This is a genomic window from Methylobacterium sp. Leaf117, from assembly GCF_001422985.1.
Lineage (GTDB): Bacteria > Pseudomonadota > Alphaproteobacteria > Rhizobiales > Beijerinckiaceae > Methylobacterium.
Genome location: NZ_LMNL01000003.1, coordinates 1 through 56,259, shown reverse-complemented (window position 1 = coordinate 56,259; position 56,259 = coordinate 1). Strand labels below are relative to the sequence as shown.

Here is a 56,259-nt window from a genome sequence, read left to right as displayed (position 1 = left end):
CGATCAAGGTCTTCGGGGTACCCGGCGAGAAGCTGCCGGGCCACGATGTCGAGACCCAGGACTTCGTGCTCGCCACCGGCACGACCTTCCCGTCGGGCACGGCGGCGGGCTTCCTGCGGGACGGCACGGTCATCGGGAAATCAACTGGCTTGCCGGAGGGCGTGAAGAGCGCCGTCGCGGCCACAGCCCGCAACCTCAACCGAGTGCTGCACGCCTTCGGCACAGAAAGCGCCATGGCCGATTTCCTCGGCCATCCCTACAGCCATCCGCTCGCCGACAGCTACTTCAGCCAGGCCCCGATGCGGTTCGGCGACTACGTCGCCAAGCTCGGGGCGATCCCGGCTTCGCCTGCCCAACGGGACCTCGCCAAATGGCGCCTTGATCCGCACGGGGACGAGAATGGTTTCCGCCACGCGGCGGCTGCGTTCTTTAGCGAGACTGACGTGGTGTTCGACTTGAAGGCTCAACTGTGGGCTGACGCCGAGCGCCAGCCCATCGAGGACGCGTCGGTCGACTGGCCGGTCGCGGTCAGCCCGTACCGCACGGTGGCGACGCTCCGCCTACCCCGGCAGGACGCCTACTCCCCTGAACGGGTGCGTTACTTCGACGAGGTGATGACCTTCCGCCCCGCGCACAGCCTCGCGGCGCACCAGCCGCTCGGTTCGGTGATGCGGGCTCGGCTCCAGGTCTACCGGGCGCTGAGCGACTTCCGCCACCGGGAGAACGGCGTGACCGCCGAGAGCACCGCCTCGCCGGAGAGCATTCCGGCCTGAGGCCGACCCCTTTTCCCGCCACCGATAGAGGAGCCAACCATGACCCTTCAGGACAAGACCATTGCCATCCTGATCGCCCCCCGGGGGACGGAGGAACCGGAGTTCACGAAGCCCCGCGGACGCAGATGAACAGTCCGCTGGCGGAACGGCTCGGCTGCGCGCTCGACGAAGGACCGTTCGGTCCGGTCATCCGCACGGATGCCGCCAATCTGATGACGGAGGCGGGGGTGTATGCGACCGGGGACATCGCGCGGGCGCCCCACGGCGTGAGTTGGGCCGTGGCGGACGGCGTCACGGCGGGTGTTCCGGTCCACCAGTCCATCGTACTGGCGCTTGGCTGCCTGATCATGCCCAACGAATGTCGTGTCCGCTTCAGGGTATCGACAAAGAGATCTCGAATGGCCGTGTTGGGTCGGACGCAGACGGTCCCGAACGTCGGGCTTCGGCGGCCTGGATAGTCGCCCAAGCTCCACCATCCACAACGCGCGCCTCAGGCGCCGCCCCACTGCATGGTCAGGCCGCCGTCGACCACCAGGGTGTGCCCGGTGACGTAGTCGGAATCGTCCGAGGCGAGGTAGAGGATCGCCTTGGCGATCTCGTCCGGCTGGCCCGCCCGGTGCCAGGGGATGCGGTCCAGGGACTGGGCGAGCTTGTCCGGGTTCTCGAAGCGATCGCTCGTCATCGGCGTCTCGATCAGGCCGGGCGCCACGTTGTTGACGTTGATCCGATCCTCGGCCAGCTCCCGCGCCAGACTGCGGCAGAGGGAGCCGACGCCGGCCTTGGACATGCCGTAGGGGGCGCTCTCCGGGGTCGGCAGGTGCTGGGCGACCGAGGAGACGATGACGATCTTGCCGCGTCCGCCTGCGGCGCGCCGGACCTTGATGAAGGCCCGGGCGCAGAAGACCGGCGCCATCAGGTTGACGCGCAGGATCTGCTCGAGCGTGGCGTCGTCCATCTCGGCCACCGGCATGCCGCTCATGGCCTGGCCGGCATTGTTGACCAGGATGTCGAGGGCGCCGAGGTCGCGGGCGACCGCCGCGAAGGTCGCCTCCACCGAGGCCGGGTCGCCGACATCGTTCTGGATCACGAGGCAGCGCCGGCCCGCCGCCTCGACCCGGCGCGCGGTCTCGCGGGCTCCGTCCGCATCGGTGTGGTAGGTGATCGCCACGTCGGCGCCTTCGCGGGCGAACAGCTCGGCCGCCGCCTGGCCGATCCCTGAATCCGCGCCGGTGATCAGCGCGCGCTTGCCGTGCAGCTTCATGGTGAGCCGGTCTCCTCGCATCGGGGGTCGATGCGAGGACTAAGGACGCGACGCCCGGTCCTGTTCCGGGCGCCGATCGTCCCGGATCAGGCATGGCTTCGGCTCAGGTGATGACGCTCGGCTCGGAGCGGCCGGTGAGGGCGGCGATGTCGGCCAGCGCGTTCGCCACCGCCACCACCGGGGCGAGCACCTCCGCCACCGGCAATTCGAGCCGGTCGGGGGCGGATTCGTAGCGCTCGAGATAGACCCGCAGGGTCGCGCCCGCCGTGCCGGTGCCGGACAGACGGTAGACCACCCGGGCATCCTCCGCGAAGGTGACGCGGATGCCCTGCTGCTCGGTGACCGAGCCGTCGACGGGATCGACGTAGCGGAAGTCGTCCGCCGCCGCGACGGTGAGATCGCCGAGCTTGGTGCCGGGCAGCGTCGCGAGCTTGGCGCGCAGGCCCTCCATCAGGCGCTTGGCGGCCGCGGACTCGATCTCCTCGTAATCGTGCCGGGTGTAGTAGTCGCGCCCGAACTGCGCCCAGTGGCCCCGCACCACGTCCTGGGCCGGCTTGCCCGTGACCGCCAGGATGTTGAGCCAGATCAGCACCGCCCAGAGGCCGTCCTTCTCCCGGACGTGGTTCGAACCGGTGCCGGCGCTCTCCTCGCCGCAGAGGGTGATGAGACCGGCATCGAGCAGGTTGCCGAAGAACTTCCAGCCGGTGGGGGTCTCGTAGGCCTTGATCCCCAGGGAGGCCGCGACCCGGTCCAGCGCCCGGCTGGTCGGCATCGAGCGGGCGACGCCGGCGAGTCCCTGCGCGTAGCCGGGGGCCAGGTGCGCATGCGCGGCCAGGATCGCGAGGCTGTCGCTCGGGGTCACGAACAGGCCCGGCGCCACGATCATGTTGCGGTCGCCGTCGCCGTCCGAGGCCGCGCCGAGATCGGGCGCGTCGGCGCTCAGCATCAGGTCGTAGAGGTCATGGGCGTGGACCGGGTTCGGGTCGGGATGATGCCCGCCGAAATCCTCCCGCGGCGTCCCGTTGACCACGGTGCCGGCTTGCGCCCCGAACACACCCTCCAGGATGGCGTGGGCGTAGGGGCCGGTGACCGCGCTCATGGCGTCGAAGCGCATGCGGAAGCCGCCGGCGAACAGCCGGGTGATGGCGTCGAAATCGATGAGGTCGCGCATCAGCGCCAGGTAATCGGCGACCGGATCGATCACCGCCACGGTCATGGGGCCGATCCGGGTCTCGCCGAGGGTGTCGAGGTCGAGGTCCGGCCCCTCGACGATGCGGTATTCGGTGAGGGCCTGGGTGCGGGCGTAGATCGCTGCCGTCACGCCCTCGGGGGCCGGGCCGCCATTGGCGGTGTTGTACTTGATGCCGAAATCGCCGTCCGGGCCGCCCGGGTTGTGGCTCGCCGACAGGATGATGCCGCCGATGGCGCCGTGCTTGCGGATGACGCAGGAGGCGGCGGGCGTCGAGAGCAGGCCGCCCCGGCCGACGAGCACGCGGGAAAAGCCGTTGGCCGCCGCGATCCGCAGGGTGGTCTGCACCACCTGCCGATTGAGGAAGCGGCCGTCGCCGCCGAGCACCAGGGTGGCGCCCGCCCGGTCGGGAATGCAGTCGATGATCGCCTGGACGAAGTTCTCGACGTAGCGTGCCTGCTGGAAAACCGGCACCTTCTTGCGCAGGCCGGACGTGCCCGGTTTCTGGTCGTCGAAGGGCGTCGTCGGCACGGTCGTTACGGACATCGTTCTGGCACTCCTCAATCCCGCGCTCAAGAACGCGGTTTGCCCGCGCGGGTCAATCGCCGACGGTCCTGTGGGACGGACCGGGCCTCCGGCACCCGCATCGGCCGGCGTCAGCCAAGCATCGCGCGACCCGATCTGGAGGAACGGCAAGTCGAGGCGAGCAAAGCTGATGGATGTGTCGTTCATGACTTCGCAACCGTTCCTGCGCCCGTAAGACGAGGCCCGCTTGCATCGTCAAGACCACCATGCAAGACCACCATGATTGATAGCCCTCGGCCAGGTGGGTGAGTGTCGAGCCAGGATCCCCGCAAGGATTCGCACGTCCGGTTCAAATCCGGACCCCGGCCTCCATCCGACCTCTCCGCCCGGTCCGCACAACGTCGACTTGCGCGAGGCCGCCGATGCACGGGGCGCACCGTCCCGGCTCGGGATGAATCCCCCCGCTGAGACGTGTTGCCCCGGGAACGATCCGAAACGGTCAAGATTTGTCCTTCACGAATTCGCGCGTGAGGACCATGCATGGAATGCCCCCAGGATGTCAGCCTGCGCGCTGACGCGTCGAGCGCGACCGATATGCAGCCTCAGGCCGACGACATCCTGCTGGCGCCGCTCGCCGACATTCCGCGCATCAACCTGCGCGAGGCGGGCGAGCCCTGGGACAAGCGCCGCCACGCCGGCAAGGCCCTGCGCGAGGCGGTGCCGCACGCGGCTCACGGAGCGTGGCACCCGCCCGCCAACCGGCCCGACCCGGTCTCGCTGATCGAGGCGGCGCATGACGGGCGCCAGCCGCACCTGATCCCGCTCCGGGTCGCCAGGATGGCGAGTTCGCCCTTCGCCTTCCTGCGCGGCGCGGCGCACGTGATGGCGTGGGACCTCGCCCATACCCCGCGCAGCGGCATCGCGGTGGTGATGAACGGCGACGCGCATCTGGCCAATTTCGGCCTGTTCGGCACGCCTCAGCGCGACATCGTCCTCGACCTGAATGATTTCGACGAGGTGACGATCGGCCCGTGGGAATGGGACCTGAAGCGCCTCGTGGCCAGCATCGAGGTGGCGGCCAGGACCGACGGCGTCGCCAAGCCCGAGCGCCGCGAGGCTGCCCTCGCGGCGGTGGCGGGCTACCAGCACACCATGACCGAACTGGCGCCGCAGGGCCCCCTCGACGTCTGGCATCAGGCGGCGCGGGCCGACCAGCTCGACTTCGCCGGCCTCTCCATCGACGAGGATTCCAAGGCGGTCATCGCCCGGGCGGTGGAGAAGGCGCGCAAGAAGCACAACAAGAGCCTGCTCGCCCGGGTCGGCGAGCGCCGCACCGACGGCGGCTGGCGCTTCAAGGAAGCCCCTCCCATTCTCACCGGCGTCGATGCCGAGACCCGGGAGGCGGTGATCGGCGGCCTGGAGCATTACGCCGAGACCCTGCCGCGCGAGCGCCGCTTCATGCTGAGCCGCTACCACGTGGTCGACGTCGCCCACCGGGTCGTCGGCGTCGGCAGCGTCGGCACCCGGGCCTACGTGGCGCTCCTGTGCGGCAATTCCGACCAGGACGTGCTCTTCCTCCAGGTCAAGGAGGCGGTGACGCCGGCCCACGCGCCCTACCTGTCCGGGATGCCGGATTCCTACGGCGACCACGAGGGCGAGCGGGTGATCTACGGCCAGCGCCTGCTCCAGGCGGTGGGCGATCCGCTGCTCGGCTGGACCACCATCGACGGGCGGCCGTTCTACGTACGTCAGATGAAGAACATGAAGGGCGACATCCCGGTGGCGGGCCTGACCGGGCAGCCGCTGATCTACTTCTCCTGGGCCTACGGCGCCCTGCTCGCCCGGGCGCATGCGCGCACCGGGGATGCGGCCGCCATCGCGGGCTATTGCGGCCGCGACCGTCAATGCGACCTGCGCGAGGCCCTGGCCGACTGGGCCTTCGCCTATGGCGACCAGAACGAGGCCGACTACGCCGCCTTCCGGGCGGCCATCGCGGACGGTCGGCTCGAGGCGTCGCCCGACCCGGAGATGTGATCCGAAGGGGCGTCCCGGAGGGCATCCAAGGATCTGTGCACAGGTCTGCCCACAGGTCACCCACAGGTCACCCAGAGGGTGCTGCGACAAACTGGGGACGGCGGGGCGAATGACGGAGCCCGGCCCCCTTGGACCGCGTTGCCTGAGTCCAGATCTCAAGCCGGGCAGCGCACCTCTCCGATGGCAAAACGCAGGACCGAGACGTCTTCCGCACACGCTTCCCCCGCTCCGGCACGCACGCCGAAAACGCCCACGTTGAAAACACCCACGTCGAAAACATCCGCGTCGAAAACATCCGCGCCGAACACGTCTGCATCCAGAACCCGCCCCCGCAAGGCCGCCGGTCGCAACGCCGTCGCGCCCAAGCGGACCGAGCCGGCCCCGGCCCCCGCCAGTCCCGAGATCGTCGCGCCCCTCGTGCCCACCGGCGCCCTGGTGGTGGCCCTCCTGGGGCTGACCGAGTGCGGCAGGCCCCTGATCCACATGGCCCGCGAAAGCCATCGCCTGGAGGCCATCGCGGGCATCCTCCGGGCGCTGTCGCCGGAGCGCACAGTCGCCCTCTATCCGGAATGGGACTGCCTGCCCTACGACCGGGCCTCGCCCTCGCGCGGGGTGATGGGGGCGCGCACCGGCGTGTTGCGCTGGCTCACCGACACCGCGGCCCTGCCCGACATCGTGCTCACCACCGCCCCGGCGCTGATCCAGCGCGTGCCCCCGGCCGAGACCTGGGCGGGCGCCCACCTGGAGATCCGCATCGGCGACGCCCTCGATCCGCCCGCGATCACCGATGCCCTGCAGCGCCTCGGCTACATCCTCGACGACCGGGTCGACGAGCCCGGCGAGGTCGCGGTCTGGGGCCGCACCGTGGACGTCTTCCCGGCCGCCGCCGACCGGCCCTGCCGCATCGAGTACGAAGCCGGCCGGGTCATCGCGATCCGCTCCTACGACCCGGTCTCGCAGCGCTCGCTGGCCGATGCCGAGGTCCTCGTCATCGATCCCGCCACCGAGATCCTCCTGGCCGAGGGCTCGGAGCACCGGCTGGAGCCCTTCACCGGGCAGGAGCACGGCCTCGCCCGGTTCTATCCGGCTCTCGTCACCGTGCTCGACCAGGTGCCCGACGCCCGCCTCGTCGTCGAGGAGGGGGCCGAAGAGCGGGCGCAGGCCTTCTTCGAGCAGATCGCCGAGGGGCGGGAATCCGCAGCCCGGTCCCGGCGCGGGGCGGCCGACGATGGCGGCCTCTACCTGAGCCCCGAGGCCTGGGCGACCCAGCTCGCCGCGCGGCGCGTCGCCGACGCCGAGACGGCGGAGGGCGAGGATCTCACCATGCCGGCCTTCGTGCGCAAGGCCCGGCCGAACACCGCGCTGGCCGAGACCCTGCGCGAGCGCCTCACGGCGGGCGACCGCATCCTTCTCACGGGGCCGGCCGAGCCCCTGGCGCGGCTGGTGCGCATCGCCGAGCGGGCGCTCGGCCGCAAGGCCCGCCCGGTGGGCGCCTGGGCCGAGGCGACCGCGGCCAAGTCCGGCGCCCTGCTCATCCTGGAAGCCCCGATCGAGGCCGGCTTCCGGGTGCCGGACCAGGGCATGGCGGTGATCGCCGCCGCCGATCTCTTCGGGGCACGCGCCGCCACCGTGGCGAGCGGAGGCCCGAGCGCCATCCTGCCCATCGGCGAGGTGGAGCTGCGGATCGGCGACGTCGCGGTCGACCGCGACAACGGGCTCTGCGTGTTCGAGGGGCTGGAGGCGGTGAGCACCGGCACCGGCGGCCAGGAAGACGCCCTGCGCCTGCGCTTTGCCGGGGACGGCATCCTGATGGTTCCGGTGTCCCAGGCCGACCGGATCTGGCGCTACGGCTCCGAGGCCGAGGCCGTGACCCTGGACAAGCTGGAAGGCGGATCCTGGGGCCGTCGTCGCCTCGAAGCCGAGGCCTGCATGGCCCGGGCCGCCCGGGTGATGCTGGCGGATGCCGAGAAGCGCCGGGCGGTCCGCGCACCGGTGCTGGCGCCGCCGGACCGCGAGATGGAGCGCTTCGCCGCCGGGTTCGGCTTCGCCCTGACGGCCGACCAGGCCGGGGCGGTGAGCGGCGTGATGGCCGACCTCGCCTCCGGCCGGCCGATGGACCGCCTCGTCTGCGGCGATGTCGGCTTCGGCAAGACCGAGGTGGCCCTGCGCGCCGCCGCCGCCGCGGTGTTTGCCGGCAAGCAGGTGGCGATCGTCGCTCCCACCACCGTCCTGGCGCGCCAGCACGTGCAGACCTTCACCCGGCGCTTCGCGCGCTTCGGCGTGGAGGTCGCGCACCTCTCGCGCCTCGTCTCGCCGGCGGATGCCAAGCGGGTGAAGGCCGGGCTCGCCGACGGCTCGATCCGTCTCGTGGTCGGCACCCACTGCCTCGCGGCCAAGGGTGTGGCCTTCGCCGATCTCGGCCTGATGGTCATCGACGAGGAGCAGCGCTTCGGCACCAAGATCAAGGAGGGCCTGCGTCAGGCGGCCGGCGACGGCCACGTGCTGACGCTGACCGCGACACCGATCCCCCGCACCCTGCAGAGCGCCCTGGTCGGCCTCCAGAGCCTCAGCGTCATCGCCACGCCGCCTTCCGTGCGGCAGCCCATCCGCACCGTGATCGCCGCCTTCGAGGACGCGGCGATGCGGGACGCGCTGATGCGCGAGCATCGGCGCGGCGGCCAGAGCTTCGTCGTCTGCCCGCGCATCGAGGACATCGCCCCGATGGCGGCGCGCCTCGCCAAGCTGGTGCCGGACCTGACGACCATGGTGGCCCATGGCGAGCTCAAGGCCGCCGAGATGGATGACGTGATGGTGCGCTTCGCCGATGGCGAGGGCGATGTGCTGCTCGCCACCAGCATCATCGAGAGCGGACTCGACGTACCGCGCGCCAACACCATGCTCGTCTGGGATGCGGAGCGCTTCGGCCTGTCGCAGCTGCACCAGCTGCGCGGCCGGGTCGGGCGTGGCCAGCGCCGCGGCGTCGTCTATCTGCTGCACCGCCCGGACCGGCCGCTGTCGTCCGCCACCGAGAAACGCCTGCGGACCCTGGAGGCCCTCGACCGCCTTGGTGCGGGCTTCGCCATCAGCGCCCGCGATCTCGACCTGCGCGGCGCGGGCGACCTCGTCGGCGAGAACCAGGCCGGCCACGTCAAGCTGATCGGCCTGGGGCTGTACCAGCACCTGCTGCACTTGGCCCTGCGGGCGGCCAAGGGCGAGCCGGCGGAGGACTGGAACCCCGAGATCCGGCTGGGCCTCTCCGGCTCCGTGCCGGCGGATTATGTGCCCGAGCCCGAAGTGCGGCTGAGCCTCTATACCCGCACCCTGCGCCTCACCAATCCGGAAGAGGTCGAGGCCCTACGCAGCGAGGTGGTCGACCGCTTCGGCCCGCCGCCCACGCCCTTCGAGGACCTGATCGCCCTCGCCCGGCTCCGGGTCGGCTGCTTGGCGCTCGGCATCCATCGCCTCAGCGGCGGCCCGCAGGGTCTGGCGGCCGACCTCCGGCCCAACGCGCCGCCGCTGGCCGTGCCGGCCCACGCCCATATCGAGCGCCGGGACAACCGCGTGCTCCTGCGCCAGGGCCACGACGACCCGGCCGAGCGCGGCCGCCTCGCCGCTGCCTTCCTCGAGCGCCTGACGGCGCAGGGCGAACGCAGAGCCGGTGCGACGGCCGGCTGACGCCTCGAGCGATCGGGCGGGACGCCCGATCGACACCGTCCGCACCGGTCAGGCGGCCATCCCTGCCGTGGGCGGGATGGCCGCGCCCGGAGCGTCGCGCCGGCGGTCGGCCGAAATCCGGCTGCCGCAGCGTGCGAGGTGCCTCGTTCACAGGCCTGAATCACGCGAGCCACCGACGGCGGCCACCGTCGCCTCAACCTTTTCGGCGCGTCACGATCCGGCCCTGCGCAGTCCGGCCACCGCCGTCGCCCCAATCCTCCGGTCTCGCGCCAGCAGATGGCCGCCGATGCAGCCGCCTGACGCGTCGTTGGAGCGCTCTCATGTCCAGGCTGCACCCGTTCAACTCGGGATCATCGCCTGTGTCTGGCGCGCAACAGGCGATGGATCAGCAATTTTAAGTACGCATTCGTCTTGCGGATCAATCTGCGGATGATATCGACCTTGATGGCTTTTTCAATCCATCCGGGACTATAGACGATGTCTTCAGCCGCCTCAAAAGCAAAAGATATACTGAAATCGGTTTTCTATAAAGAGGGCAGCTACAAAAAGGCAATGATATCGGGGACAAAATTCAACATTCCGGTCAACAAAAGCTTTCATTCCCAACATCTGAAGTCATACGAAGATTACTTCCACGATTTCATTGAATTGTCTTTGAAATTGAATCCGGGACTCTTCGTCGATGTGGGGGTCAATGTCGGGCAGATCCTTCTCAAGATGAAGTCCATCGAGCCGTCGCGGGCCTATGTCGGCTTCGAGGCGTCGGTTCCCTGCTGCGCTTACGTGTATGATCTGATCGACGCCAACGCGATCAAGGGATGCAAGATCATCCCCTTTGGCCTCAGCGATCAGGCCTGCCTGGTGCCGTTTTACTATTCGAGCGCGGTCGATCCCCAGGCCACCATCGTGCAGGGCTTCTGGACCGGCGCGAATCAGCGTTCCTACGAGCGGTTCATCTATGTCAGCCGAGGCGACGAGGTGCTGGCGACCCTGGGGACGGACACCGTCGGGATCATCAAGATCGACGTGGAGGGCGGCGAACTGGAGGTCCTCAAGGGCCTGGTCGACACGATCGGGCGCGACCGGCCGCTCATCCTGTCCGAGGTGCTGCCATTCGTCGAACGGCAGAACGTCGCCGAGCAGGCGACGATGCTGCGGCGCAGGCAGCGCTGCGAGGAACTGACCCGCCTGATCGAATCGCTGGACTATGTCTGCCTGCGCGCCCTGCCGGGATTCCAGGTCGAAGAGGTGGAATCCTTCGGCGCCCAGGAGTTCGTGGCCGACCGCACGAACTATGTCATGCTGCCCCGCGAACAGAAGAGCGTGTTCCTGAACGCATTGCGCCGCAAGGCGGCCTGAGGCCGCCCGACGCGCCGGCGGGTTGGGGACGTTTCCGCCTTTGCGCCGGCCACAGGACGGGAGCCGGCGTCGATCACCGCCTGCCGTGGAACGAAGCACCGCGTGGGACCGGTTCGGGCGGTCTCGGACCGCGAAGGCGCAGGACCACGATGGCGGCGCGTGCGGCGGTCACCGCGATGATGAGCGAGCGTGGTCAGCCTGTCGGACCGGTCGCGGTTCACAGGCAGGTTCCGCCATACGCTCCGGCCACCGAAGCGAGGCGTCCGTCCTCCGCCCGCCAGCCTACGCGCCACGTCAGGGTGCAGGATGGCTCCGAGAGCACGAACCATGCCCGACGCCCTTCGGCCGGATTCGCGGCCGGCGGATCGCTGCTGAAACCTTCGGCCCGCAGGCGCGAGATCAGGCCCCCTTCCGACGAGCCGAGCGGGAATGTGTCGGCGATGCGCGCAGCAAAAGCCGCATCGCCCCGTGCAAACTCGGGCGGAAGGTTCTGCACGAGGGATGGCCGCGCCCGATCCGGCATGGCCGTGAGGACGGCCCAGAACGGCACGGCGACCAAGGTCGTCACCGTGAGAAGGACCGCCCCGCCGAGGAGGATGACGAGCGTCCGGCCCGTCATAAGATTCGCATGGCCTGAGCGATGCCCGCCTCCCATCCGCAGGGAGGCGCCGAGGTTAAACCTCTCTCACCGGAACGCAACCAAAGGATGCAGCAAGCCCTCAGCTTCCGGGCTTGCGCACCGCCGAGGCGACATCGAGCGGCTTCGGCAGAAGGCCGAGGCGGTGGAAGGTGTCGGCGACGCGCTGCTGGTCGGCGGTGGTCTCGGCGTTCAGGGGCGTGACCCCGTAGGTGAGGCGCCGCAGCGCCACCGTGAGGATCGGGGCCGGAATGCCGACCGAGGGCGCGAGCTCGGCCGCCACCGCGTCGGTGTTGTCCTTGGCCCAGGCGTCGATCTCGCCGATGGCGGCGAGCGTGGCGTCGAGGGCCGGGCCGTTGGCCGCCGTGAAGGCGCGGGTCGAGAGGTAGAACTGGCGATTCGGCACGAGGCCGGTGCCGTCGACGAGGATGCGCCCGCCGGTGCTGCGCTCGCCCGAGGCGAGGAAGGGGTCCCAGATCGCCCAGGCGTCGACCGCGCCCCGGGCGAAGGCGGCGGCCCCGTCGGCCGGCGCCAGGAAGGTCGGGCTCACGGCCTCGTAGGGCACACCGGCCTGCTCGAGGGCGCGGACCAGGAAGTAGTGGACGTTCGAGCCCTTGTTCAGGGCGATCTTCCGGCCGCGCAGGTCCGCCACCGTGCGGATCGGGCTGTCCTGCGCCACCAGGATCGCCTCGCCCTTCGGCGCCGCCGGCTCATGCCCGACATAGAGCAGGTCCGGGTTGGCGGCCTGGGCGAAGATCGGGGGCGCCTCGCCGGCCGAGCCGAGATCGACGGCCCCGGCATTCAGCGCCTCCATCAGGGGCGGCCCCGAGGGGAACTCGGCCCAGGTGACGCGGTAGCCGAGCGGCTTCAGGCGCTGCTCCAGCAGGCCCTTGCCCTTGAGAAGCACCAGCGTGCCGTATTTCTGATAGCCGATGCGGATGACTTTCTCGTCCGCGCGGGCGTGCAGGGTGCCGAAGGTCAGCAGCGCCAGGGCGGTGAGGAGAATCCAGGCGCGGCGCGTGCCGTCGGGGCGGAGCGCAAGGGCACGGGTGGCGGCGGGCATGGGGGGCTCCTTCACGCGGGGATGCTCGGGCTCGATGTTCGATGGATGAACCCAGCCGCTCGGCTTCCCTCTGCTCTCCGTCATCCCGGAGCCGCGCAGCGGAGTCCGGGAACCAGAAACACAGGTGGGGCAGAATCCGACGCTGTCGCGGCTCTGGATTCCGGGCTCGCCTGCGGCGCCCCGGAATGACGGTGGCTCTCCTGTCCGCCAGGCTCTCGTCGTTCGGGGACGTCGCCCCCTCAATGCGCCGCGATGCGGCGGCTGGGCACGATGTCGTTGGCGATGACCTCGCCGAAGGGGCCGTTGTTGCGGGCGTTGCTGGGCGCGACGCCGGTGGTGGCCCGCAGGGGGAGCTTCGGGAAGACCAGCTCGGCGAAGCGGTAGGCCTCCTCCAGGTGCGGGTAGCCCGACAGGATGAAGCGGTCGATGCCGAGGTCGATGTATTCCTTCATGCGGTCGGCCACCTGATCGGCCGAACCGACCAGGGCGGTGCCGGCGCCGCCGCGCACCAGGCCGACGCCGGCCCAGAGGTTCGGCGACACTTCGAGCTTGGTGCGGTCGCCCCCGTGAAGGGCCATCATGCGGCTCTGCCCGACCGAATCCTGGCGCTTGAGCGTGGCCTGGGCCTTGGCGATGGTCTCGTCGTCGAGGCGCGAGATCAGGTTTTCGGCAGCGGCCCAGGCCTCACCCTCGGTCTCGCGCACGATGACGTGCAGGCGGATGCCGTACGAGAAGGTCTTGCCCTTGCGGTCGGCCGCCTCGCGGGCCTTGGCGATCTTTTCCGCGACGCCGGCCGGAGGCTCGCCCCAGGTCAGGTAGACCTCGCAATGCTCGGCCGCGACCTCGATGCCGGCCGGCGACGAACCGCCGAAATAGAGCGGCGGGTAAGGCGTCTGGACGGGCGGGAAGATCACCCGGCCCTCCTCGACCTTGAGGTGCTTGCCCGCGTAGCTGACGGTCTCGCCCGACATCAGCCCGCGCCAGATGTGCAGGAACTCGTCGGTGACGACGTAGCGCTCGTCATGGTCGAGGAAGACGCCGTCACCGCGCAGTTCGACGGGGTCGCCGCCCGTGACGACGTTGATCAGCAGGCGCCCGTCCGAGATCCGGTCCAGGGTCGCGGCCATGCGGGCGGCCATCGCGGGCTCCTGCAGGCCGGGGCGCACGGCGACGAGGAAGCGCAGGCGCTTGGTCAGGGGCGCCAGCGCCGAGGCCACCACCCAGGAATCCTCGCAGGAGCGACCGGTGGGCAGGAGCACGCCGTAATAGCCGAGCTCGTCCGCCGCCTGGGCGATCTGGCGGAGATAGGCGATCGAGACGTCGCGGGCGCCTTCCTGCGCACCGAGATAGCGGCCGTCGCCGTGGGTGGGGAGGAACCAGAGAACGTCGGTCTGTCCAGTCATGGGGGCTCTCGTGTGGTGGGAGGCGGCGGCGCTCAGGACGGCGCGCGCTCGGACAACAGGTGATCGAGGATGCGGCCTTCGAGAGCCGCGAGGTCGGCGTCGCCCCGGCGTCGGGGCCGGGGCACGTCGACCGTCACGTCGAGGGCGATGCGGCCGGCCTCCACCACCAGGATGCGGTCGGCCATCGCCACGGCCTCGGCGACGTCGTGGGTGACCAGGATGGCGGTGAAGCCTTGCGCCCGCCAGATCCGCTCGATCATCGCCTGCATGTCGATGCGGGTCAGGGCGTCGAGGGCGCCGAGCGGCTCGTCGAGGGCGAGCAATCCGGGACCGCTGACGAGAGCGCGGGCCAGGGCCACGCGCTGGCGCTGGCCGCCCGACAGGGTCGCGGGCCAGTTGCCGGCCTTCTCGGACAGGCCGACCTCGGCCAGGGCCGCCTCGGCCTTGGCGCGCTGCTCGGCCTTGCGGCCCCCCTCGCCGAGACCCACCGCCACGTTGTCGACGACGCGGGCCCAGGGCAGCAGGCGCGGCTCCTGGAACATGATGCGCTTCGAAGGCGTGCGCAGGGCCTCGGATTCGAGGGCGATGCGGCCGGCACTCGGCTGCTCCAGGCCGAGGATCAGCCGCAGCAGGGTGCTCTTGCCGCAGCCCGAACGCCCGACCACGGCGACGAACTGCCCGGCGGGGATGTGCAGGTCCAGCCCCTCGATCACCGTGTGGCCGTCGAAGTCCTTCCGCAAATCCCGGATCGTGACGCCGATGCCGGTGGCGGAGGCCTGCGGCGCGACCCGGGCCGGCGCCTTCGGGGCGGCGACCCCGCGCGGTTTCAGGTCGCGGATCGGCGTGTCCTCGCGAAGCTGGGAATCGTCAGGGACGCGAAGGGCGGTGGCGAGCATGGGGCGGACCGTCGAATGGGAGAAGGGGGTTTTGGGAGCGCCGCTGGCGTGAAGCGGCACGCCGCGAAGGTCTGGTCGGAGGTCTGGTCGAAGGTCTGGCGCTCCCTCCCGCTTGGTGAGGAGGAGAGGTGCCAACGGCGCATCACGCGTTCCCGTACGCCGGGTTCCAGGCCAGGAACCGGCGCTCCAGCAGGCGGGTGACGGCGTCGGCAGCCTTGCCGAGGCCGGCGTAGATCACGATCGCCAGCACCACCACGTCGACCAGCATGAACTCGCGGGCCTGCATCGCCATGTAGCCGAGGCCGGACGAGGCCGAGATCGTCTCGGCGACGATCAGCGTCAGCCACATGATGCCGAGCGCGTAGCGCAGGCCGACGAAGATCGAGGGCAGCGCGCCGGGCAGGACCACGCGGGTGAACAGGGTGGTCGCCGACATGCCGTAGACCCGGCCCATCTCGACGAGCTGCGGGTCGACCGAGCGGATGCCGTGCAGGGTGTTGGCGTAGACGGGGAAGAACACCCCGATCGCCACGAGGAAGAGCTTGGCCTCCTCGTCGATGCCGAACCACAGGATCACCAGGGGGATCAGCGACAGGTGCGGGATGTTGCGGATCATCTGCAACGTCGTGTCGGTGAGGCGCTCGGACAGGCGCGACAGGCCGTTGGCGAGGCCGAGCGCGAAGCCGATGCCGCCGCCGATGAGGAAGCCTACGGCCGCACGGGCGAAGCTGATCGACAGGTTGGTCCAGAGTTCGCCGCTGCGCGCCGCCTGCCAGCCCGCCGCGACGACCCCCGAGGGGGCCGGCATGAACCGGGTGGAGACGAGGCCCGTGGAGGCGGCGACCTGCCAGCCGAGCAGGATCACGGCGGGCACGAGCCAGGGCGTCAGACGCTCGAGGGTGCGGGTGCCGAAAGAGGGAGTCATGGGTCAGCCCTTGCTTGCCGGAGGTGCCGGCGGCGTCCACACGGCGGCGCGCACGCGGATGGGGTTGGCGATCAGGCCCAGGGCCTGGAAGCGGTCGGCCACGCGCTGCTGGCCGGCGATCACGGCCTCGCTGAGCGGCGCGATGACGTAGACGCTGCGGTCGACGGCGCGCCGGGTCGCATCGAGGGGCACGCCGGTGCCCTTCGACAGCAGGGCGGCCACCTCCGGGCGATTCGCTTCGCACCAGGCCGCCACTTCAGCCAGGGCTGCGACCGCCGCCTGGACCACGGGGGCGTTGGCATGCGTGAAGTCCCGGTTGCCGAGAAAAAAGTTGGTGGGCCTCTCGATCTCGGCGGCACTGGCCAGGATGCGGGTGCCGGGCTGGCGCTCGGCGATAGCGAAGTACGGGTCCCAGATCGCCCAGGCGTCCACGGCACCGCGCGCGAAGGCCGCCGCCGCATCGGCGGGCGCCAGGGTCACGGGCTCGATGTCGCCGTAGGTCAGCCCCGCCGTCTCCAGGGCGCGGACGACGAGGTAGTGGGCGCTCGATCCCTTGGCGAAGGCGACGCGGCGGCCCTTGAGGTCGGCGAGCGTCGTCAACGGCGAGCCCTGCGGTACCAGGATCGCCTCGCCGGAGCCGCCGGCATCCTGCGCCGCGACGTACAGGAGGGTGTTGCCGGCGGCCTGGGCGAAGACCGGGGGCGGCGCGCCGGTCTGGCCGAAATCGATGGCGCCCATGCCGAGCGCTTCGAGCACCGGCGGCCCGAACGAGAATTCGGTCCAGCGCACCGTGACCCCGAGGGGTTTCAGCGCCCGCTCGATGGTGCCCTGCTGCTTGGCGACGACGAGGATGCCGTTCTTCTGGTAGCCGATGCGAAAGCTGCCGGCTTCTGCGGCGGCCGGCAGGATGACCGATCCGGGCATGGCGGCGGCCACGGCACCGGCGAGGAGGCTGCGTCGGGACAGCATTGCGGGCGCGCCCTCAACCAGCGCTGGCGAAGGCCGAGACCGGCGCATCGGCCTCCGGCGACGCGGCGCGGGCGGCCCGCGCCGTGAGGAGTTCCGCGAGCTGGTTCGCCGCGTCGCCGATGCGAGCCTTCACGCCGTCATCGACCAGGACGCCCTCGCGAAAATCGGCGTCCGAGCCGTAAACCGCGCTCGGGATGGTGTGGGCGCTGAAGAAGCCGAAGAGCGGACGCAGGGAATGCTCGACCACGAGGGCGTGGCGCGGGCCGCCGCCGGTTGCCGAGAGAATCACGGGCTTGCCCACCAAAGCCGCCGGATCGACGAAGTCGAACAGGTGCTTGAACAGGCCCGTATAGGCGCCCTTGTAGACCGGCGAGCCGACGATGAGCGCGTCGGCGCCCTCGATGGCCTCGACGATGCGGCGGGCCGGCAGCGGCAGCAGATCCCGCGACCAGGCGGCCCCGAGGCCGGTGCCGGCATCGACCATGTCGAACAGACGGATGTCGGCCCGGACCTGGGCTCCGACCGCCTCGGCCAGCGCCTCGGCCAGAGCGCGGGTCTTCGACGGGCGCTGGAGATTGGCGGTGAAGCCGACGATGCGGGGCAGTGACAAGCGGGGCACAGACATGAGCTCACTCTCGTGGGCGACGCGCTCGGGCTCAACGATCCGATTGGCGCAGTCGAAAAGATCTGGCGCCGGGCTTTTCGGATGCATTGCGTCACCGCTCAAGACGAACGTTGGACGACAACGACTATTCCGAAGATCCTGGCTCAGCAGGGGGAGATATAGGCCCTGTGAAACCAACCGGTTTGTCGGTGTTTTCGCAGCGCCGTTCTGACGAAAACGTGCCCGTTGCGCGCCCGAGAATCAATGAAACGTTCTTTTGAATGCGTGATGCGCCGGAGAGGATCTCTCTGAGTCGCGACGGATCGGGAGATGAACGCGTTCGACACGCATTATCGTGCCGGAATCCTCATCCCTCGGGGTCTTCGCGCTCGGGGTCTTCGCGCTCGGGGGCTTCGTCCTTGGGGGCTTTGTCCTCGGGGTCACCGGGCCGAGATCTGCAGATCTCGGACCTCGGACCTCAGGCGACGGCGTCGGCCAGCGCGCCCTGCAGCACCAGCCGCTGGAAGGCGGCCAGGAGGTCGGAATCGAGCTTCGGCAGCATGCCCTGCATCACCGCATAGGCCTCGCCGTGGGGAAGCGGATCGCGGTACGGCCGCCGCTCGGTCAGGGCCGAATGGATGTCGCAGATCGTGACGAGGCGCACGAGGTCGGGGATCGCCGCCCCGGCGAGGCCGTCCGGATAGCCGCTGCCGTCCAGCATCTCGTGATGGGAGCGCACCACCTCGAGGGTCGCTGCGTCGAAGCCGCTTTGGGCACCCAGCAGGTCGGCGCCGAGCGCCGGATGGGTGCGCATCACCGCCATTTCCGACGTGGTGAGGCGGCCGGGCTTGTTCAGGATCGCGAGGGGAATCTTGGCCTTGCCGACATCGTGCAGCAGGGCGGCGCGGGCGAGACGCTTCTGGTCGGCGCGGGCCAGCCTCAAGCCGGCCCCGAAGGCAGCGGCATAGCCCGCGACGCTGAGGGAGTGCTGATAGAGCTGCTGGTCATGGCCCTGGAGCACGTCGAGCCAGGTCCGGATGCCGGCCTCCGAGACGGCCTCCAGGATGAGGTCGGTTCCCGCATCGATCTCCTGTGGGTTCAGAGGCTGCCCGGCCTCGGCCGCCCGGAAGGCGTCGGCCACCAGGGCGACGGCGGCCCGCGCCCGCTCGGCGGTGGCGCGAACCTTCCGCCGCCGCGGTGCCTTCGCGGCCGGAGGGAGGATCATCTCGGCCGGCGCATCGGTGGGCGTATGGGCCGGCGTCTCGCCCGGCAACTTGGCCGGCAACTTGGCCGCCGCCTTGACCCCATTGCTCCGGCGCGCCGCCTGCCAGGTCCCGACGAGCCCGAACAGGGCGGCGAGCACCACGGTGCGGGGCGCGTTCGACGGGAGGGTCCGGGTGGCGGCGGCGGACCGGCCCACGCCGACCGGAGGGTGGTTGGTGAGCTGGAGGCTGGCGATGCGGGAGCCATGCAGCCGGGCGATCCAAGTGGCCGCCAGCATGGCATCCCCGCCGATGTCGACCACCGCCACGAGGGGAAGCACCGACGGCAGGGACTCGAACGGCTCGATGCAGCGGCAGGTCACCACGGTCTCGACGGCACGGCACAGCAGGGCCGCAAGTTGCGGTCTGTCCGAGACGATGAGAACGGAACTGTCCTGGGTCACGAGAGGGTCCGTCAACGGATGCGCGGTCCGGCTCCGTCGCCCGACGCGACACATGTGACATGAAATTATTATCGAACAATTCACGGCAAAGCAGCAGGCAATTCATCCGGCCGTCTACGCGATCTCTGCGGATCAGTGAGCCTTTTCGGGCCGCGAGAACCCGTTCTGAAACAGATCAGTTCGGGCGCAGAGCGCACAAAGCTTGCATAGGTTCGGCCCCGCACACGCGGTGAGCGAAGCAGAGCGCGGCCGCGCGTCGTCCGCTGGCGACCCGATCCGGGACAGCACGTCCGGCGCCCTGCTCAAGCGAACAACGTGCCATCCGGGGGCCGTGCCGGGCACGGCGTGTTATCCGGGGCCGTGCCAGGCACGGCGTGCCATCCGGAGTCCTGACAGGCGTGGACTTTTCCCGCGCGGTCGCGCACCCCAGCGCCTCGGCGGGGCGCGGAGCGGAGGGCATCGATGATCCCGGGCGGATGGCGGTGACGGAGGGCGAGGCATGAACCGGCGCGAGGTGGTCGCCGCGGCGCTGGCGCGACTCGCGCCACGCCTGCCCGATTTCGAGACCGAGGCGGTGATCGACCGCGCCCTGGCGAGCCCGGGCCTGCGCAATGCGCAGCCCGAGACCGCCGCCTGGCTCGCCCTGGTGGCCTATGGGCGCCACGTCTTCACCGAGTACGACACCCTGCTGGACGAGGGCTACGATCGCGACAGCGCCCGACACTTCGTCCTCGACGACCTCAATGCGGTGCTTGCCGAATGGGGGTCGCGCCGCCGGGTCTCCGAGGTGGAAACCGCGACGGAGGACGATCCCGAGGCCTGAGCGGCCCCGGCGCTCCGGTTCCGGTCCCGACCTCCGATGCAGGGTTGCGTCGCGCCGCCTTGCACCACGGCTGCCTGCGCGGCATCGTCCCGATCCGCCGGAGGAAACGTCTTCGCCCGGCCCCAAAGAATTCAAGGATCACGGTTTCATGAAGATCAGCGCGCGCAACGTCCTCAAGGGCAAGGTCGTCTCGGTCGAGAAGGGTGCCACGACGGCACACGTGAAGATCGAGATCGCGGGCGGCCAGCTGGTGACCGCCTCGATCACAAACGAATCCGTTGACAGCCTGAAGCTGACCGTGGGCGGTGACGCCTATGCGGTGGTGAAGTCTTCCGACGTTCTGGTCGCGGTGGATTGAGGCCGATGCGCCGCATCGCCGCGATCGCGGTTTTCGCATTGGTCGCCAGCGCCGCGCAGGCGCAGCAGCCGACCGCCGATCCGGCAGCCTGCACGCAGTTCGACTGGTCGCTCCTGCGCGAGCAGGCCTGGTTCTCGGCCGCGGGCCTGCCGCGGGTGGAATCCGGCGGCAGGCTGGCGGCAGCGATGCCGGCGGCTCTGCTCGGGCTGAAGCCATTGGCGGAGGGCGCGTCGCCCTTCCCGCCATCGCGGGAGGCGAAGCCCGGCACCTATGCGGGCGTGCTCCACCTCGATGCGCCGCTGGCGCCCGGTGCCTATCAGGTCACCCTGTCGGACCGGGCCTGGGTCGATGTAAGCCAGGACGGACACACCACCCGGCCGCCCACGGCGCATACGCAGCGGCACGGCTGCCCGATGCTGGCAAAGAGCGTGCGCTTCCAGCTCGGCACCGCCCCCATCACCCTGCTGGTGAGCAACGCCGCGGCGGACTCGATCCGCATCGCCGTCTCGCCGGTGGACTAGGCCGGGCTTCTCCGTCCTACCCGGGGGCGTTCGCGAACCTTCGCTGCGTGCCCTCGACGGGCCGAGCCCCGATCGACTAGCGTGGCGCCACGATCCAGGATTCACCCCGGGGGTCTCGACCTCGGCCTGGATCCTCGGCCTGATTCACGGCGCCCCGCTCGGTGGGGACGCGATTCCGGGAGCCTTCCGCTGACCCTCCGTCTCCGCCTCGCGACCCTCCTGCTCCTCGCCCCGGTCCTCGGGCTGCCCCTGTGCGCCGAGGCCCAGGACCGGGGCAGCGTCAACCCGAAACCCCTGCCGCCACTGGCCAATCCGGACGCGCCGGACACCCCCGCCAAGGCCCTGTTCGGCCGCGCCACCACGCCCGCTCCCGGCCCCGCCGAGGCCTACGGCTCCTACGCCAAGGGCTGCTTCTCGGGCGGCGAGGCGCTGGCCGTCGACGGGCCGAACTGGCAGGTGATGCGCCTGTCGCGCAACCGGATGTGGGGCACCCCGCCGCTGGTGGAATTCCTGGAGCGGCTGGCCGCCAAGGCGCCCCGCATCGGCTGGAGCGGCCTCCTCGTCGGCGACATGTCGCAGCCGCGCGGCGGCCCGATGCTCACCGGCCACGCCTCGCACCAGCTCGGCCTCGACGCCGACATCTGGCTGACCCCGATGCCCGATCACCGCATGAGCCGGGCCGAACGCGAGGAGACCTCCGCCACCAACGTGGTCCGGGCCGACCGCCTCGACATCGATCCGCGGGTCTGGACTCCCGAGCACCTCAAGCTGATCCGGATGACCGCGCAGGAGCGCGAGGTGGCGCGCCTCTTCGTCAATCCGGCGATCAAGAAGGCCCTGTGCCGCGAGGCCGGCGGCGACCGGGCCTGGCTCTCGAAGGTGCGGCCGATGTACGGGCACAACTACCACTACCACATCCGCCTCGCCTGCCCGGCGGGCCAGGACCAGTGCGGCGACCAGGCCCCGCCGCCCTCCGGCGACGGCTGCGGCGAGGAGCTGGCCTACTGGTTCAGCGACGCGATCCTGAATCCGAAACCGGCGACGAAACCGCCGCGCCCGAAGCCTCCGATGACCATGGCCGCCCTTCCCTCCGCCTGCCGGGCGGTGCTGAAGGCGCGCTGAGGACCCCTCCCGCCGCCCCCATCTGGGGAGCGGCCAGCCGGACGACAGGACGCGAGATGGGCGAACGGATTACGATCAGCGCCGGCGACGGCACGCAGGCGGTCATCGACGTCGATGGCGCCGAGCCCGTGTCCTGGCAGGTGGCGGGACGCGAATACCTCTGGAGCGGCGATCCGCAGCACTGGAATCGCCACGCGCCGTGGCTGTTCCCGGTGGTCGGCGCCTCCTCGGGCGGCACCGTGCAGGTGGGCGACCAGGCCTACCCGATGCCGCAGCACGGCTTTGCCCGCGACCTGCCCTTCACGGTGATCGAGCGGGCCGCGGACAGCGTCGGCCTGCGCCTGACCGACAGCGCCGAGACCCGCGCGCATTTCCCTTACGCCTTCCGCCTCGACATCACCGCCCGGGTCGGCCCCGGCCTGCTCGACTTCGAGATCTGGATCGAGAACACCGACACGGTGCCCCTGCCCTACGGCCTCGGCTTCCACCCGGCCTTCCCGTGGCCCTTCGCCGGCGGCACCCGCGCGGCGGGCGGCGGCTACGCGGTCCGGTTCGAACACCCGGAACGTCCGTTCGTGCCGGAGGTGGGGGACGGCGGCCTGCTCCTGCGCGCGGAGCGGCCGGTCCCGCTCGACGGCGACACTCTGCCCCTCGATCCGGCCCTCTTCACCGAGGCCCTGGTGTTCCGGGATGCGGCGAGCGCCTGGATGCGCTTCACCGGGCCCGACGGCGCGGCGATCCGTCTGGCGGTCTCGGACTTTCCCCATCTGGCGGTCTGGACCAAGCCGACGGCCCCGTTCCTCTCGCTCGAATGCTGGACCGGCCATGCCGACTGGGCGGGCTTCGCCGGCGACCTCACGCGGCGGGATTCGCAGCGGATGCTGGCCCCGGGCCAGCGCGCCCGCCACGGCGTCACCCTGTCCTTCGAGCCGGAGAGCCGGGTATGACGAGGGCCGTCTCGACAGACGCTGGATCGGGCGAGGCGTTCTCAGCAGAGGCCTGGGCGCGCAACGCGGAGGCCTACGAGACCATCCGCACCATGCCGTTCAACGCCGAACTCGCCGCCGGCACCCTCACCCGGGCGCGCTTCATCCACTACATCGTGCAGGATGCACATTACCTCGTGGGCTTCGGCCGGGCGCTGGCCCTCGCCGCCGCCAAGGCGCCGGACCCGGACCGGATGGTGCAGTTCGCCCGCGCGGCCGAGACCGCGATCGTGGTGGAGCGCTCGCTGCACGGCGGCTTCTTCCGCGATTACGGCATCGACGCCACGACCTTCGCGGAGACACCGCTCTCGCCACCCTGCGATCACTACGTGTCGTACCTCCTCGCCACCGCCTACGCGGAGCCCTACGAGGTGGTGCTCGGCGCCCTGCTGCCATGCTTCTGGATCTATGCCGAGATCGGCCGGGACATCGTTGCGCGGGCTGGCGCCGACAACCCGTACCGGGCCTGGATCGACACCTATGCGGGCGAGGATTTCGCCGAGGCCGTCGCCGCCATGATCGCCGCCACCGACGCGGCAGCCCGCGGCGCCTCGCCGGACGTCCGGGCGCGGATGCACCGGGCCTACCGCCAGGCCACCCGGCTCGAATACCTGTTCTGGGACGGCGCCTACCGGGATGCGGCCTGGCCGGTCTGACGCCGCCCCCCGGTGTCGCGATGCGCCCGGGTCGCCCGCTTACACCGCCCGCAGGCGTTCCCCGAGGGCGCCGGCCCGCGGGCGGGTCTGGCTGCGGAAGCGGTCGCGGGCGGCCCGGGCGGCCTGCTCGACGCTGCGGAACACCGTGCCCTCGAGGGGCGCGAAGTCGCGGCTCGATGCGAAGAAGCGGACCCCGCCCGGCTCCGGCACGGCGATGCCGGCGGTGACCTCGCCGATCTCGATGATGCGGGTCGGCTCGGCATGGAGGCGGTTGCGGGCGCGGTCCGCCCGGTGGTCCGGGAAAGCGGGCGTGGCGTGCAGGCGGTTCAATGCCCGATCGGCGTCGGTCTGGGCATGCGGCATGACGGGAACTCCGGTGGCCGGCTTTGGGCCGGCAGGGACAGGATCGTGGGACGCGACGGAGAGGTCAGCGTCGACAACAACCGCGTTGGAACCGGGCGTTCTGTGGAGATCGGAGCGCAGTGCAGACAGTCACGGCAAGTCATCCTTGTTAAGAAGGACCACGAGGCGCGCGCGCATCGCGGTGCTTTAGCGTTTGATGACGCGGCGCAAGCTACACACTTCAAATCACCGCGGCCCGGCGACCCGATTGGGGGCCACCGAACGTCTTCAAGATGCTCATCCGGCGAGCTTTCGTCAACGGATCGATCTTTCGAATGCAGGGCGAAACGTGGCACAAACGGCCCCGCTCGACGCGCGGGGCGCGTGCTTCTTTCGCGGCGCGCCCGCACTCCGCGCGCCGGAGGCGTCAGGCGGCCGCGATGATGGCGGCAAGGTCCTGATAGTCGCGAAAGATCCGGGCGGCGCCGGCCCGGGTCAGGTCGGCCGCCGCCGGATCGTGGCTCCAGTGACCGCCGCCACTGAAGCCGACGACGCGCATGCCGGCGGCGCGGGCGGCGGTGACGCCCGGAACGCTGTCCTCGATCACCAGGCAGGCCTCCGGGGCGACGCCCATGGCGGCGGCGGCGTGGAGGAACAGATCGGGGGCCGGCTTGCCCCGCGCCACCAGGGTCGAGGAGAAGATCCGCCCCTCGAACAGGGGCAGCAGGCCGGTGAGCCCGAGGGAGTGGCGCAGGCGCACGGGGTCGCTGCTCGAAGCGACGCAGGACGGCAGGCCGAGTTCGGCCACTGCCGTCGCGACGCCCGCCACGGCGCGCAGCTCGGTGTCGAAGGCCCGCAGGGTATCCTCCTTCACCGCCTCGACGAAGCCTTCCGGCGCCGTGACTCCGTAATCGCGGGCGATGTGGCCCATGATGGAAACCATCGAGGTGCCGGCGAAGCGCGCCCGCACGGTCTCGACGTCGATGGGCACGCCGATGCGGTTGAGACCGGCAGTCAGGCGCCCGAGGCTGATCGGCTCGCTGTCGACGAGGACGCCGTCGCAATCGAAGATCACCAGCGCGAGGGCGGGTGCGGTCTCGCCGGGGGCGGGCACCGGATCGAGGAGGGGGGAGGCGTCGCGCATGGGCTTCGATCGGGTCTCGGGCTGCGGATGGGCCCCGCGCCGCGCGGCCCCGTGCCCGCATATGGCGCGATCGCGATCCCGCGCAAACCGCAGCGCCCGCCGCTCGGACGACGGTGGCTTGCGCACCGCGACGTGCCCTCCTACTCAGCCTCCGGGGCCGGCCCGGATGCCGGCGGTGCGATCGGGTGCGATGGTCCGTTTCCTCAGCCGCTTCCTCGGCCTCGTCTTCCTCGCGGCGGGCTTCGTCTGCCTCGTCTATGACGGCGCGCGCTCCATCGCGAACGACGCCGTGCGCGTCACCAGCGTCAGCGATCTCGCCTTCACCCTGTTCAAGGACCGGGCGAGCGCCCTGCAGGGCACGGTCGAGGGCGTCGCCCCCTGGTTGTGGAAGATCCTGGTTCTGCCGCTCACCCTGGCGCCCGCCGCCCTGGTCGGACTGGTGATCGGGGCCGTCCTGCTCTGGCTCGGCCAGCCGGCCCGCCAGCGGATCGGGTTTCTCAGCGGTCCGTGACGGCACTGCCTGACCGACGAAAGCCGCCCAGGGGTGCCATTTCGCACCTGATCAGGGCTCCGGCGGGGTCCGGCATGGTCAAGGCGCCATATTTTCAAGCGCTGTCCATCGTAGGGATCAGAACGAAGCGAGTGGCGGATCGCCAGGCCGTCAGGCCTGCGGACCGATCCGTCCTTCGGCTCCATGCGCTGAAATCTGTCGGGGATCGTCTGCCCTCATGTCCCGCATCCTTGTCGTTTCGACCCTCGCCGTTCTCCTCGGTGCCGCTCCGGTGCTGGCCCAGCCCGCGCCGGGCGCGCCCGTTCCACGGAACATCACGGCATCGGGCGTGACCAAGCCGCCGAGCGGCGGCGACCGGGGCGGCGCTCCCTACACCCGCGCCTCCACCGAGGCCGACATGGTGAAGGCCCAGCGCGCCTCGGCGGCCCGCGACAAGGCCTGGGACAACAAGATGCGCACCACCATGGGCTCGATCTGCAAGGGCTGCTGAGCCGCAGACCGGCGTGCGTCACGTCGGAACCGTGCCGTGATCCGCCTGGAGGGCGTGAGCAAGCGGTTCCCGGATGCCGGGCGCCCCGCCGTGGACAATCTCGACCTCGCGGTCGCCGAAGGCAGCGTCTGCGCCCTGATCGGCCCCTCGGGCTGCGGGAAATCCACCACTCTGCGCATGGTCAACCGGCTGGTGGAGCCGGATGCGGGCCGGGTCCTCGTCGCGGGCGTGGACGTGATGCAGGGCGATCCGGTCGCCCTGCGCCGACGCATCGGCTACGTGCTCCAGGGCGTCGGCCTGTTTCCCCATCGCAGCGTCGCCGACAACATCGCCACCGTGCCGGGCCTGCTCGGCTGGCCCCGCTCCCGGATCGCCGAGCGGGTCGATGCCATGCTCGATCTCGTGGGACTCGACCCGGCCGAGTATCGCCGGCGGCGCCCGCACGAGCTCTCCGGCGGCCAGCGCCAGCGCGTCGGCGTCGCCCGGGCGCTCGCGGCCGATCCGCCGGTCCTCCTCATGGACGAGCCCTTCGGGGCCGTGGACCCCGTCGCCCGCGACCGGCTCCAGGGTGAGATCGGCGCCATCCTGCGGCGCCTCGGCAAGACCGTGCTCCTCGTTACCCACGACATCGACGAGGCGATGCGGATGGGCGACCGGGTGGTGCTGATGCGCGCCGGCCGGATCGTCCAGGCCGACACCCCGGAGCGCCTCCTCGCCGCACCGGCCGATGCCTTCGTGGCCGGCTTCACCGGTCAGGACCGGGCGCTGCGCCGCCTCGCCCTGATCCCCGCCGGCACCCTGGCGCGCCCCGGTGCCGCCCCGGGCGCGCCCGCCCTCGACAAGGGCGCCTCGGTGCGCGAGGCGCTGTCCCTGCTGCTGGCCACGGGCGCCGACCGGCTCGACCTGACCGGCGACGGCGCGCCGGCCCATCTCACCTTGTCATCGATCCGGGACGAAGCGGCCCAGGCGGGAGACGCCGCAACGCGGGCGTAGACCCGCCTGCTTGCTGCGCGCCTGGAGACCTGTAGCCTGGAGACCTGCGGCTCGCAGACCTGCGGCTCGTCTGTCTACTTGCACTCGTCGCGGGCGCGCTTCATCGCCTCGGCGAAGCCCGCCAGGGCGTAATCGTCCTGGGTGGGATTGCCCCGCATCGAGGTGGTCTTGATCTGGAGCTTGGCCGTGCGCGTCATCTCGGTGACCACGCGGGTCTCCTCCGCCGGGTTCTGGAGCCAGGCGTTGTTGTCCTTGGTGACGAGGCCGTAGCGGGTGGCGCCGAGGATCAGGGTCGGGTCGGTGGGCGCCGGCCCCGCATTGGCCTTAGCCTGGCTGCTGGCAGGCTTGGCGGGGAAGCCCAGCATCACCGCGACCTCGTTGGCCACGTTCTCGGCTTTGCGCACGGTCACGAAGAGATAGGCCGTGTCGCGCTTCAGGGTCTTGGGCGAACGCGTCTGCGGCTGGGCGATGGCGTAGCAGACGCGGGTCTTGCCCTGGCCGTTGGCGAAGACGTTCCAGTCGCCGAAGATCGCGACCGGCGTGGCCTGCTGCATGCCCGGCGCCGTCAGGGGGGCCTTCTCGCGCCCGCGCCGGCCGCGCTTCCGGCTGGGCGCTTCGGACGCCTCGGGCGCGGCATCCTGCGCCAAAACCTGCGCCGCGCCGAGAAGCGCGCCGGGCACGGCCGGCATCGGCAGGAGGGAGACCGGACCGGCCAGGACGATCGTGACGGCCCCGAGCCGGAGACCGCGCCGCAGAACTGGAAGCATGGAGGACCCTTCGGGACGGTGCCGGGCCGGGAGGCCCCGCCCACGCGTCCGGACTTGCGGCGCGAAGGCACGCGGACTTCAGGAAACAGGACGATGGCGCCGCCCCCGCTCCGGGGCGCCGCCGGCACGCGTCAGGCGGCGTGCGGCTCCGCCGGCACGGCACTCGGAAAAGCGCTCGGCAGCGTCGCCATCACGGCTGCCGCGAGGCTCGAGACCGTGGTGCGAGCCGGTTCGGCGACGGGCGCGACGGCCTGAGCCTCCCCTTGGACCGGCACCGGGACCGGTACTTGGACCGGTCTTTGGACCGATACCTGGACTGGTCCTTGGACCGGTCCTTGGACCGGTACCTGGACCCGCGGCAGCGCCCGGGGCTTCGGGTCGTTGTAGGGCGTGTTGTAGCACTTGCGCACCGAGGCCCAGAAGGCGGCCCGGTCGGCCTCGGGCAGCCGGCTCAGGGCCACGTCGATCAGGGCCGTGGCATCGGCCGCGAGGGCCGGGACATCATCCGGCGCAATCGCGCTTTCAGGGGTCATGGAAAGATCTCCGAAGGGCTCGGGTCAGGTCTTACACAGCATCACATAGCTAAGCCGTGAACGCACCTGCCCCGAGGCCGGTTCTTTCGGCCTATGCGTCCGCGAGGGCCGCGATCCAGCGTGCGGCCTGGGCGCGCACGTTGTCGGGGGCGGTGCCGCCGTAGCTGGTCCGGCTCGAGACCGAGTTCTCGACGCCCAGCACCGCGTAGACCGCCTCGGTGATGCGGGGCTCGGCGGACTGCATCTCGGCCAGCGACAGGTCTTCCAGGCCGACATTGCGGGCGGAGGCCGTGCCGACGAGGCGGCCCGTGACGTGGTGCGCTTCGCGGAACGGCAAGCCGAGTTCCCGCACCAGCCAGTCGGCGAGGTCGGTCGCGGTGGCGTAGCCGGAGCCGGCGGCGCGGGCGAGCACCGCGGCATTCGGTTCGAGGTCGCGCACCATGCCGGTCATGGCGGCCAGGCACAGCGAGAGGGCCTGGAGCGCGTCGAAGGTGCCCTCCTTGTCCTCCTGCATGTCCTTCGAATAGGCGAGCGGCAGTCCCTTCATCACGATCAGCAGTCCCGTGAGCGCACCGATGACGCGGCCGGACTTGGCCCGCACCAGCTCGGCCGCGTCCGGGTTGCGCTTCTGCGGCATGATCGACGAGCCGGTGGTGTACCCATCGGACAGCCGGACGAAGTTGAACTGGGCCGAGGTCCAGACCACCAGCTCCTCGGCGAAGCGCGACAGGTGAACGGCGCAGATCGCCGCGGCGGAGAGCGATTCCAGGGCGAAGTCGCGGTCGGCGACGGAATCGAGGGAGTTCGCCGTCGGCCGGTCGAAGCCCAGCGCGGCGGCGGTGGCATGCCGGTCGATGGGGAACGAGGTGCCGGCCAGCGCCGCAGCACCCAGCGGGCACTCGTTCAGGCGGGCGCGGGCATCGCGGAACCGGCCGCGGTCGCGGGCCAGCATCTCGACATAGGCGAGGCAATGGTGGCCGAAGGTGACGGGCTGGGCCGATTGCAGGTGGGTGAAGCCCGGCATCACCGTGGCGGCATGGGCCTGCGCCTTCTCGGCCAAGGCCTTCTGCAGGCCGGCGGCCTGGGCGTCCAGGCTGTCCAGGGTGTCGCGCACCCACAGCTTCATGCCGGTGGCGACCTGATCGTTGCGCGAGCGCGCCGTGTGCAGGCGCCCGGCCGCCGGGCCGACGATCTCGGTCAGCCGGCTCTCGACGGACATGTGGATGTCCTCGAGTTCGCGCTTGAACACGAAGCCCCCCGCCTCGATTTCGTCGCGCACGGCCTTGAGACCGTCCTCGATCGCAGCCACATCGGCGGGGGGGAGGATTCCCGCCTGTCCCAGCATCGCCACATGCGCCAGCGAGCCACGGATGTCCTGGGGCGCGAGGCGCTTGTCGAACCCGATGGAGGCGTTGATCTCCTCCATGATCTCGGCGGGGCCGCTCGCGAAGCGCCCGCCCCACATCCGGTTGCTCATGCTCTCACTGACCCTTCCAGCCCTTCGGCCCGTCCATCCGGGCAAGCAACGCCATTCGGGCAAGCAACGATGATGCCCGGCACCCGGGCGATGGTCGCCGGCGGAGCCGCCCTCGTCGCCATCCTCGGCGGATGGCTTGCCGTATACGGGACGGGCTCGACCGGCGGCAACTCCGCTGACCTTTCCGCAACCCCGTGCGCCGACGCATCCGCGACGGCGGCCCGGATCGCGCCGCTGGCCCGGGGCGAGGTCGCCGCGTTCGCGGTCGCGCCCCGGCCGGTGCCGGCCCCCGCCCTCGCCTTCAAGGGGCCGGACGGGGCCGACGCCACCCTCGACGACGTGAAGGCCCTGCGCCTGGTGAACCTGTGGGCGACCTGGTGCGCGCCCTGCAAGGCCGAGATGCCGGCCCTCGACCGGCTTCAAGGCAAGCTCGGCGGTCCGGATTTCAGCGTGGTGGCGATCAATGTCGACACCCGCAACCTCGACGCGCCGCCGGCCTGGCTCAAGCAGAACGGCATCCGGCAGCTCGCCTACTACGCCGATCCGGCCGGGCGGGTGCTGCCGGCCCTGCAGAAGGCCACCGGCTCCCTCGGCCTGCCGACCACCCTGCTGGTCGACGGACGCGGCTGCACCCTCGGGGTGATGAAGGGACCGGCGGAGTGGGACAGCCCCGACGGCGTCAGGCTGATCGAGGCCGCTCTCGGACGATCCTGACGCCAGGGCGCAATCGGCCCCGGTTCAGAGCAGGGCGTCGAGGCTGCGAACCACACGCTCGGGTGGGAAATCCGGGTACTCGTCCGGCACCCCCTTGCGGTTGACCCAGACGGGCCGGAAGCCGAAGGCGGCCGCCCCCGCCACGTCCCAGCGGTTGGAGGAGCCGAACAGCACGGCCTCGGGCGGGACGCCGAAATGCGTCGTGGCGATGCGGTAGGCCGCGGGGGCGGTCTTGAAGGTCCGGGCCGACTCGACCGAGAGCACCGCGTCGAGATGGTCGGCGAGCCCCGCCGAGGCGACGGCGCGCTCCAGCATCGCGGCGTCGCCGTTGGACAGGATCGCGGTGCGCCAGCCCGCCGCCCGCAGGGCCCGGAGCGTGCCGGGCACCTCCGGATAGGCAGCGAGATCGCGATAGGCATCGAGCAGGGCGGGCCGCAAAGCCCGATCGACGTCGGGATACGTCGCCAGCGCATGGTCGAGCGCCCGCTCGGTCAGGCTCCAGAACGGAACCGGCCGCTGCATCAGGCCGAACACCCAGGAATATTCGAGCTGCTTGGCGCGCCAGGTCTCGGACAGGGCGGCGGCATCCGGGCCGATCGCCCCGGCATGGCGCGACACCGCCGCGTGCACGTCGAACAGGGTGCCGTAGGCGTCGAAGACGGCGACGCGCGGGGATGCTTCTTCTGCCATGCGGCCTCCTCAGGCGCGCCGCAGGCGAACCCCGCACACGCGCAGCGTCGCCAACAACACTCCCGCATAGACCAGCGTTCCGGCGAGCCCCAGCACGCAGAGCACCGCGATCTCGCGCAGGCGCGGCAGGGCCGGCACCACGGATTCGGCGAGCGGCAGGCCATAAGAGGCGGTGGCGGCCAGCGCGGCGCAGGCCACGGTCACGCCCAGGATGGTGACGCCCAGCGTCCGGCCCGGTGCCATCCAGCCGCGCCGCCAGGCGAGCACCACCAGGAGGCCGAGATTGATCCACTGGCCGATGGCGGTGGCGAGCGCGAGACCGGTGACGCCGTAGGGGCCGGTGAGCACCACCTTCAAGGCCACGTTGACCGCGATGGCGGTCAGCGAAGCGATGAGCGGGGTCATCGTGTCCTGCCGGGCATAGAAGCTGGCGAGCGCGCTGCGCAGGAGCACCACGGCCGGCAGGGCGAGCCCGTAGGCGGCCAGCACCGAGGCCGCCCGCGCGGCATCCTCCGCCCCGAAGGCGCCGCGCTGGAACAGGGCCGTCATGATCAGGGCCGGCAGGGTGAGGAACGCCACCGTGAAGGGCGCCGAGAGGGCGAGGGAAAAGCCCGCCGCCCGGTTCTGCGCCGCGTGCGCCCCGGCGACGTCGCCGGCCGCGATGCGCCGGCTCATCTCGGGCAGCAGCACGGTGCCGGCCGCGATGGCGATGACCCCGAAGGGCAGCTGGTAGAGCCGGTCGGCGTAGTACAGGGCCGAGACCGCGCCGGTGGGCAGCAGACTGGCGATGATGGTGTCGGCGAAGGACGAGATCTGGAATCCGGCCGAGCCGATCACCGCCGGACCCAGCACCGTGAAGAAGCGCCGCATGGCCGGGTCGCGCAGGGTCGGCGCGGCCAGGGCCGGGGCGATGCCGGCGCGCCGGCAATCCCACCACACCAGGGCGAATTGCAGGACGCCCGACACCGTCACGCCCCAGGCGGCGGCGTAGGCGGCGTTCGGAAACAGCGATGCGGAGGCCAGGGCGGCCAGCATCGACAGGTTCAGGAGGACCGGCGCCCCGGCCGCCACGGCGAAGCGCCGATGCGCGTTGAGGAGGCCGGAGAACAGGGTCACCAGCGTCATGAACAGCAGGTACGGAAAGGTGATCCGGGTCAGCGAGACGGCGAGCGCGAAGCGCTCCGGGTCCTCGGAGAAGCCGGGCGCCAGGGCCCGGACCACCCAGGGCATCGCCGGCATCGCCAGGGCCAGGAAGCCGATCTGCACCAACAGCATCAGGGTGAAGATGCGGTCGGCGAAGCGCCGGGCCGCGCTCCCCGCCGGGTCGGCCTTCTCGCTCTCCGACAGGCTGGCGTAGCTCGGCACGAAGGCGGTGTTGAAGGCACCCTCGCCGAAGATCGCCCGGAAATGGTTCGGCAGGCGGAACGCCACCACGAACGCGTCGGCCACCGGCCCGGCGCCGAGAATCGCGGCCATCACCACGTCGCGGGCGAAACCGGTGATGCGGGAGACCAGCGTCCAGCCACCGACGGAGAGGATGCTGCGGATCATGGGTGGGGCTGCCGGGGCACGGGGCTTTGAGGATCGGGCGAGCCCTAGACCATGCCGGCGCGCACGGCGCAAACGCGGAACCGTTCGACGGAGAGATGGCTTGCACGTCGCACTGACGAACGGTCGATGATCGCTGAACCGGGTCCGTCCGCCCCCGCGCAGCAGGTCTCCCCGCCTTCACAGGTCCCGGCGCCGTCGCAGGACAAGCGCCTACACCACTACGCCGTCATTCCGGGTCGCCCGAGGCGAGCCCGGAATCCAGAGCCGCCGACCGTGCGAAATCTCGCACCCCCGCGTGTCTGGATCCCGGACTCCGCTGCGCGGCTCCGGGATGACGGCGTGCCGCTGGAGAATTCCGGTCAGCCGGTCTCCGTCAGCGACAGCCCTATCGTTCGGGCGCAAGCGCCTGTCCCGAGCCTCGCGCCGAGGCCGCAGGATCGTGGGGTCTTACGCGGTGGCTTCGCCGTACATCTTCTCGACGTGCTCCCAGTTCACCAGGTTCTCGATGAACGCCTTGAGGTAGTCGGGACGACGGTTGCGGTAGTCGATGTAGTAGGAGTGCTCCCAGACGTCGACGCCGAGGATCGGCTTGGCGCCGTGCACGAGCGGGTTCTCGCCGTTGGGGGTCTTCATGATGGCGAGCTTGCCGTCCTTAACCGCGAGCCAGGCCCAGCCGGAGCCGAACTGGCCGACGCCGGCCTGGATGAAGTCGGCCTTGAACTTCTCGAAGCCGCCGAGATCCTCGTCGATCTTCTTGGCGAGCGCACCCGGAGCGGCGCCGCCGCCATTGGGCTTCATCCACTGCCAGAAATGAATGTGGTTGTAGTGCTGGCCGGCATTGTTGAAGAGCGGCTGGTTGTTGCCGTAGGCGGAAGTCAGGACCTCCTCGACGCTCTTGCCTTCCAGGCCCGTGCCCTCGAGCAGCTTGTTGCCGGTGTCGACATAGGCCTTGTGATGCTTGTCGTGGTGAAACTCGAGGGTTTCCTTCGACATGTAGGGGCCGAGCGCGTCGTAGGCGTAAGGCAGTTCGGGCAGGGTGAAGGTCATGGGCAACTCTCCGGCTCGTGAGTCATCGGACACGATCAGGCGCGCGACCCGCGCGCGATCTTCGCACCAACGCGTCGTTACGTAAGTCGATGCCCGGGTGAAGTCGATGCCCTTCCGGGGCCGGCCCCATTCCCGGTCGGAGCCCGATCCGGTCGATCATCTTGACCGCGCGCCACGTGCGCGGAGGCGCCCGCCGCGCCATTCGGCGTTTTGCAAATGCCGGTCAGGCCTTTAGTGTGCGCGCCGCATCTGTAAGATGCAGGCGTTTGTCGAGAAGTCCATGAGCATCGCGCTGTTCGCGCTGGCCGCCGTCATGATCGTCGGAGGCATCGTATCGGTCATCCAGGGATTCCCCTACGTTCGGCTCGAGAGCGGTCTCGCCATGACCATCGCGGGCGCCACCACGGCTTCGGCCGGAGCCGTGCTGCTCGGCCTCGCCGTCGTCGCCGGCCGCCTGCGCGGGCTGGAACGGACGATGGCGGCCACCCGCGCGCCGGAGACCGCGCCTCCGGAGCCGCCGACGGCGGCGACCGACCCGGACAGCTTCACCGGGGGGATGGAGCCGGGCGTAGGTGCCCGCGGCCGCCCGAGCCTAGCCGCCACGGCTGCCAGCCTGGGCGCAGGATTTGGCGCCGGGGCAGGGCTCGGCGCAGGCGCAGGGCTTGGATCAGGCGCGGGGCTTGGATCAAGCGCAGGGCTTGGGACCACCGGCCGTCACGGCCTCGAACCGACCTTCTTCGATCCCGACCCGCCCTCGCAGCCGCAGCCGCGTGCGGTCGAACCGCTGCTGCCGAACCATCTGCCCGAGGACGCGCGGCCGGACGGCGCCTCCGCCTCGGACCACGACCTCTTCGCGGCTCCGTTGAGGGACACCCTCCGCCCCGGCATGCCCCTCGAAGAAGCCCCGCACGAGGATGCCCCGCACAACGAAGCCCAGCACGACGAAGCCCGGCACGACGAAGCCCGGCACGACGAAGCCCGGCACGGGACAGCCTTGGTCGAAGGAGCCTCGCCCCCGGACACTTTGCTCCCGCAACCGCCCCAGGCGGAAACCCCGTTCACGGAGATCGAGCCGGACGCAGCGGCGGCGACGCCCCCGCCCGCCGCCCCGATCGAAACGGTGCCGTTCGTGGAGATTCCGGCCGAGGAGCCTGCTCCGGAGAGCGTCCGGGAGAGCGCCCCTGCGAGCGCTTCAGAGACTGCGGCGGTTCCGACCGACGAGGCCGAGCCCGTCCCCGAGCCGGACCATCCGGTCGTGGGCACCTACAAGTCGGGCGGGAACACCTACGTCATGTACGCCAACGGGGTGATCGAGGCGGAGACGCCGCGCGGGCGCTACACCTTCGATTCCCTCGACGAGCTCAAGGCCTTCGTCGAGGCCGGCGGTGAAACCGACAACCGCGGCGCCGCCTGAGCGGCGCCCCGACCGGCACTCAGGCCAGCGGATTGAGCGCGGCGTTGCGGACAGGCAGGGGGGCGAGCATCGTCAGGGCGAAGCCCTCCGCCGGGTAGGCCATCGACACTTCCGCCCGGACCTGGGCCGTCAGCACCCGCTGGAGCAGGCGCGAGCCGAAGCCCTGGCGGGTTGGCGGGCTGACGGGCGGGCCGCCGCTCTCGACCCAGGAGAAGCGCAGGGTCCCGGCCGGGCCGCCGGGTTCCAGCGCCCAGGTGATGGCGACGCGCCCGTCGCGGGTGGACAGGGCGCCGTACTTGGCCGCGTTCGTGGTCAGTTCGTGGATCGCCATGCCGATCGGCACCGCGATCTCGGACGACATGTCGATCGGGGGCCCGGACAGCTGGATGCGGGCATCCCCGTCATCCGTTCCGGTCAGGGCGCCCTCGGCATAGGGCTTGAGTTCGTTGGCCAGCAGAGTGCGCAGGGAGGCGGTCTGCCACGTGTCCTCGGTGAGAACCGAATGGGTATGGGCCAGCGACATGATCCGCCCGACGAAGGCCTCGTAGAAGCTCTCGATGCTGGAAGCGGTGCGGGCGGTCGATCCGACGATGGCCTGGACGGTGGCCAGGGTGTTCTTCACCCGGTGGTGCAATTCCCGGATCAGGAGCGTCTGGCGCTCCTCGGCGAGCCGGCGCTCGGTCACGTCGGCGACGACCCCGATCAGGCGGCGCGGCAGGCGGTGGGGGGCATCGCGCTCGAAGCGCCCCGCGAAGTCGAGGGTGCGCCACGCCCCGTCGCTGAGGCGGCGGATGCGGCCCGAGACCGCCAGGGTGCTGTCCTCGCGCAGGGCCTGGGTGATGGCGGCGCGAAAGGCCGGGCGGTCCTCGGGGTGGAGCACGGTCTCGAGAAATTCGCGCTTGCCCAGGGCGCCGTCGGCGGCGCTGCGCCCGAAGATCGCGAACATGCGCTCGTTCTCCCAGATCGCCTGATCGTCGAGCATGTGCCACTCGAAGATCCCCAGGGCCGCCAGGGAGGTGGCGATGCGCAGGCGCTGCTCGCCGTCGCGCAGGGCGTTGCGGGCCTCGACCCGGGTGGTGACGTCCTCGACCACACCGACGAGGGCGGTGGTCCGGCCATGGCCTTCGGCCGCCGGGATGGCCTGCCCCCGGACCCCCACGTCGACGGCGGCCCCGTCGCGGGCGCGGCGCAGGCGGCATTCGAAGGCGAAGGGCTGGCCGTCCTTCAGGGCGGCGCGGACCTGGACCCGGATGCGGGCGGCCTCGCCAACGTCGAGGGTGGCCTTGAGGGCATTCCAGGACACCGGCATGCCGGGGGTGTAGCCGAGAAGGTGCGCGGCGCGGCGCGAGAGGACGACCCGCCCGTCGGTGAAATCGTAGCGCCACTCGCCGAGGCCCGCTGCCGTCAGGGCTGCTTGATTCTCCTCGGCCCGCACGACCTCGTCCGGGTCGACGGCTTCGACGACGAAGACCTGCCGGTCGTCGCGCATCGGCGAGGGCCGCAGACGCATGTCGAGACCGGTGCCGTCCGCGCGCATCCAGCGCCGGATGCAGGCCCGCGGGGCCACGGCGCCCAGGACCGAGAGAGAGCGCCCGTCGAGGGCACCGGCCGGATAACCCAGGAGGTCGCACAGGTAAGGATTGACGTCGCGGATCAGGCCGGCGCCATCGCTGACGAGAATGCCGATCGGTGCCTGTGCGAAGGCGGTGTCGCGCAGGTCCGCACTCCGATGCGGAGCCTGTTCCGAAGCTTCTCGCAAGCCCGGAGCTTCTCGCGAGCCTGAAGCTTCCTGCAGACCCGGAGCCTTCTGCCGATCTGAAGCGTCGTCCACGCCACATCCTCGCTCAGCGGGGTCCGACCTCGTGTCACGGACTCGCGGGCGAGTCCGACCGACAAGCGCGCACGCCATCGTCGACCATCAGACCGCTGAAGATCGGATGGAATAAGGCAGGAATGAGATGGCAATCCAGATTCGACGAACAACCCCCCTCCGAATGACGGCGTCGGATCTTTGATCCCCCGGGTCGATTTCGTGCGAGAGTTGCAGCCTGTCGGACGATGTCCTGTGCGACATCTTGGGGATGCCGGGGCTCGGCTTCGTTCAGGCGCCCGGTGCGACGCCCGAAACTGTCGCGACGCGGCGGAACTCCAGATAGCTCGGCGGCCGACCGGCGGCCAGCGCCTTGGCCTCGTAGCGCGTGCCGGGCCAGTCGGCCCAGGGCCGGGTCCAGTCTCCGGCCGCTTCGGCGGTCCAGGCCAGATCGGGGCAGCGCGCGGCGCGGACCAGCGTCCAGCCGGCGTAGTCGTCGATGTCGCTGGCGAAGCGGAAGATGCCCCCGGGCTTGAGCACGCGAGCGATCTCGGCCAGTGCGGCGTCGGAGACGAAGCGGCGCTTGCGCTGCCGGCGCTTCGGCCACGGATCGGGATAGAGCAGGTAGACCCGCGACAGGCTCGCCGTCGGCAGGGCCGCGAGCAGGGCCGTGGCGTCCTCGTCCCAGACCCGGACGTTGCGCAGATCGGCCTCATCCACGGCGCGCAGGAGCTTGACCACGCCGTTCACGAAGGGCTCGGCGCCGATGAGGCCGGTGCGGGGGTTGGCCGACGCCTGGGCCGCGAGATGCTCACCGCCGCCGAACCCGATCTCCAGCCAGACCTCGTCGGTCGGCACCGGAAACAACGCGTGCGGATCGAGGTGTTCGCCCTGGGGCGGCAGGCTGAGCCGCAGCATCGGCAGCAGCTCCGTCAGGCGCTGCTCCTGGCCGGCGCGCAGGCGCTTGCCCTTGCGGCGCCCGTAGAAGGCGCGGTCGGCGCCCTCCCCTTCGGTCCCGCCTCGCTGGGGCGGGTGTGGATCCCGCCCCAGCGTCATGGGGTCAGGCCAGCGCCGACTTGAGGCTGTCGGCGAGATCGACGCGCTCCCACGAGAAGCCGCCATCGGCCTCAGGGGCGCGGCCGAAATGGCCGTAGGCGGAGGTACGGGCGTAGATCGGCTTGTTGAGGCCGAGCTTGGTGCGGATGCCGCGAGGCGACAGGTCGAAGGCGTTCATCAGCACGTCCTCGAGCTTGGCCTCGTCGACCTGCCCGGTGCCGTGCAGGTCGACATAGATCGACAGCGGCTTGGCGACACCGATGGCGTAGGCGAGCTGGATCGTGGCGCGCGTCGCGAGGCCGGCCGCGACCACGTTCTTGGCAAGGTAGCGGGCCGCGTAGGCGGCCGAGCGGTCGACCTTCGTCGGGTCCTTGCCCGAGAAGGCGCCGCCGCCGTGGGGGGCCGCACCGCCGTAGGTGTCGACGATGATCTTGCGGCCGGTCAGGCCGGCATCGCCGTCGGGACCGCCGATGACGAACTTGCCGGTCGGGTTCACGTGCCAGACCGTCTCCTCGGAGACCCAGTTCTGCGGCAGGGCCGCCAGGATGTAGGGCTCGACGATGGCGCGGACGTCGGCTGAATCGAGCGATTCGTCGACGTGCTGGGTCGAGAGCACGATCTGCGTGACGCCGACCGGGCGGCCGTTCTCGTAGCGGACCGTGACCTGGCTCTTGGCATCGGGGCCGAGCTTGGCGGCATCGCCCTTCCGGCCCTTGCGGGCGTCGGCGAGGTCCTTGAGGATCTTGTGGGCGTAGTAGATCGGCGCCGGCATCAGCTCGGGGGTCTCGTCCGAGGCGTAGCCGAACATGATGCCCTGGTCGCCCGCGCCCTCGTCCTTATTACCGGACGAGTCGACGCCCTGCGCGATGTCGGCGGACTGCGCGTGCAGGTGGATCGCGATGTCGTTGTTCTTCCAGTGGAAGCCCGACTGCTCGTAGCCGATGTCCTTGACCGCCTCGCGGGTCAGCTCGGTCAGGTGATCGAAGGTCACCGAATCGGGACCGCGCACCTCGCCCGCGATGACGATCCGGTTGGTGGTCGCCAGCGTCTCGACGCCGAGGCGGGCCTCCGGCATGGCCGCCAGATAGGCGTCGACGACGGTGTCGGAGATCCGGTCACAGACCTTGTCCGGGTGACCTTCGGAGACCGACTCGCTGGTGAACAGGTAGTTGGAACGCGGCATGGAGCCCCCAATGGACTGAGCGCCCGGACGGATGGGGCGCCTTTTCTGAACGTCTCAGGCGCGAATGTCTGGCAGTCACGGCGCAGAGGGTCAAGCCGAAAGACCGGATAAATCCGCCATAGCGAACGAACCGGACGATAGATCAGCCCACAAGCTTGTCGTCGATGACCTGGAGCGCAGCGGCGAACTGGCGGCGCTCCGCCTCGGGAAAATGCGCCCTGACGTGGCGCACCACGATTTCGGCCAGTCCCAACCAGGGATTTTCGGAGGCATAGGTCTGCTGGGCCGGCTCGGAGAAACCGGGGCCGCTCCCCTCGCCGGCCGACGCCGTCTCCCCGTGGTCGAGGCCGTCGAAGAAATACGCGATCGGAACACCGGTCATCCGGCTGAAGGTGTCGAGATGGATGGCACTGATGCGGTTGGTGCCCTTCTCGTACTTCTGCAATTGGGCCGCGGACATCCCGAAGCTCTGGGCGACGCGCTTCTGGGTCAACGCAGCCTTCTTGCGCTGCTCCGCGATCCGCTGTCCCACATGCACGTCGCGTGCATCGGTCTTCTGTCCCGCCATTCCGCCCGACCCTCGTAAGCGCGCGAACGGTATGACCGGCACTCCCGGGCGTCAAACCGGCATCCCTGCGCGGCCCGCCTCTTGACCGCCGATCATGTGGACAATCAGACGCCGTCCCGCTTGAGGGCGTGCACGAGGCGGGCCGCGCCGGATTCCGCGTCCGGATTGCGCAGCTCCCGCATGCCCGGCGCCCGGCCGGTCGTCAGGAAGACGATCAGCGTCAGTGCCAGAATGATCTTGGAGCTCATCACCGCGGTCCCATCCGTTCAGGGATGGGCGGTCTAGCTTCGGCGTTCGGACAGAGACGCTGCGCCAGCGCACCTCGATTCGCCCCGGGCAGAAATCCGGGCGAACACGGTTAAGAAACACTCATGCCCCCGTCGTCGACCGGATCGGTCAGGAGTCTTGACCGATCCTGAAAGAATATGTGGCACGCCTATATTTCTCGCAACTTCATGATTTCTCAAGGTTTGCAGGATGCAAACCTGCTCTTCCGTGCCTATACTCTCGCCATACGGCACCGCAATGGCAGTGCAGGCAAGGACCCGCGCACAAGGTCCCGACACACGAAGGACTCTGCGACCTATGACGAGTGGACATCATCAGCAGACGGCCCAAATTCTGCCGTTCCGCAGCCGTCGCGATCTGGCGACCGACGCCTCGGGCCTGATCGGCAAGACGGAGGCGAAGGCGCAACGCCTGCCGCCGGCGGTTGCCTTCGACAGCTGGTATCATCAGGCCGCCATCGAGGACGCGTCGCGGACCCGCAAACCCTGACACCCGCATACCCTGACACCCGCATGCCCTGACGTCGGCTCGCCCGCGCTATGGATGCGATGTTCAGATTCGCGTCCACGCTTCACTGACGGGTCTCGCCCCCCCTTGCCGGGCGGTATCAAGTCGGGCGGTATCAAGTCCTTGGCGAAGGGAACCGTCAGGCTCACGTCGCCGGCCGCATCGACCATCACGAGATGCGCGCCGATCAGGCGGGTGTCATTGGGTAATTCGCCTACCCGGTGGTCGCCGATCTGCGAACACATACCTCACGGCGTATGCGGGCGGCCCTGATCCGTCCTACGTGAGACGCAGCCCCGCCAGCCCGCCAGGGGAAGCGCTCGGCGCCGCGACACGTCGCACGCCCGAGCAAAGATGGTGGCGTCCCCGGCAGGTCTCGAACCTGCGACCCCAGGTTTCATCCCACTTCGGCTTCCGCCGCCGCACCCCCGAGGGCGCGTTCGTGGTCTGGACTATCCCTTCACCGTAGACCTCGTCGCCGAGGTCCTTAGGTGCCGCCCGTCTAGTCTCTACACCGTCCCGGTCCCCGTCGGGGCATCGGGCTTGGCTCGGGATTGGCTGTGTCCGCGGGAAGCGGACGTTGAGCGTTCCCCGAATTTGAGCGGATCCGCCGCGCGGTTTCCCCTCGCGACGCCCAATTGTGATCTAGGAAACCTGTGCTCTGTCCAGCTGAGCTACGGAGACTCACCGGGAGCGTTCCTAACACCATCGCACGGGGCCGCCAACCGGGCAGGCGCATTCCGGGCTCCGCCCCAAACTCCTGCGTGGCGATCGATTTGTGTGGCGATCGATTTGTGTGGCGATCTTGCCGCAACGCGTCCTGAACCGCTCCGAGACACCGAGACTTCCTTGTCTCGGCCCGATCGCGGAGGACAATGGCGCCGGATTCGCAACGGGAGCCGGGGGCCGGGTTCGTGACGATCGCGCAGCGACCATCGCCCTGCCGGTGGAGAGCGGGCTGGCTCCTCGGCCTTGCCATGAGCGGGTTGCCGGCGCTGTCGAGCCCGGCCAGGGCCGTGGCGCCGGAATGCCGTGAGGCGCCCGCGCGGGAGGACCGCCTCGTTGGGCTCGGCCCCCGGGGCGAACTGATCCTCGCCTCGGGCGCGCGGGCCGTGCTCGACGGGGTGCACTGGCCGGACGGCCCGGAGAGCGCCGAAGCCGCGCGGGCCTGGCTCATCGCGCGACAGGGCCGCGCCCTGACCGTCGTGCCTCGGGGTGACACCGACCGCTGGGGCCGGTCACGGGTCGACGCGATCCCGGTCGAAGCGATCCCGATCCATGCGAGGGCGGGCGAGGCTGAGGCCGGCAGACAGCCGGAGGCCATGGACCTCGCGGCCGGCCTCGTGGCGGGCGGCCTCGCCGAGGTCGATGCGGGTGAGCGGGACAGCCTGTGTCGCCCGGCCCTCCTGGCCGTCGAGGCCGGAGCCCGGAGCCAGCGGCTCGGTCTCTGGAGTCAAGGCCGCCCCGAGGTCCGGGACGGGCCCGCCCTGCGCGAACGGATCGGCCGTTTCGTGGTGGCGGAAGGGACCGTCCTGTGGGTCGGCGAACGGGCGCGGCGGACCTATCTCGACTTCGCCCGCAAGGGTGAGGACGGGCTTACGGTAACCGTGTCGAAACGCACTTGGCGCCAGTTGCAGGAACGTGGTTTGCAGAGACCGGTCTTCCGGGACACGGATGGCCAAGATGTCGTTGGCCAAGATGCGGGTGGCCGGGGTGCGGACGGGAAGACGCCTGCGCCGCGGGCCACCGCTTGGCGTGGACGTCACCTCCGGGTCCGGGGCATCCTCGAATCTTGGCGCGGCCCGACCCTCGACATCGCGAGTGCCGACATGATCGAAGTTCTGGACGGGGAGCAGGCGCAGCGGCGCTGAACGGCATGGGTTCGATCCTCCGCCTCACGATGCGCGCGACCGCCCGGCCGCGCGCGGCCCGTCGCGGCGCCCGGCGGGGCGTCCGCGCCGGCACCTGGCCGGTCCTCGGCCTGCTGCTCTCGGGCTGCCTCGGCGATCAGACCGGCGCGGTGCCGCAGACGGCAGCGGTCGCGGTGCCACGCGAGGCGCCGCGCACCACCGGACGCGAGCGCACCGCCTCGGATGCCGACCACGCCAAGCTGGTGGCGTCCTTCGGGGGCGAGTATCGCTCGCCGGCCGCGCTCAAGCTCGTCAGCGACGTGACAGACCGCCTCGTGCGCTCGACCGAGCGGCCGGAAGAGACCTACGCGGTCACCCTGCTCGATTCGCCCGTCATCAACGCCTTTGCGCTCCCGAGCGGCCGCCTGTACGTGACCCGGGGCCTGCTCGCCCTGGCCAGCGACACCTCGGAAATCGCGGCTGTGCTGGCCCACGAGATCGCCCACGTCACCCTGCGGCACGCCACGGCGCGCACCGAACTGGCCCTGCGCTCGCAGCTGGTCAGCAAGGTGGTGGCCGACGTGCTCAACGATCCCGTCACCGGCGCGCAGCTGCAGAGCCAGTCGAAGTTCGCCCTCGCCCGGTTCTCGCGCGACCAGGAACTCGAGGCCGACACCGTCGGCGTGCGCACTCTGGCCAGGGCCGGCTACGATCCGTTCGGGGCCGGGCGCTTCCTCACCGCCCTGAACCGCACCACGGCGCTGAAGACCGGCACCGGCATGGCCGGTGAGCCCGACATGCTGGCCACCCACCCGGGCACCACCGAGCGGATCACCCTGGTGACCCGTGCCGGCCGCCTGATCGGTGCGCCGGGCCTCGGCGTCGACGAGCGCGCCCGCTACCTCGCGGCCATCGACGGCATCGCCTACGGCGACAATCCCGGCGACGGCGTCGTGCGCGGGCGCCGCTTCCTCCATCCGGGCCTCGGCATCGCCTTCGAGGTGCCTGAAGGCTTCTCGATCGAGAACACCCGCAACGCGGTGCTGGGCACCACCGGCGAGGGCAGCCGCCGCCTGCTGTTCGACCAGGTCGAGAGTCATCCGGGCCAGGGCCTCGACGAGGTGCTGAAGGCGACCTGGAGCGACGTGATCGAGCCCGGCTCCCTGGAGAACCGGATGGTGGCCGGCTACCCGGCCGCCACCGCCCTGTCGCGGGGCAAGGACTGGACCTTCCGCCTCGCCGCGATCCGGACCGGCGAGACGACCTTCCGGATGATCATGGCGGCCAAGGGCAGCACCGATCCGGACGGGGCCTTCCGACGCTGGACCGAGAGCCTGTCGTCGATCGATCCGGCCGAGACCCGCACCCTGCGCGCCCTGCGCCTCGTGGTCGTGACCGCGGGGCCGGGCGACACCGTCGAGACCCTGGCGCAGCGCATGGTGGTACCGGACAAGCCGCTGGAGCGCTTCCAGGTGCTGAACGGCCTCGAGCGCGGCGCGCACCTCCGGGTCGGCCAAGCCTACAAGGTCGTGGTCGAATAGGCGGCGCCGTTACCCGGCTCCGCCGCCCGTCGTCCGCCCCGTCGACCGTGCGCGCCCGCCCCGGATATCGGCTGAAGCACGATAGACTTGAGTTTTCGAGATTAGGAAAAAACCAAAGCACAATTCATGCGTGCAAGAACCAATAAGTCCCAGGCTCGCGCATGACCGAGCTGAAATGGCTCATGATATAGTTTATATTTTTACCTGGAACGACGGCTGATCTTCGGGTTATCCTATTCGGAACGGCCGCCCGCTGCGCCGGACTGATCTGCGGCGGTTGATTCCATCCCGTCGAGACGCGACATGATCGAGACCCTGACCGGCTTCCTCGACGGCACCAGCCTGGCTCCCCACGGGATCTGCCTGTCGTGGCGGCCGGAGCTGATCTGGACCCACATGGTCTCCGACGCGATCATCGCGCTGGCCTACTTCACCATTCCGGTCGCCCTCGGCGTCCTCGTCACCCGGCGGCGCGATCTCGTCTTCGGATGGATGGTCTGGGCCTTCGCGCTCTTCATCCTGGCCTGCGGCATCACCCATCTGTTGGCAATCTGGACCCTGTGGGTGCCGGATTACGCCGCCGAGGCCGCGGTCAAGGCGGCGGTGGCCTCGATCGTGACGGCCGCCCTCCTGTGGATGCTGCTGCGCAGGGCCCTGGCCCTGCCGTCGCCCAAGCAGTTGCGCAGGGCCAACGCCGTCCTGCTGGCCCGCGTGCAGGAGCGCGACGCGGCGCTCGCCGCCCTGCACGAAGCCTCGGCCGAGCGCGACCGGGCGGAGGAGATGCTGCGCCAGAGCCAGAAGATGGAGGCGATCGGCGCCCTGACCGGAGGCGTCGCCCATGATTTCAACAACCTGCTCGGCGTCGTCATCAGCAATCTCGACCAGATCGAGCGCTTCCTTCCGGCCGAGAGCGGCATGCATCGCCCCCTGCGCGGCGCCCTCACGGGGGCGGAGCGCGCGGCGGCCCTCGTCCAGAAGATGCTCGCCTTCGCGCGGCGCCAGCCCCTGCGGCCGGCCCGCCTCGACCCGAACGGGTTGATCCACGACCTGACAGAGCGTCTGCGCGGGTCCCTCGGCGCCGTCGAGAAGCCCGAGCTGGTCCTGGAGCCGCAGGCCTGGCCCGTCTGCGTCGATGCGAACCAGCTCGAGAACGCCCTGCTGAACCTGGCGATGAATGCCCGCGACGCCATGCCGGACGGCGGCTGCGCCGTGATCCACACCCGCAACATCCCGGCCGCCGAAGCGGCGCGGATCGCCGACCTGCCGGCGATCGATCACGTCGCCATCGTGGTGGAGGACAGCGGCACCGGCATGAGCCCGGAGACCCTGACCCGCGTCTTCGAGCCGTTCTTCACCACCAAGGCGGTGGGCGAGGGCACCGGGCTCGGCCTGAGCCAAGTCTTCGGATTCGCCAAGCAGTCCGATGGACATGCCGAGATTGTGAGCCGTCCCGGCCAGGGAACCTCGGTGTGGATCTACTTGCCACGCGACGGAACCCAGCTATCGTCAGTGCCTGCCGATGAAAAGACGGCACCAGCCGACCGCGTATCCCGCCTCGGTTTTGCCTGACGGAACGCGACGACGATGAGCGGCTCGCCCAAACCCAGAATCCTGATGGTCGAGGATGAGGCGCTTCTGCTCGAAGTCATTACCGCCGATCTCGAAGATTTCGGGTTCACGGTCGTCCAGGCCACCACCGCCGAGAGCGCCATGGCCATCCTGGAGGCCGAGACCGCGATCGACATCCTGTTCACCGATATCCGGCTGCCCGGGCAGATGGACGGGTGGCAGCTCGCCGAGGCGGCGCGACGGCTGCGTCCCGGCCTGCCGGTCATCTACGCGACGGGTTTCTCGCAGACGCCGCCCCGCCTGATCGAGGGCAGCGTGTTCTTCGCCAAGCCCTATCGGGCGGTGAGCCTGATCAAGGCGATCGCGTCCTTCGAGGTCGGGCCGGACGCGGCGTGACGCCGCCGAACCGTCCCAACCGCCGGGTCACCCTGGCGGGGCTGGCCGGCACCGCGGCGGCGCTGACGGCTGCGTCGGCCCGGATGGCCCAGGCCGGAGATGGGTCTGCCCCGGACGCACCCGTCCCCGCATCCGCACGGCCGCTGCGCATCGCGATGCTGCTCTATCCCGGCATGACCGCCCTCGATCTGGTCGGGCCGCAGGCGCTCCTGGCCGGGATCGCCGGAGGCGGGCTCCACCTGGTGGCCCGCACGGCCGGACGCGTCGCCTCGGATACCGGGCTCGCGCTCGTGGCCGAGGAGAGCTTCGAAACCTGCCCGCGCGACCTCGACGTGCTGTTCGTGCCGGGCGGCGACGGCACGCCCGGCCAGATGCGCGACGCCGACACCCTGGCGTTCCTGCGCGATCGCGGGGCGCGGGCCGGCTGGATCACCAGCGTGTGCACCGGTTCGCTGATCCTCGGCGCCGCCGGTCTGCTGCGGGGCTACCGCGCCACCTCGCACTGGTGCGTACGGGACCAAGTGCTGCCGCGCCTCGGGGCGATCCCGGTGGAGGCGCGCGTGGTGTTCGACCGCAACCGTGTCACCGCGGCGGGGATCTCGGCAGGCCTCGACTTCGCCCTGGCGCTCTCCGCGCGCCTCGCTGGCGGGGACGCGGCCCGCACGAGCCAGCTCGTGGCGGAATACGCCCCGGCGCCGCCGTTCGACGCCGGAACGCCCGCGGCTGCCGGCCCGGCCATCACGGCCCGAGCCCGGGCGATCCTGGGCCCGCTGATCGCGGGTTCGGAAGCGGCGGCTGCGGCGATGGCTGCGCGCCCGTGACGACCGTTCGGCCCGAAACCTGCAGGTGCGTACGTCGGCATCTGCCACTCAGGCGGGCAGGCGCCGGGATCGCAAAGGACTGGCATACGGATTCATCGCACGAGACTTTCCCGCGAGATCATCGCATCCCGGATCGGCGCGGCGTCGCGCGGATCTTCGCTTCTGACCAGGATAGGACAAACCCATGGCGGCAGGCTTCGCGGGCGACCTCACACGCGTCAAATCGCTGGAACGGCTGAACCGGGACGCGGAAGGGGGCGAGAACAAGCTCACCCGCACCCTCGGTCCCTGGAGCCTCATCGCCCTCGGCATCGGCGCGGTGATCGGGGCCGGCCTGTTCTCGCTCACCGGCATCGCGGCGGCCGAGTATGCCGGCCCGGCGGTGGTGATCTCCTTCGTCATCGCCGCCATCGGCTGCGCCTTCGCGGGCATGTGCTACAGCGAACTCGCCGGCATGATCCCGGTGGCGGGCTCGGCCTACACCTATTCCTACGCCACCATGGGCGAGTTCGTGGCCTGGATCATCGGCTGGGATCTCGTGCTCGAATACGCGGTGGGCGCCGCCACCGTCTCGGTGAGCTGGTCGAGCTACGTCACGCGCTTCCTGCACGACACCCTGGGCATCAACCTGCCCCCGAGCCTCGTCCGCTCCCCGTTCGAGACCTATGCGCTTCCCGACGGCACCATGGCGCACGGGCTCGTCAACCTGCCGGCGATCTTCATCATCGTGGCGGCCTCGGCGCTCCTGATGATCGGCATCCGGGAATCCGCCCGCGTCAACGCCGTCGTCGTCGTGATCAAGCTCGCCGTGGTGGCGGTCGTGATCGGCGTCGGCCTGTTCTACATCAAGGCGCAGAACTACGTGCCGTTCATCCCCGAGAACACCGGCACCTTCGGCGAGTACGGCTGGAGCGGGATCATGCGGGGCGCCGGGGTGGTGTTCTTCGCCTATGTGGGCTTCGACGCGGTCTCGACGGCGGCGCAGGAGGCCAAGAACCCGCAACGCAACATGATGATCGGCATCCTGGGATCGCTAGCGATCTGCACGGTGATCTACATCGCCTTCGCGGGCGTCCTCACCGGCCTCGTGCATTACGACCAGATGAAGGGCGACGCCGCCCCGGTGAACACCGCCATCGGCCAGACCCCGTTCCCGTGGTTGCGCAGCCTCGTGACGCTCGGGGTGATCGCGGGCTTCTCCACCGTGATCCTGGTGCTGCTGCTCGGCCAGAGCCGGGTGTTCTACTCGATGAGCCAGGACGGCCTGCTGCCGGGCTTCTTCTCCAAGATCCACCCGACCTGGAAGACGCCCTACCGGTCGAACCTGTTCTTCATGGTGTTCACCAGCGCCTTCAGCGGATTCCTGCCGATCTCCGAACTCGGCCACATGACCAGCATCGGCACGCTGCTGGCCTTCATTCTCGTCTGCGTCGGCGTCATCATTCTGCGCCGGACCCAGCCGGATGCACGCCGCGACTATCGTACGCCCCTGGTACCCCTCGTGCCGATCCTCGGCATCGTCAGCTGCTTTGCCATGATGGTGTCGCTCGATGCGGAGACCTGGCTGCGCCTGATCGTCTGGCTCGCCATCGGACTGGTGATCTACTTCGCCTGGAGCCGTCACCACAGCCGCATCGGGCGCGAGACCACGACGTAACCCGCCAAGGACCTGATCGGCCGGCCGCCCCTCCCTCGGGACGGGGCGCCCGTCAGGCGCTGCGGGCCAGAGCCAGGGGCGGAACCGCGCGGACCGGCTCGCCCACGGCCACGCTCTGGCGCTCGCGGGCGATGAACGCGGTGGGCATCACGGCCTGCATGTCGGCCTCGACGCTGCGCAGCATCGCGTCGGTGTGGCACGGATGCAGGTGGATGATGGCGAGCGCCCCGACACCGGCGGCCTGGGCCAGTTCCACGCCCTTCTGCCAGGTTGAGTGACCCCAGCCCCGGCAGACCGGATACTCGCCCTCGGTGAACATGCCGTCATAGACAACGAGGTCGGCGTCGCGCACGAAATCCGTCAGGGCGGTATCGGGCCAGGGGTCGCTGTGCTCGATGTCGCTGATCACGCAGAGCCGCCGGCCCGCATGTTCGAACCGGTATCCGACGGAGCCCTGCGGGTGATTAAGCAGGATGGTGTCGACCGAAGTCCCGTCCGGGAAGGTCAGTCGCTCGCCCGCCCTGAAGCCGTGATGGGCGAGGTGGCACGGAATGATGTCGAGGGTCACCGGAAACAGCGGCGGCGCGAACAGGCGATCGAGGGCCTCCGAGGCGCTGGCGCCGTCGAGATTGCCGCAATAGGTGTTGAGGGTCCGGGTCGGATCCAGCACCACCGGCTTGAAGAACGGCAACCCGGCCGTGTGATCGAGATGCAGGTGGCTGAAGAGCAGGTCGATCGCCTTCGGCATCGCGTCGCGATGGTGCCGGCCGCAGGCATTGATGCCCGAGCCCGCATCGATCAGGAACAGGCGCTCGCCGCAGCGGACCTCCAGGCACGGGGTGTTGCCGCCGAACTCGGTGTAATCCGGGCCGCTGACGGGCGTCGAACCACGCACACCCCAGAAAGTGAGGGTGAGGCCGTCCTCCGCGGCGGGATGGGTGAAGAGGGTCATCGTTCGATTACCATGTGCCCCGATCCCGTTCAGGTCGAGTGCCTTTCGTCGCGCCGACGCGATCCAGTTCGAGCAGATCGGCGATGGGCAGGTGCAGGGATCGAAGTGGAACGCCTCTGAGGTAGTAATCCCCCGAGACCCCCGATGTGCGAGCCCGCACATGGCCGGGAGCGGAATCATCCGCACGACGGTCCGAGGCCGGGTCGTGTCTGACGAGCCACAGCACCCCGTCAGCGCTGGGCCAGCACGTCGACGACGTCGCGGATCGGACCCGTCGCGGGCGGCGGCAGAGTGCCCGACAGGCTCAGGCGGACGAGACGCGGCCACGCGACCGGATAGCCACCCGGTTCGGCGCCGGTCGTGGTCAGCACCGGCGCGAAGCGGGCCGCCGGGCGCTCGTGGGCGGGCACGAAGCCGGGCATCCGGGTCCGCGAGAACAGCGAATCCGGTGCGATCCAGCGCGACCACACCGCCTCGGCGACCTGGACCGGACGCGGCCGGGCGGCGATGACCACCACCTCCTGCCCCGCATAGGCCAGGGCCTCGGGCCGGCTGACGTCCCCGAGCGAGGTGCCCTTGGCGGCGAGCGCCGCCCAGAACGGGTGCTGCGCCCCGTCCGAATAGGTGGTGCGGACGGCCGCGCTGCCCTCGTCCACCAGGGTGGCGATGCGGGCTTCCTCGGCCCTGCGGTGGGCGGCGACGATGGCCTCCTTGGCCGGGTCTCTGGCGGGCGCGAAGGCGTAGCGCCCCGCCACGACGCTGACGGCCGGCTCCTCGCCGAGGGCCTCGAAGCGGTCGGCCCCCTCCTTGAGCTGGCGCCAGAAATCGATGTTCGGATCGGTCCGATGGCGGGCCATGTTCGCGGCATTCATCCGGAACGGATAGGACTGGAACTGGAACGCGGCCTGACCGCCCGCGAAGGCTTCGCGGGCGATGGCGTAGATCTCGCCCGCCACCGGGTCGGTCATGGCAAAGCACCCCATCGACGAGCAGACCCCATGCACCATCACGGCCGAGCCGGTGGAGCCGTGGGCGCGGTCATAGGCGTTGGGGTAGCCGACGTCGAAGGAGAGATAGTAGCGCGAATTCGGGTTCATCTGGCGCTGGGGCACCGTGTAGAAGCCCTCCGGCGTCTGGCGGTCGCCGGTCCTGCGCTTCGGCCCGAGCTGGCCCGACCAGCGGCAGATCGGAAAGGTCTTCACGTGGACGAAGCGGCCGCTGGCGGCCCGCTTCCAGACCTCGATCTCGGATTCCTTCTTGTAGGCCCGGAACAGCACCGGCGCGGCGGCGGTGGTGCCCTTGGCCTGCATCAGCGCCAGGGTGGCGGCCGGAATCGGCGCGAAGGCCTTGCCCGTCGCGGCCGAGGCGGACTCGACGGCGGCCGGGACGGTGATCAGGCCCCCGAGGGCGAGGAGCACCGGGACCGCGAGGCGGTTCGGACGCGTGAGAAGCGAAATCCGGCGGGCCGGGTTCCGGGACAGACAGACCATGCGCGGCCCTGAAGAGCGCCCCGTCCGCTCGGTCGCGGACGGCCGTGCACGATGCACGCCAACCTGCCTATCGCATCCCATTGGGGCGGCAATAGGGGCCGCTCGGTTATCCCGGGGACGTGAGGGGCTCCCGTGCTGCTTCCTCGCTGCTTCCTCGGCGATCAGGCGGCCATCACCGTGTTGCGTTCGACGCGCAGCACCGCGTCGAACGGCGCGATCCCGTCGAGCGCCCGAGCGTCGGGCAGGCAGACGACGAGACCCCGGCCGGCCCGGGCGGTCCGAAGGGCTCCGAGGCGGGCCCGGATCTCGTCGGACCGTCCATCCTCGAGCGCGATGGCGATGACGACGATGTCGGGCCGGCGCACCAGGCAGCGGGCGAGATCGATGGCGATGCGCTCGCGCGGGCCGATGGCGTTCTCGCCGAGGCTGGCGCCGCCTCCGGCCAAGCCCGGCTCGACCCGGCTCTCCAGGCCGAGGCGATAGACGGCGGGCTCAAGTCCCTCGTCGGCCAGCACCCGGCGTACCAGGGCCCGCACCCGGGCTTCGGCGCCGGCCTCCTCGCCGTTGATGCGGCCGAACAGGATATTCTCCTCCAGGCTGGCGGCGGCGGTGAGCCGGGCGGGATCGTAGAACTCGACGCTGCCCCGGAGATGCGGCGGCATCAGGCGCGCGAACGAGCGCCGGGCCTCCACCAGCCGCTCCTCGAAGGCGGCGTCGATGAGGCCGAAGCGGTGCCGGGTCTCGCTGTAGCGGAGCGCCAGGCCGATCAGGCGCTTGCGGTCGCGCTGGCCGGCCGGGCCGCGGCGCCAGCCCTTGGCCTCGGGCTGCCGCCCGACGAGATCCTCGAAGAAGCCGCGCTCGGAGGCCGGGAACAGCGAGAACGTCTCGAAGAGCGGGTGGTCGTCCGGCAGGTCGGCGAAGATCTCCACGAGGCTGCGGGCGACCTGAAGCCCGATCTCGGTGAGCGGTCGGCTCAGTCCCTCGGCCTCCAGCACGGCGCGCAGATAGGGATGGGCGGCGATGTGGTCCTGCGCGAAGGCCGGCCCCACCGCCTCGCCGAACAGGATGTTCTCGCCGACCGTGGCCTGGTGGTTGTAACGGGCGGGGTCGAAGGGTTCCACCAGACGCCCGGCCTTGTCGGCGGCCAGGGCCTCGCGCACCGCGTGGCGGGCGGCGACCACCGCGCGGGCGATCTCCGGCTCGGCCGCCGGGTCGACGGTGCCCTCCAGGCCCCGCGCATACGCGAAGGCGTCGAGGCCGGTGATTCGCAGGGTCGCGATGAGTTCGTCGCGGTCGGGCGCAACGGCGGCGCCGTAGAGGATGTTCTGGCGCAGGGTGCCCTCGATCAGGATGGCCTCGGCGCCGGCCAGCGCGATGCGCCGGGCGCGCGCCTCCGGCTCGAAGGCCCGCAGGTCGGTGCCACCGTAGCTGACGGCGCCGGCTGAAGGTTCGAGCTGGCCCGCCAGGATCGCGGCCAGGACCCGGCTGCCACTGCCGCGCTCGCCCAGGATGGCGACGTGGCCGGGCATCGGCAGGGTGGCGTCGACGCCGGCCAGACGCTCGCCGGTGGCGGGGTCGTAGGCCCCGACCCCCTGCGCCACCAGCGTTCCCGCTTCCGGCAGGGCCGTGATCGTGCCCGGCCGCACCGGGGCCCGGCCTTCCAGCGCCGGCACGTCGAGGGCGACCTCGCGAAACGGCCCCGCGACGGCCCGGTGGAGGCTGGCCATCCGCAGGGTCACGGTCAGCGCCACCACCGCGAGCGCGAAGCCGCCGCCGGCGGCCAGCAGTGCCCCGGGCTCGACCGGCGCGGTGGTGCCGTCATGGCCGCGCCACAGCGCCACCGCGACCACGATCGCCGGAAGCAGGATCGCCAGCGCCATGGATGGGGCGCGGGCGTAGGCCAGGGCGGATTCGGAGGCTTCGAGCGCATCGCGGGTGTGGGCGCCCTTGGCGGCGAGGCGCTGGCGCTCGAAGGCCGCCGCCCCGTGGGCGCGCACCGCCGGCATGCGGCGGATCAGATCGGCCAGGGCGCGCCCGGCCGCACCGCCCGCGCGCAGCCGGAGGGCGGCCCGGTCCTGCATCCGGCGCTGGATCAGCGCCCGGGCCAGCCCGGCCGCCACCAGCCCGACCGCCACGGTGGGGACGAGGCGCGGCGCGGCGAGCCAGGACAGGACCAGGGCGAGGCCGGTGGCGCCGACGGCCAGCGCCGGCACCAGGATCGCCAATCCGAACAGGGTGTCGAGGCGCGCCAGAAGATCGCCCATGGCCTGCGCCAGGGCACGGGCCTCGTCGCGGGCGCTCGGGGGGGCATGCAGAATGGCCTCCATGACCCGCCCCTGGAGGGCCGCCACCGTGCGGGTCTGGGCGTGGAAGCAGAGGCGCGCCACGGCCCAGCCGAGGCCGGCGGAGGCCAGCGCCGCGGCCGCGAGTCCGACGAAGGCTGCGCGTACGAGGTCGGCCGGCGGCAAGCTCCAGCCGGCAAAGGCGACGAACGGCCCCTCCGCGGGCGAGCGCCAGGGCAGCGTCGCGGCGATCCGCAGGAACTGGCCCACCGGTTCGGTGTCGTGGACCTGGACGCCGACGAGATCCCGCAGGCACAGCAGCGCGAGCAGCGCCAGCGGCCCGCCCAGGCCGAGCGCCAGCCCGACCGCGGCGGCATGCTCGCGCCGCGCGGTCCGCCAGGTGAAGGCGATCGGATCGCGGTCCATCGGCACCCTGTCCACGACGCCCCGGGACACGGGGCATGGCTGCGGCTTAGAGGATCGTCCGCCGCGGTGAAAGCGCGGGGACGCACCTCGACCGGCCTCCAGCGCGGTCCTCCGTCAACCGCAGACATCCCGATCGCGGCAATTTTAACACAACCATAACGGGAAATTTGGTGGTCCGGCTCACGACGGCGCGGCAGTCGATTCCGTCATGGACCCGTCGTACGGCCAAGCTAGCGCTGCACCGCAACAAGGCTTCGGCCTGCTTTCCGTGCGAGGCTTCGTGTCCAGACATCTCAAGACCGCCCTGCTGGCTGCGACGGGCCTTCTGCCGCTCGGGGCAACCGCACAGCAGATCCCGACATCCCCGCCGGTGGGCTTCACCAACAGCACCTCGGTCAGACCCGGAACGGTCGTTCCGCGCGTCCTCGACAGCTTTGTCGGGTTGATGACGGCCAATCCCGCCGTCATGACCCAGAACTACCAGACCGTCGTTCAGATGACGCAGGCCCGGACCGCGGACCAGACGCTGGCGGCCATCCATGACGACCGCACCGGGCAGGCCTACAGCATCCTGAACGGGCTCGGTCCCCTCACCGCCGCCTATCTCACCGGCGCGGGGGCCTCGTTCACCGGCACCCGGCCGGCGAAGCTGACGCCGACCACCTACGCGACCACGACGCTGGCGGATTACGGCCGAAGCCTCAACACCGGTTCGAACGCGAACGGAGGCGCGACGACGTTCGGCGACGGGACGGCGACGCCCCTGGCGGCGGCCGTCGGCTTCATCGACAACACGGTCCGGGCCAATGCCTCGACGGAACCCTCGAAGCGCGTCTTCGGGCGCTATCAGGGCCTCAATCCGGCCCTCGATCCCCTGGCGGCCCGCTTCAACGACTACAATGCCACCACGAACAAGACGGCCCTATCCGCCGCCGACACGGCGAATTTCGTGGTTCCGAGCTACCTCGCGAACTTCCCCGTCCCGGCGGTCTACGGAACCGCGGAGCGCTGGGTGAAGGGCTTCACCGTCACCCAGGCGATGATCGACGCCAACGGCGGACGCCCCCTCGTGGCCCCCGATGTCGGGTCCTTCAACGCAGCCGGTGCCTTCACCCCCACGACCTTCGGGGTCGGTGCCTACGTGCCGGGAATCGGGACCGCGCCCCGCCCCTACCGCGTCACCACCGATGTCGCCGTGCCGGTGCTGCTGAATCCCCGGAAGAACACCACGAACGCCTACGCGGATGGGGGTTATCCGAGCGGCCACACCAATTCCGGGTATCTCCAAACCCTGGGGGTCGGCTTCCTCGTGCCGCAGCGGATGCAGGAACTCCTCACTCGCGCCTCCGAGGTCGGCAACAACCGCATCCTGGCCGGCATGCACTCGCCCCTCGACGTGATCGGCGGCCGGATGCAGGCGACGGCGATCGCCGCCACCAACATCTACGCCGCCCTCTATGACGCGGCGGGCAACCGGATCGACTGGACCAATCCGGCCAATGCCGGTGCCTACGCGGTCTATCAGGCCTACCAGCAGACGCAGGCCTACCTCGCCGCGAGCTGCGGGGCGGGAACCGTGTCCGGCTGTCTCGCCGGGACGGCAGCCAACCGGGCGGCCGATCCCTTCGGCAATGCCGCGCAGAACAAGGCGGACTACGCCGCCCGGATGACCTACGGCTTCCGGCCGACCGGAGCGGGCACGCCCCTGACGGCCGCGGAGGTTCCGGTCCAGGCGCAGGTGCTCCTCCTCACCCGCTTCCCCTATCTCAGCGACGCGCAGCGCCGGGAGGTTCTGGCGACCACGGGCCTGCCCTCCGGCTATCCGCTGCTTAGCGGCAACACCTATGACGGCTGGGGGCGCCTGAACCTGTACGCGGCGGCGGACGGGTACGGCGCGTTCAACGACGCCGTGACGGTGACGATGGATGCGGCGCAGGGCGGGGTCTCGGCCCTCGACAGCTTCAACAACGACATCGGCGGTCGCGGCTCGCTGACCAAGGCGGGCAGCGGCACCCTGGTGCTGACCGGCACCAACACCTATGCGGGCGGCACCACCATCGCGGGCGGCACTCTCGTGGCTTCCGCCGCCGGCCTCGGCTCGGGCGCCATCCTGGACAATGCCAGCCTGATCCTCCACCAGGCCACCGACGCCACCCTGGCCAACCCGATCGCCGGCCGCGGCACCCTAACCAAGACCGGCGCCGGCAGCCTCGCGCTGACCGGCCTCAGCACCCTGTCCGGCCCGGTCGGCGTCGCCCAGGGCCGGCTCGCGGTCGACGGCAGCCTGGCCAACGCGCTCGTGACGGTGGGCGACGGGGCCAGCCTCGGCGGCACCGGCACGATCGGCGGCCTCGCGGTTCAGGCCGGCGCCGTGGTGGCGCCGGGCAATTCCATCGGCACCCTGACCGTCGCCGGCAACGCCGCCTTCGCGGCCGGCACGACCCTCCGGGTCGAGGCCGACGCCGACGGYCGGGCCGACCGCCTCRCCGTGGCCGGCACCGCGACGCTGGCGGGCGGCACCGTGCAGGTGCTGGCGGCCGAYGGCGCCTACGCTCCGCGCACCCGCTACACCGTCCTGACCGCCGCCRRCGGCGTGCAGGGCCGGTTCGCCGGGGTCAGCGCCAACTTCGCCTTCCTGACGCCGACCCTCGGCTACGGCGCGAACGCGGTCGACCTGACCCTGACCCGCAACGACGTGGCCTTCTCCACCATCGGGCCGCTGCGTCTTCAGGCTCTCGGGTTGCG

51 protein-coding genes, 1 tRNA gene and 1 pseudogene (1 of these 53 only partly in view) are annotated in these 56,259 nt (G+C 70.6%); 26 read left to right on the top strand and 27 right to left on the bottom strand.

From position 1 onward, the window contains the following. The 3 genes and pseudogenes from ASF57_RS04620 to ASF57_RS04615 all read left to right on the top strand — a co-directional run. Positions 1-773, top strand: partial view of a catalase family protein gene (locus tag ASF57_RS04620; RefSeq protein WP_056480615.1) — the 3' portion only. Its footprint begins 310 nt before the window's first position; only the last 773 of its 1,083 coding nucleotides appear in the window; its start codon lies beyond the left edge, outside the window; it ends in the stop codon at positions 771-773. A 39-nt stretch (positions 774-812) separates the two neighbouring features. Next, a pseudogene (locus ASF57_RS27355) lies at positions 813-890 on the top strand (protease); the annotation flags it as partial. An 8-nt stretch (positions 891-898) separates the two neighbouring features. Continuing rightward, a complete protein-coding gene (locus tag ASF57_RS04615) occupies positions 899-1,231 on the top strand; it encodes a hypothetical protein (protein ID WP_056480613.1) in 333 nt (110 codons plus the stop codon). Between the two features lie 32 nt (positions 1,232-1,263). Here ASF57_RS04615 and ASF57_RS04610 read toward each other — a convergent pair whose 3' ends face one another. Together ASF57_RS04610 and ASF57_RS04605 are read right to left on the bottom strand one after the other, a co-directional pair. After that, a complete protein-coding gene (locus tag ASF57_RS04610; RefSeq protein ID WP_056480610.1) occupies positions 1,264-2,034 on the bottom strand; it encodes a glucose 1-dehydrogenase in 771 nt (256 codons plus the stop codon). Positions 2,035-2,137: 103 nt separating this feature from the next. Next, a complete protein-coding gene (locus ASF57_RS04605) occupies positions 2,138-3,769 on the bottom strand; it encodes an alpha-D-glucose phosphate-specific phosphoglucomutase (protein ID WP_056480606.1) in 1,632 nt (543 codons plus the stop codon). Between the two features lie 274 nt (positions 3,770-4,043). On the opposite strand from ASF57_RS04605, the gene ASF57_RS25375 reads away from it, so the two are divergent. Both ASF57_RS25375 and ASF57_RS04600 read left to right on the top strand, forming a co-directional pair. Further along, positions 4,044-4,120, top strand: a tRNA-OTHER gene (locus tag ASF57_RS25375). A gap of 168 nt (positions 4,121-4,288) precedes the next feature. Beyond that, positions 4,289-5,782 carry a DUF2252 domain-containing protein gene (locus ASF57_RS04600; protein WP_082503684.1) on the top strand — a complete coding sequence of 498 codons (1,494 nt, stop codon included), beginning with the start codon at positions 4,289-4,291 and terminating at the stop codon, positions 5,780-5,782. Between the two features lie 155 nt (positions 5,783-5,937). Here ASF57_RS04600 and ASF57_RS25370 read toward each other — a convergent pair whose 3' ends face one another. Beyond that, on the bottom strand, positions 5,938-6,090 hold the full coding sequence (locus ASF57_RS25370; RefSeq protein WP_156375959.1) for a hypothetical protein: 153 nt from the start codon (positions 6,088-6,090) through the stop codon (positions 5,938-5,940). A 130-nt stretch (positions 6,091-6,220) separates the two neighbouring features. Here ASF57_RS25370 and ASF57_RS04590 point away from each other — a divergent pair, with 130 nt between their 5' ends. Then, positions 6,221-9,457: a DEAD/DEAH box helicase gene (locus ASF57_RS04590; RefSeq protein ID WP_056480748.1), complete on the top strand. Its 3,237-nt coding sequence runs from the start codon at positions 6,221-6,223 to the stop codon at positions 9,455-9,457. A 477-nt stretch (positions 9,458-9,934) separates the two neighbouring features. Further along, the gene (locus ASF57_RS04585) at positions 9,935-10,816 is read left to right on the top strand and encodes an FkbM family methyltransferase (RefSeq protein ID WP_082503683.1); all 882 of its coding nucleotides are present in this window, start codon (positions 9,935-9,937) and stop codon (positions 10,814-10,816) included. 217 nt (positions 10,817-11,033) lie between these two features. On the opposite strand, the gene ASF57_RS04580 is transcribed toward ASF57_RS04585, so the two are convergent. The 8 genes from ASF57_RS04580 to ASF57_RS04545 form a co-directional block, all read right to left on the bottom strand. Continuing rightward, a complete protein-coding gene (locus ASF57_RS04580; protein WP_056480597.1) occupies positions 11,034-11,435 on the bottom strand; it encodes a hypothetical protein in 402 nt (133 codons plus the stop codon). A gap of 100 nt (positions 11,436-11,535) precedes the next feature. Further along, entirely contained in the window at positions 11,536-12,516 is a 981-nt protein-coding gene (locus tag ASF57_RS04575; RefSeq protein ID WP_056184729.1) for a sulfonate ABC transporter substrate-binding protein, read from the bottom strand. A 239-nt stretch (positions 12,517-12,755) separates the two neighbouring features. Further along, positions 12,756-13,919, bottom strand: coding sequence for an FMNH2-dependent alkanesulfonate monooxygenase (ssuD, locus tag ASF57_RS04570; protein WP_056480595.1), 1,164 nt, complete (start codon positions 13,917-13,919; stop codon positions 12,756-12,758). A 32-nt stretch (positions 13,920-13,951) separates the two neighbouring features. Further along, positions 13,952-14,815 (bottom strand): ATP-binding cassette domain-containing protein, encoded by an 864-nt coding sequence (locus tag ASF57_RS04565; RefSeq protein WP_082503682.1) that lies wholly within the window; start codon positions 14,813-14,815, stop codon positions 13,952-13,954. 142 nt (positions 14,816-14,957) lie between these two features. Beyond that, entirely contained in the window at positions 14,958-15,740 is a 783-nt protein-coding gene (gene ssuC / locus ASF57_RS04560) for an aliphatic sulfonate ABC transporter permease SsuC (RefSeq protein ID WP_056480591.1), read from the bottom strand. Positions 15,741-15,743: 3 nt separating this feature from the next. Further along, complete coding sequence (locus ASF57_RS04555; RefSeq protein ID WP_056480586.1) at positions 15,744-16,709, bottom strand: aliphatic sulfonate ABC transporter substrate-binding protein; 966 nt, start codon at positions 16,707-16,709, stop codon at positions 15,744-15,746. A 13-nt stretch (positions 16,710-16,722) separates the two neighbouring features. Further along, a complete protein-coding gene (gene msuE / locus ASF57_RS04550) occupies positions 16,723-17,334 on the bottom strand; it encodes an FMN reductase (RefSeq protein WP_200935815.1) in 612 nt (203 codons plus the stop codon). Positions 17,335-17,791: 457 nt separating this feature from the next. Beyond that, the gene (locus ASF57_RS04545) at positions 17,792-18,979 is read right to left on the bottom strand and encodes an HD domain-containing phosphohydrolase (RefSeq protein ID WP_244476810.1); all 1,188 of its coding nucleotides are present in this window, start codon (positions 18,977-18,979) and stop codon (positions 17,792-17,794) included. Positions 18,980-19,478: 499 nt separating this feature from the next. Between ASF57_RS04545 and ASF57_RS04540 the strand changes: the two genes are divergently transcribed. The 6 genes from ASF57_RS04540 to ASF57_RS04515 all read left to right on the top strand — a co-directional run bounded on the left by ASF57_RS04540 (position 19,479) and on the right by ASF57_RS04515 (position 23,445). Continuing rightward, complete coding sequence (locus ASF57_RS04540; protein ID WP_056184739.1) at positions 19,479-19,802, top strand: DUF2293 domain-containing protein; 324 nt, start codon at positions 19,479-19,481, stop codon at positions 19,800-19,802. 148 nt (positions 19,803-19,950) lie between these two features. Next, positions 19,951-20,160: a molybdopterin-binding protein gene (locus tag ASF57_RS04535; protein ID WP_056184741.1), complete on the top strand. Its 210-nt coding sequence runs from the start codon at positions 19,951-19,953 to the stop codon at positions 20,158-20,160. 5 nt (positions 20,161-20,165) lie between these two features. Then, on the top strand, positions 20,166-20,681 hold the full coding sequence (locus tag ASF57_RS04530; RefSeq protein ID WP_056480574.1) for a hypothetical protein: 516 nt from the start codon (positions 20,166-20,168) through the stop codon (positions 20,679-20,681). 219 nt (positions 20,682-20,900) lie between these two features. Continuing rightward, entirely contained in the window at positions 20,901-21,803 is a 903-nt protein-coding gene (gene mepA / locus ASF57_RS04525) for a penicillin-insensitive murein endopeptidase (protein WP_244476816.1), read from the top strand. 56 nt (positions 21,804-21,859) lie between these two features. Then, positions 21,860-22,750: an aldose 1-epimerase family protein gene (locus ASF57_RS04520; protein ID WP_056480571.1), complete on the top strand. Its 891-nt coding sequence runs from the start codon at positions 21,860-21,862 to the stop codon at positions 22,748-22,750. Continuing rightward, the gene (locus ASF57_RS04515; RefSeq protein ID WP_056480567.1) at positions 22,747-23,445 is read left to right on the top strand and encodes a TenA family protein; all 699 of its coding nucleotides are present in this window, start codon (positions 22,747-22,749) and stop codon (positions 23,443-23,445) included. Before ASF57_RS04520 ends, ASF57_RS04515 begins: the two co-directional genes overlap by 4 nt. Before the next feature lie 39 nt (positions 23,446-23,484). Here ASF57_RS04515 and ASF57_RS26705 read toward each other — a convergent pair whose 3' ends face one another. Further along, positions 23,485-23,808, bottom strand: coding sequence for a hypothetical protein (locus ASF57_RS26705; protein ID WP_244476809.1), 324 nt, complete (start codon positions 23,806-23,808; stop codon positions 23,485-23,487). A 406-nt stretch (positions 23,809-24,214) separates the two neighbouring features. Then, on the bottom strand, positions 24,215-24,931 hold the full coding sequence (locus tag ASF57_RS04505; protein ID WP_056480565.1) for an HAD family hydrolase: 717 nt from the start codon (positions 24,929-24,931) through the stop codon (positions 24,215-24,217). A 190-nt stretch (positions 24,932-25,121) separates the two neighbouring features. Between ASF57_RS04505 and ASF57_RS04500 the strand changes: the two genes are divergently transcribed. The 3 genes from ASF57_RS04500 to ASF57_RS04490 all read left to right on the top strand — a co-directional run bounded on the left by ASF57_RS04500 (position 25,122) and on the right by ASF57_RS04490 (position 26,925). Continuing rightward, positions 25,122-25,442 (top strand): hypothetical protein, encoded by a 321-nt coding sequence (locus tag ASF57_RS04500; protein WP_056184751.1) that lies wholly within the window; start codon positions 25,122-25,124, stop codon positions 25,440-25,442. Positions 25,443-25,659: 217 nt separating this feature from the next. Further along, positions 25,660-25,932: a hypothetical protein gene (locus ASF57_RS04495; RefSeq protein ID WP_056184753.1), complete on the top strand. Its 273-nt coding sequence runs from the start codon at positions 25,660-25,662 to the stop codon at positions 25,930-25,932. 36 nt (positions 25,933-25,968) lie between these two features. After that, positions 25,969-26,925, top strand: a complete 957-nt coding sequence (locus ASF57_RS04490) for an ABC transporter ATP-binding protein (protein WP_056184755.1) — start codon at positions 25,969-25,971, stop codon at positions 26,923-26,925. Positions 26,926-26,999: 74 nt separating this feature from the next. Here ASF57_RS04490 and ASF57_RS04485 read toward each other — a convergent pair whose 3' ends face one another. The 3 genes from ASF57_RS04485 to argH all read right to left on the bottom strand — a co-directional run bounded on the left by ASF57_RS04485 (position 27,000) and on the right by argH (position 29,702). Continuing rightward, entirely contained in the window at positions 27,000-27,692 is a 693-nt protein-coding gene (locus ASF57_RS04485; RefSeq protein WP_200935814.1) for an invasion associated locus b family protein, read from the bottom strand. 131 nt (positions 27,693-27,823) lie between these two features. After that, positions 27,824-28,225, bottom strand: a complete 402-nt coding sequence (locus ASF57_RS04480; protein WP_056184756.1) for a hypothetical protein — start codon at positions 28,223-28,225, stop codon at positions 27,824-27,826. 91 nt (positions 28,226-28,316) lie between these two features. After that, positions 28,317-29,702: an argininosuccinate lyase gene (gene argH / locus ASF57_RS04475; RefSeq protein ID WP_056480561.1), complete on the bottom strand. Its 1,386-nt coding sequence runs from the start codon at positions 29,700-29,702 to the stop codon at positions 28,317-28,319. 72 nt (positions 29,703-29,774) lie between these two features. On the opposite strand from argH, the gene ASF57_RS04470 reads away from it, so the two are divergent. After that, a complete protein-coding gene (locus tag ASF57_RS04470) occupies positions 29,775-30,416 on the top strand; it encodes a TlpA disulfide reductase family protein (protein WP_056184761.1) in 642 nt (213 codons plus the stop codon). Between the two features lie 24 nt (positions 30,417-30,440). Here the strand turns inward: ASF57_RS04470 and ASF57_RS04465 are convergent, their stop codons facing one another. From ASF57_RS04465 to ASF57_RS04455, 3 genes are all read right to left on the bottom strand, one after another. Then, positions 30,441-31,106: a haloacid dehalogenase type II gene (locus ASF57_RS04465; protein ID WP_056184766.1), complete on the bottom strand. Its 666-nt coding sequence runs from the start codon at positions 31,104-31,106 to the stop codon at positions 30,441-30,443. Between the two features lie 9 nt (positions 31,107-31,115). Next, positions 31,116-32,657 carry a murein biosynthesis integral membrane protein MurJ gene (gene murJ / locus ASF57_RS04460; RefSeq protein ID WP_056184768.1) on the bottom strand — a complete coding sequence of 514 codons (1,542 nt, stop codon included), beginning with the start codon at positions 32,655-32,657 and terminating at the stop codon, positions 31,116-31,118. Between the two features lie 447 nt (positions 32,658-33,104). Further along, entirely contained in the window at positions 33,105-33,704 is a 600-nt protein-coding gene (locus ASF57_RS04455) for a superoxide dismutase (protein WP_055946939.1), read from the bottom strand. A 280-nt stretch (positions 33,705-33,984) separates the two neighbouring features. Between ASF57_RS04455 and ASF57_RS26345 the strand changes: the two genes are divergently transcribed. Beyond that, positions 33,985-35,118, top strand: a complete 1,134-nt coding sequence (locus tag ASF57_RS26345) for a hypothetical protein (protein WP_056184770.1) — start codon at positions 33,985-33,987, stop codon at positions 35,116-35,118. 19 nt (positions 35,119-35,137) lie between these two features. Here the strand turns inward: ASF57_RS26345 and ASF57_RS04445 are convergent, their stop codons facing one another. The 5 genes from ASF57_RS04445 to ASF57_RS26340 form a co-directional block, all read right to left on the bottom strand. Continuing rightward, positions 35,138-36,877 (bottom strand): HWE histidine kinase domain-containing protein, encoded by a 1,740-nt coding sequence (locus ASF57_RS04445; protein ID WP_056480555.1) that lies wholly within the window; start codon positions 36,875-36,877, stop codon positions 35,138-35,140. Between the two features lie 342 nt (positions 36,878-37,219). Beyond that, positions 37,220-37,984, bottom strand: a complete 765-nt coding sequence (locus tag ASF57_RS04440) for a tRNA (guanine(46)-N(7))-methyltransferase TrmB (protein ID WP_082503678.1) — start codon at positions 37,982-37,984, stop codon at positions 37,220-37,222. A 4-nt stretch (positions 37,985-37,988) separates the two neighbouring features. Then, on the bottom strand, positions 37,989-39,167 hold the full coding sequence (gene metK, locus ASF57_RS04435) for a methionine adenosyltransferase (RefSeq protein ID WP_056480554.1): 1,179 nt from the start codon (positions 39,165-39,167) through the stop codon (positions 37,989-37,991). Positions 39,168-39,309: 142 nt separating this feature from the next. Continuing rightward, entirely contained in the window at positions 39,310-39,735 is a 426-nt protein-coding gene (locus tag ASF57_RS04430; protein WP_056480553.1) for a helix-turn-helix transcriptional regulator, read from the bottom strand. Between the two features lie 104 nt (positions 39,736-39,839). Beyond that, positions 39,840-39,983 carry a hypothetical protein gene (locus ASF57_RS26340; protein ID WP_200935813.1) on the bottom strand — a complete coding sequence of 48 codons (144 nt, stop codon included), beginning with the start codon at positions 39,981-39,983 and terminating at the stop codon, positions 39,840-39,842. A gap of 337 nt (positions 39,984-40,320) precedes the next feature. Between ASF57_RS26340 and ASF57_RS26170 the strand changes: the two genes are divergently transcribed. The 7 genes from ASF57_RS26170 to ASF57_RS04395 all read left to right on the top strand — a co-directional run bounded on the left by ASF57_RS26170 (position 40,321) and on the right by ASF57_RS04395 (position 48,364). After that, on the top strand, positions 40,321-40,512 hold the full coding sequence (locus ASF57_RS26170; RefSeq protein WP_056480551.1) for a DUF2735 domain-containing protein: 192 nt from the start codon (positions 40,321-40,323) through the stop codon (positions 40,510-40,512). Positions 40,513-41,507: 995 nt separating this feature from the next. After that, positions 41,508-42,401, top strand: coding sequence for a DNA-binding protein (locus ASF57_RS26335; RefSeq protein ID WP_200935812.1), 894 nt, complete (start codon positions 41,508-41,510; stop codon positions 42,399-42,401). A 5-nt stretch (positions 42,402-42,406) separates the two neighbouring features. After that, positions 42,407-43,921 (top strand): M48 family metalloprotease, encoded by a 1,515-nt coding sequence (locus ASF57_RS04415; protein ID WP_244476808.1) that lies wholly within the window; start codon positions 42,407-42,409, stop codon positions 43,919-43,921. Positions 43,922-44,224: 303 nt separating this feature from the next. After that, entirely contained in the window at positions 44,225-45,490 is a 1,266-nt protein-coding gene (locus ASF57_RS04410) for an ATP-binding protein (RefSeq protein WP_056480549.1), read from the top strand. A gap of 15 nt (positions 45,491-45,505) precedes the next feature. Continuing rightward, positions 45,506-45,886 carry a response regulator gene (locus ASF57_RS04405; RefSeq protein WP_056186984.1) on the top strand — a complete coding sequence of 127 codons (381 nt, stop codon included), beginning with the start codon at positions 45,506-45,508 and terminating at the stop codon, positions 45,884-45,886. Between the two features lie 83 nt (positions 45,887-45,969). Then, positions 45,970-46,707 (top strand): DJ-1/PfpI family protein, encoded by a 738-nt coding sequence (locus ASF57_RS04400; protein ID WP_244476815.1) that lies wholly within the window; start codon positions 45,970-45,972, stop codon positions 46,705-46,707. A 184-nt stretch (positions 46,708-46,891) separates the two neighbouring features. Continuing rightward, a complete protein-coding gene (locus tag ASF57_RS04395; protein ID WP_056480546.1) occupies positions 46,892-48,364 on the top strand; it encodes an amino acid permease in 1,473 nt (490 codons plus the stop codon). A 52-nt stretch (positions 48,365-48,416) separates the two neighbouring features. Here ASF57_RS04395 and ASF57_RS04390 read toward each other — a convergent pair whose 3' ends face one another. From ASF57_RS04390 to ASF57_RS04380, 3 genes are all read right to left on the bottom strand, one after another. Next, positions 48,417-49,316, bottom strand: a complete 900-nt coding sequence (locus ASF57_RS04390) for an MBL fold metallo-hydrolase (protein ID WP_056480543.1) — start codon at positions 49,314-49,316, stop codon at positions 48,417-48,419. 230 nt (positions 49,317-49,546) lie between these two features. Continuing rightward, entirely contained in the window at positions 49,547-50,806 is a 1,260-nt protein-coding gene (locus tag ASF57_RS04385; RefSeq protein WP_056480540.1) for a murein L,D-transpeptidase family protein, read from the bottom strand. Between the two features lie 161 nt (positions 50,807-50,967). Further along, positions 50,968-53,514: an ABC transporter transmembrane domain-containing protein gene (locus tag ASF57_RS04380; RefSeq protein ID WP_056480731.1), complete on the bottom strand. Its 2,547-nt coding sequence runs from the start codon at positions 53,512-53,514 to the stop codon at positions 50,968-50,970. Between the two features lie 280 nt (positions 53,515-53,794). Here ASF57_RS04380 and ASF57_RS04375 point away from each other — a divergent pair. Beyond that, on the top strand, positions 53,795-56,259 hold a 2,465-nt coding region (locus ASF57_RS04375; protein WP_244476807.1), incomplete at its 3' end, for an autotransporter-associated beta strand repeat-containing protein.

Bases quoted from the DNA above. Each gene is read 5' to 3' on its own strand.
- ASF57_RS26335 (WP_200935812.1), top strand. From the start codon at position 41,508: ATGAGCGGGTTGCCGGCGCTGTCGAGCCCGGCCAGGGCCGTGGCGCCG.
- ASF57_RS04540 (WP_056184739.1), top strand. From the start codon at position 19,479: ATGAACCGGCGCGAGGTGGTCGCCGCGGCGCTGGCGCGACTCGCGCCA.
- ASF57_RS26345 (WP_056184770.1), top strand. From the start codon at position 33,985: ATGAGCATCGCGCTGTTCGCGCTGGCCGCCGTCATGATCGTCGGAGGC.
- ASF57_RS04380 (WP_056480731.1), bottom strand. From the start codon at position 53,514: ATGGACCGCGATCCGATCGCCTTCACCTGGCGGACCGCGCGGCGCGAG.
- ASF57_RS04430 (WP_056480553.1), bottom strand. From the start codon at position 39,735: ATGGCGGGACAGAAGACCGATGCACGCGACGTGCATGTGGGACAGCGG.
- ASF57_RS04385 (WP_056480540.1), bottom strand. From the start codon at position 50,806: ATGGTCTGTCTGTCCCGGAACCCGGCCCGCCGGATTTCGCTTCTCACG.
- ASF57_RS04485 (WP_200935814.1), bottom strand. From the start codon at position 27,692: ATGCTTCCAGTTCTGCGGCGCGGTCTCCGGCTCGGGGCCGTCACGATC.
- murJ (WP_056184768.1), bottom strand. From the start codon at position 32,657: ATGATCCGCAGCATCCTCTCCGTCGGTGGCTGGACGCTGGTCTCCCGC.
- ssuC (WP_056480591.1), bottom strand. From the start codon at position 15,740: ATGACTCCCTCTTTCGGCACCCGCACCCTCGAGCGTCTGACGCCCTGG.
- msuE (WP_200935815.1), bottom strand. From the start codon at position 17,334: ATGTCTGTGCCCCGCTTGTCACTGCCCCGCATCGTCGGCTTCACCGCC.
- ASF57_RS04520 (WP_056480571.1), top strand. From the start codon at position 21,860: ATGGGCGAACGGATTACGATCAGCGCCGGCGACGGCACGCAGGCGGTC.
- ASF57_RS04605 (WP_056480606.1), bottom strand. From the start codon at position 3,769: ATGTCCGTAACGACCGTGCCGACGACGCCCTTCGACGACCAGAAACCG.
- ASF57_RS04610 (WP_056480610.1), bottom strand. From the start codon at position 2,034: ATGAAGCTGCACGGCAAGCGCGCGCTGATCACCGGCGCGGATTCAGGG.
- ASF57_RS04535 (WP_056184741.1), top strand. From the start codon at position 19,951: ATGAAGATCAGCGCGCGCAACGTCCTCAAGGGCAAGGTCGTCTCGGTC.
- ASF57_RS04575 (WP_056184729.1), bottom strand. From the start codon at position 12,516: ATGCCCGCCGCCACCCGTGCCCTTGCGCTCCGCCCCGACGGCACGCGC.
- ASF57_RS04410 (WP_056480549.1), top strand. From the start codon at position 44,225: ATGATCGAGACCCTGACCGGCTTCCTCGACGGCACCAGCCTGGCTCCC.
- ASF57_RS04615 (WP_056480613.1), top strand. From the start codon at position 899: ATGAACAGTCCGCTGGCGGAACGGCTCGGCTGCGCGCTCGACGAAGGA.
- metK (WP_056480554.1), bottom strand. From the start codon at position 39,167: ATGCCGCGTTCCAACTACCTGTTCACCAGCGAGTCGGTCTCCGAAGGT.
- ASF57_RS04495 (WP_056184753.1), top strand. From the start codon at position 25,660: ATGTCCCGCATCCTTGTCGTTTCGACCCTCGCCGTTCTCCTCGGTGCC.
- ASF57_RS04500 (WP_056184751.1), top strand. From the start codon at position 25,122: ATGGTCCGTTTCCTCAGCCGCTTCCTCGGCCTCGTCTTCCTCGCGGCG.
- ASF57_RS04395 (WP_056480546.1), top strand. From the start codon at position 46,892: ATGGCGGCAGGCTTCGCGGGCGACCTCACACGCGTCAAATCGCTGGAA.
- ASF57_RS04400 (WP_244476815.1), top strand. From the start codon at position 45,970: ATGGCCCAGGCCGGAGATGGGTCTGCCCCGGACGCACCCGTCCCCGCA.
- ASF57_RS04465 (WP_056184766.1), bottom strand. From the start codon at position 31,106: ATGGCAGAAGAAGCATCCCCGCGCGTCGCCGTCTTCGACGCCTACGGC.
- argH (WP_056480561.1), bottom strand. From the start codon at position 29,702: ATGAGCAACCGGATGTGGGGCGGGCGCTTCGCGAGCGGCCCCGCCGAG.
- ASF57_RS04390 (WP_056480543.1), bottom strand. From the start codon at position 49,316: ATGACCCTCTTCACCCATCCCGCCGCGGAGGACGGCCTCACCCTCACT.
- ASF57_RS04405 (WP_056186984.1), top strand. From the start codon at position 45,506: ATGAGCGGCTCGCCCAAACCCAGAATCCTGATGGTCGAGGATGAGGCG.
- ASF57_RS04515 (WP_056480567.1), top strand. From the start codon at position 22,747: ATGACGAGGGCCGTCTCGACAGACGCTGGATCGGGCGAGGCGTTCTCA.
- ASF57_RS26705 (WP_244476809.1), bottom strand. From the start codon at position 23,808: ATGCCGCATGCCCAGACCGACGCCGATCGGGCATTGAACCGCCTGCAC.
- ASF57_RS04455 (WP_055946939.1), bottom strand. From the start codon at position 33,704: ATGACCTTCACCCTGCCCGAACTGCCTTACGCCTACGACGCGCTCGGC.
- ASF57_RS04585 (WP_082503683.1), top strand. From the start codon at position 9,935: ATGTCTTCAGCCGCCTCAAAAGCAAAAGATATACTGAAATCGGTTTTC.
- ASF57_RS04505 (WP_056480565.1), bottom strand. From the start codon at position 24,931: ATGCGCGACGCCTCCCCCCTCCTCGATCCGGTGCCCGCCCCCGGCGAG.
- ASF57_RS04580 (WP_056480597.1), bottom strand. From the start codon at position 11,435: ATGACGGGCCGGACGCTCGTCATCCTCCTCGGCGGGGCGGTCCTTCTC.
- ASF57_RS04415 (WP_244476808.1), top strand. From the start codon at position 42,407: ATGGGTTCGATCCTCCGCCTCACGATGCGCGCGACCGCCCGGCCGCGC.
- ASF57_RS04440 (WP_082503678.1), bottom strand. From the start codon at position 37,984: ATGACGCTGGGGCGGGATCCACACCCGCCCCAGCGAGGCGGGACCGAA.
- ASF57_RS04480 (WP_056184756.1), bottom strand. From the start codon at position 28,225: ATGACCCCTGAAAGCGCGATTGCGCCGGATGATGTCCCGGCCCTCGCG.
- ASF57_RS04555 (WP_056480586.1), bottom strand. From the start codon at position 16,709: ATGCTGTCCCGACGCAGCCTCCTCGCCGGTGCCGTGGCCGCCGCCATG.
- ASF57_RS04530 (WP_056480574.1), top strand. From the start codon at position 20,166: ATGCGCCGCATCGCCGCGATCGCGGTTTTCGCATTGGTCGCCAGCGCC.
- ASF57_RS04565 (WP_082503682.1), bottom strand. From the start codon at position 14,815: ATGCTCGCCACCGCCCTTCGCGTCCCTGACGATTCCCAGCTTCGCGAG.
- ASF57_RS04600 (WP_082503684.1), top strand. From the start codon at position 4,289: ATGGAATGCCCCCAGGATGTCAGCCTGCGCGCTGACGCGTCGAGCGCG.
- ASF57_RS26170 (WP_056480551.1), top strand. From the start codon at position 40,321: ATGACGAGTGGACATCATCAGCAGACGGCCCAAATTCTGCCGTTCCGC.
- ASF57_RS04470 (WP_056184761.1), top strand. From the start codon at position 29,775: ATGCCCGGCACCCGGGCGATGGTCGCCGGCGGAGCCGCCCTCGTCGCC.
- ssuD (WP_056480595.1), bottom strand. From the start codon at position 13,919: ATGACTGGACAGACCGACGTTCTCTGGTTCCTCCCCACCCACGGCGAC.
- ASF57_RS26340 (WP_200935813.1), bottom strand. From the start codon at position 39,983: ATGAGCTCCAAGATCATTCTGGCACTGACGCTGATCGTCTTCCTGACG.